Here is a 57,191-nt window from a genome sequence, read left to right on the forward strand (position 1 = left end):
CGCTGATCTCAGGTAAGGGGGTTTCCGCTCCGACACCGTCATCCTCTCTCAATACTTTGTGCAATCATTTGATTACTCTTAATGACCAGTGTTTGCCTCCCAGGGGAGGAACACCGCCCTCATTTCACTGAGCAAACCGCATGGGCGTCCGTTCTCGGGGTCCGCACACCCCGTCGCGGTCGCTGCCCGGTACCGCCTCCGGCGGAACACCAGAACAGGAATGACGTTTCATGAACTTTCCCCAAAAGCTGTCTACTGCCGTTGCAGTCGTGGGAGCCGCCGCGCTGGTCTGCGGACTGGCGGGCTGCGGAAGCGAGTCGGAGACCGCATCGGAGGCCTCCAACAGCCACTCCCTGTCCGCTGAGGAAGCCGCGGCTCGGCTGCACGAAGCCCAGTTGAGCGAGTTCCAAGGCTTCGAACGCGTCGAAGAGGAGAGCCGCACCGGCATCTACAGCGAGCTCGACGTGGTGCGCCAAGCCGCGGAAGAGCGCGAGGCATTGACGCTGGACAAGCCGCAGTGCGCGGACGCCGTGAACGAGTGGGAGCAGCTTCCCGACGTGCAGGAGGCGCCGGCTTCGCTGGCCCTCTTCCGCGGCGCGGAGGGCGCGCTCACCCACGTGCTGCTGGAACTCCCCGAAGACCTGGCCATTCAAGCGGTCGAGACCGTTCCCTCGGACGAGTGCGCGACCTACGAGGCGACCACGGAGGACGGCTCCTCCCACTCGTACCGGGTGCGCCAGTTCCACGTGGAGACGGTCGGCGACCAGTCCCGCGGCGTGGTCGTCGAAATGGAGTCCGCGGAAGGGGCTCCGATAGCGCTCTACAGCCTCCTCTACCGGGAGGACGGGCGTCTGGGGTCGGTGTCCATGATCGGGGGCCCGGAGACAGAGCAGCGGCTCACCGAGTTCGCCATCGCCGCCCTGGAGCACCAGCACCAGGTCCTGGGGTAAGGCACCGCCCCCTTCACGTAGCCCCCACTGTCGCGTTCCACCCTCATCGGTGGTGAGGCGAGCGGAGGTTCCCCAGCGGCGGGGGACGGACACCGGCCGGTCGTGCAGGCCGTGGCGGGTCGGGCAGCCGCCCGGTCCGCTACGGCAGGGCCGTCTCCGCCCCCGCCCCCTCGCCTCCCACAACCGTCCGCGGGCCGCCACTATCAGCACCCCCTATTCCGCCGGAGGTTCCACGACCAGGGACCGCACGTCGGGGCGGCGCCGCCCCACCTCAACCGCGAAAACCACGGAGAACTCCCGATCCCCTTCCTGACCGGCGAAGCGGGCGAACCACCAGCAGCCGTGCCGCCACGTGTCCACGGGCTCCGGGGAGGCCAAGAGGGGACGCTGCTTGTGCCACTCCCGGCTGGCGTGCAGCCGCCGCACCATCTGCTTTCGGGACACTTCGCGCAGCTCGCACGGGACCGGGGAGCGCAACCGGACTACGGCTTCCCGCAGTTCCGGGGAGAGCACCGCCACGACAGCGACTTCTGCAGCGCACAGCACCCCATGCCAGGGCGTGGCATGGACGAGGGCCGCCCATCCGGAGTGCGGCAGGCCGAACGTGGCGACCGCTGCCGCAAGGAACAGCCCGCTGCGGGTCAGTGCCCGCCAGCCGATGGGCTCCGTGCTCAACCCGCCGAAACAGCCGCACCCCATCTCCGGGTCGCGCTGCCGCAACCGGACGAGCGCCACCAGGCCGACCGCGAAAAGAACCGCAGTCGCCCCTCTGACGGCATATGCCGCGCCCCCGGAGCAGAAGAGCAGCCCCGCCGCTAAACCCGCTTCAACGGCCGCGTGAGCCACGGTGAACGGCCGCCGCAGCGGGACCGGGAGCAGCACTGCCGGTCCTTGGGCGGTGCGGTCCACCGCCTTGGTTCCTGCGCCGAGCAGCAGGACAGCGGTCAGGATCCACAACTGGACGTCTTGGAGGGTTTCGCTCACAGTCCACCTACGGTCAGGGTCGCGCTCCAGCAGCCGGATTCCGGCTGTCCCCCCAACGCCACGAAGGCGGCAAGGGTCAGTTCCGCGATCCGACCGCTGGCCGGGGCGTCGCACACCGTGCAGCGGTCACAGAAGTGGCTGGCTGCCGCCCCGCAGGCCACGACAGGCAGGACCGCGAAAACACGCGTGCACTCGTTGACCACGCGGACTGTCGCCCCGAGGGACAGCAGCGGCAGCGGTGCGCACGGGGTTGCCCGGTCGCAGGCAGGGCCGCAGTCGCCCGTCCGGTCCAGGGCCGGGTAGGCCACCCCCATGAGCATGCCGTCCGGGTCGGTGTCCGTGTCCTGTCCGCGCACCGGGTCGTACCAGGAGGCGATTCCTGCCACCTGCGCGCTGGAGCGGTGCTGCGGGGGCCGCCGCGGAGTCTCCACTACGGGGTAGGGCGGCTGGGTGGTGGCGGGGATGAGGGCCCGGACCGTGTCCCCGTCGCGCACGCCCACCGCGTCGAACAGGTATCCCGGTTCCAGGCGGGGGTGCCGGACCCGCATCCGCCCGGATGCCCGGTAGGGGATGACCGCGGTGACCGGGGCACGGTCGTGTCCCGTGGCGACGGTCACCGTGTCGCCGTCGACCGCGGTGATCACCCCGGTGGCCCGGGCGAGGTCCGCCCAGACCCGTTCCACGACGAGTTCGGCCCCTGGAGTGCAGCGGAGGAGGACGTCCTGTCCGGGGCGCAGTTCACGGGGCGCGCATTCGCCCCCGTACCAGAAGGTGGTCTGCGGGGTGAGGATGAAACGCCGCTCGCCTTCGGGGGTGGCGAGGCCGAGCATGTGCGGGCTGATGTCCGTGAGCGTCCCCCGGACGACGTGGGCGGGGGCCGGATGGGGGTCGGGGGCTGCCTCCGGGCCGAGGAGGGCAGCGGTCAGCCGACGACGGTCGTGAATGTACCCTGTCCGGTCCGCTGCCACCGTGTGTCCTTTCCACTGGGGACCAGCGCGTCCCGCTGTCCACACGCTGGGGAAAAGCCCTCCCATTGTCCCCTAGTGCCGTGCCCAGCAACGGCACGGCGGCTGTTCTCGAGGCGTGCGCCGCCACGCGAGCCCGTCCAGCCCTGACATACCGAACCAATGTCCTCATCTCGGCAGCTTCGGACCATGGGGCGCATATCCTCCCTTTTTACCAAAGAATGCCCCTGAGCAGGGAAAACACGGACATCGTCCATGCCACAGTGAGAACACTATGGCTATGTGACGGAAAACACTCTCCCCAGGGATCGGTGGTCATGTGGACAGAGCGACGCAGGCCACGCACGACGAGTTCGCCGAATACGTGCGGCGCCGTGGCCCTGCCCTGCGGCGCATGGCGCAGTCGCTCGTGGGCAACCACGCTGACGCCGAAGACCTCCTCCAGAACGCGCTACTCAAAACGTTTTTCGCCTGGGACCGCATCACGAGCCCGAACGCCAGGGACCAGTATGTGCGCCGCGCGATGGTCAACACGCAGATCTCCGAGTGGCGACGCCGCCGTCTCGACGTCTACCCCACCGACGAGATCCCCGAGCAGCGGGTCGACGATCCGAGCTGGCGCACCGACCTGACCGACACGGTCAGCCGCGCCATCAACCGGCTGCCGCACCGGCAGCGCCTCGCCGTGATCCTGCGCTACTACGAGGACATGTCCGAAGCAGAGATCGCCTCAGTGCTGGGAATCAGCGTGGGCACGGTGAAAAGCACGGTCTCCCGCGCCGTGGCGAAGCTGCGGCACGACGCCGACCTGGTGCGGGAACAGCCCTCCCGCCCACGATCCGGCTGACGCTACGCCTGCCCGCTGGGCCCCGCCCCACCCCAGCAACCTGCGCGTTCCCGGCCACAGGAGCCGTCTCCCGTCCCACTGTCCCCAACCGCAGAACCCCGCTAAAGTATCAGTAGGTGGACGGGTGCTCAGTTTTGTTTTGCACCTTGGCCCCTTCTCTCTGTACCCTTGTCCCAGCCAGGAGGATTCGCCTAGTCCGGTCTATGGCGCCGCACTGCTAATGCGGTTAGGGCGTAAGCCCTTCCGGGGTTCAAATCCCCGATCCTCCGCGACAGAGCCGGGACCTCGACACGAGGTCCCGGCTCACTGCTTTTCCCGCTCTTTGCCTCACCCGGGTCAAGCCGACCCCCTGGCACAGGCCCGCCCCGGCTTACCTGGTGACCATGGTCAACTGGGCAGCGATGCTCTCCGCCCAGTCGTCCACCTCTGCCCAGTCCCGGAAGTCGCCGTAACGTCCCCCCATCGCCTTGTAGAGGAAGCGGCCGAACACCGGCAGATGGCTGGGCTGGATCGCCCCCGCGAACAAGTGGTGGTCGCGCGCCCCGGTGTCGCGGATCACCTCCGGCACTCCTTTAGGCACGTCCCCGGCGGAAGCGAACCGGCCGCCGAGGACCCGCGCCAATCCGACACTGAACAGCCACACGGGCCGCCGCGACAGGATCTCCGCCTCCCGCTCAGCAAAGCCGGTGGCCTGCCGCAGCCACGACCCGCCGTGCACGGCACTGCCCAGGATGAACGCGTCGTAGAGGACGAGCGCATCCATGGGCTTGTCCAACGGCCGGACGTCCACGCTGTGGCCGTAGGCGCGGAGACGGTCGGCTAACCGCCGCGCAATCCCCTCCGTGGAACCGTGCACGCTCGCGTATCCGATCATCACCAGCATGTCGTGCCTCCCGAAACCGTGTCCGGTGTCCCCTACCCGGCGTCGGCCGGTTGTGACCTGGTACGACGGCACGGGACAGGCCGACCGCGCCAGTGGGCTCGCGCACCCGCTCTTTGCCGCGCCCCGCCCAGCGCCTGCTTTCCGGAGTGTTGGCTGCTTGCTTGGACTGCGCGGACCGGGAGTGGTGAATCGTGGTCATCCGGCTGGGTAGCCGCGTGCCTACCGCACAACCTCGAGGAGGTGGCGAGGTGTCCGAGTTCGCGGTTCCTACCCGGCACTATCCGCTCCATGTCAGCGGCACTCTCGACCCCGGGGTCAGCCGGTGGCTGTGGCTTGTCAAATGGCTGCTGGCGATCCCGCACTACATCGTGCTGTTCTTCCTGTGGATCGCGTTCGCTGTCCTGACCGTGGTCGCTTTCTTCGCGATCCTGTTCACCGGCCGCTATCCGCGCGGCATCTTCGACTTCAACGTGGGCGTGCTGCGCTGGAGCTGGCGGGTCACGTTCTACGCCTACGGGGTACTGGGCACCGACCGCTATCCGCCGTTCTCGCTCTCCGCCGACGTGGACTATCCAGCACAACTGGATGTGGCCTATCCCCAGCGGCTGTCCCGAGGGCTGGTCCTCGTCAAGTGGTGGCTGCTGGCGATCCCGCACTACCTGGTGGTCTCAGCGTTCTCTTCCGGCGGGTTCCGGAAGTCCGGAGGCATGGACTGGTTCAGCGACAGCACCACCACCGTGTCGGAGAACGGCCAGTGGATGATGCAGGGCTGGTTCATGCCCAGCCTGATGAGCCTGCTCGTCCTGATCGCCGCGCTCGCGCTGCTGTTCACCGGCGGATACCCGCGCGGCATCTTCAACTTCCTGCTGGGCCTGCACCGCTGGGCGCTGCGGGTCGTCGCCTACGCCGCGCTGATGACCGACCAGTATCCGCCGTTCCGCCTCGACCAGGGCGGCCCGGACCCGACCTCGAACACCGGACCGCAACCTACCCGGCAAGCCACGTGACCGGGGCATAGGGGGCAGCGACCGCGGGTAGCCGGCCCCCAACCGGCAACGGCGTGAGGAGGAACTGTGAAAGCGGTCGTGTACAAGGAGCCGTTCACTGTCGCAGTGGAAGAGGTGGCCGATCCGCGGATCGAGGATCCCAACGACGTGATCATCCGCGTGACCACGTCCGCGATCTGCGGCTCCGACCTGCACATGTACGAGGGGCGCACCGGCGCCACCCCCGGCATGGTGTTCGGTCACGAGAACATGGGGATCGTCGAAGAGGTCGGCTCCGGGGTGGCGAGCATCCGCAAAGGCGACCGGGTGGTTCTCCCGTTCAACGTGGCGTGCGGGTTCTGCAAGAACTGCCTTGCGGGCAAGACCGGGTTCTGCCTCACCGTCAACCCGGGCTTCGCGGGCGGCGCGTACGGCTACGTGGCGATGGGCCCCTACCAAGGCGGCCAGTCCGAATACCTGCGGGTGCCGTTCGCGGACTTCAACTGCCTGAAGCTGCCGCCGGGCACCGAGTTCGAAGACGATTTCGCGCTGCTGGCCGACATCTTCCCCACCGGCTACCACGCCACAGAGTTGGCGCAGGTCAGCCCGGGGGAGACGGTGAGCGTGTTCGGTGCGGGGCCGGTGGGGCTCATGGCGGCCTACTCCGCGATCCTGCGCGGCGCTTCCCGCGTATTCGTGGTGGACCGGGTGCCGAGCAGGCTGTCTTTGGCCGAGCGGATCGGAGCCATCCCCATCGATTACTCCAAGGGGGACCCGGTCGCCCAGATCAAGGAGCACACCAACGGCGAGGGCACGGACAAAGGCATCGACGCGGTTGGCTACCAGGCGACGGCCCCGGAAGGCGAAGAGCAGCCCGCGCTCGTCCTCAACACGCTGGTCGACACGGTCCGTCCCACGGGCGCTCTCGGGGTGGTGGGCCTGTACGTCACCGAGGACCCGGGCGCCCCGTCGGAGAGCGCGAAGCAGGGCGAGCTGCTGTTCGCGATGGGCAAGCTGTTCGAGAAAGGCCAGCGGATGGGCACCGGGCAGGCCAACGTCAAGGCCTACAACCGGCAGTTGCGCGACCTGATCATCGCTGGGCGGGCCAAGCCGAGCTTCGTGGTTTCGCAGCGGATCCCGCTCCAGCGGGCTCCCGAAGCCTACGAGAAGTTCGACAAGCGGGAGGAAGGCTGGACGAAGGTCCTGCTCAAACCGCAGCAGGAGAGCTGAGGGGGAGTACGGTGAGTGTGACGTTGGCGGAGGCCCGCCGGGTCATCGAAGCTGGCGAGGCCAAGGCAGCCGAGATCGGGCAGCCGATGAACATCGCGGTCGTGGACGCGGGCGGCAACCTGGTGGCGCATGTCCGGATGGACGGCGCGTGGATCGGCAGTATCGACATTTCGATCAACAAGGCGTACACGTCGCGAGCGTTCGACATCTCCACCAAGGAGCTGGCCGAGCACTCTCAGAGCGGAGGGCAGTTCTTCGGCATCCACGCCTCCAACGGGGGCCGCGTGATGATCTTCGCGGGCGGGGTCCCGCTGCGGCGCAACGGCACGGTCGTGGGTGCGGTCGGGGTGAGCGGCGGAACCGGGGAGCAGGACCAGGCGGTGGCGGAGGCCGCCGCAGCCGCGTTCTGACCGCTGCCGCACCTGAGGCCGACGAGGGCGCCCCGCCGGGTGGGGCGCCCTCTGCTGTCGGCTGGGAGGCTGCTGCCTGCCCTCACGCGTCCCACCCGCTGCTTCTCGGCAGGCAGCGCCTCCGGCTGCGGGGTGTCCGAGCGCTGCTCAGATGGGGGTGAGGATTTTCAACCCGGTGTTCCAGTTGAAGTCCTGTTTCGCCGGATCGGCTTGGAGCGTCATCATCAGGAACTGGAACCCTTCCAGCTCCTGGGCGCGGCGCAGCGGTCCCACGTCGATGGGTCGCAGCCCCATCTCCTCGACCAGGTTCGCGACCGCGCGTTTGGCTTCTGCGTCATCCCCCGCGATGAAGACGTCGAGCGGCTGGCCCGCCACTTTCCCTTCGGTCAGGGTCTCGGCGAACGTGGTGTTGAACGCTTTGACGACGGAAGCACTGTCGGGGGCGAGGTCGGCAATGATTTCGGCTGCGGAAGTGCCCGGTGGGACGACCAGCGAGTCGAACGTGGCGAAGTCGACGGGGTTGGAGATGTCCACGATGGTCCGTCCGGCCAGGGCGTCCCCGTAGGAGCGCACCACGGCTTTCGCTGATTCGAAGGGCACCGCCAGCACGACGATGTCCCCGTCGGGGGCGTCGCCGACAGCTCCGGTGAGGATGTCTCCTCCTAGCTGGACGGCGAGGCTCCGCGCCTTGTCCGGGTCCCGGTCGAGGAGTTGGATTCTGCGGCCCGCCGCGACAGCACGGGTGCCGATTGCCCGGCCCATACTGCCAGCGCCGATGATCGTGATACCGGTCATGGTTGGCCTTCCTCGCGCAAGGTGACAGGGACAGGGCCTGCGGTTCGACAGCGCCCAGCACGGGCGCTGGGCGTGGGAACCGCGCGGCCGTGACTGCCGACTACCCGGGAAGGCAGTCCGGTAACGGCGGCCGCGGCTGTGCAGCAGGGCTCAGCGGCTGTCTCGGCTCGGCTGGCCGGTGCCGGACGCAGCCTCCCGAGGGGGTTCCTGGTCTCGGCACACCAGGTGGGCGAGCACGGTCTCGCTGATCTCGGTGAGCGCGTCGAGCTGTGCGGGGGTGAGCAGGTCGAGGAAGTCGGCGCGGAGCCGCGCCAGATATTCGGGGGTGGCTTTCTCGATGGCTCGGCGGCCTTTGTCGAGCAGGCAGACGACGGCGCTGCGCGCGTCGGCGGGGTTGGGTTCCCGGCACAGCAGTCCGCGTTCGGCCATACGGCGGACCTGGTGGGAGAGGCGGCTCTTCTCCCAGCCGAGAGCGCAGCGCAGGTCCAGGGCCGGGAGTCGGCCCTCCGGGCTGGAGTGCAGGGCGCGCAGCACTTCGTAGTCGGCCCAGGACAGTCCTGTGTCCCGGTGGAGGGTCTGCTGCAGGTGCGCGTACAGCGCGGCGCTCATGCGCTGGTAGCTGGTCCACGCGCGGAGTTCCCGCGGTCGGAGGGGGGTGCTGTCGCCCATGCCCCCAGAATAGTTGACAGATCATCCAGTGCCTGGGGCTGCGCGGTCACCGCAGGAACCAGCCGACCGCAGCCATACCGAGCACTGCCGCGCCAACCCCTGCGGCGAGGTTCGCCCCGATGTTGCCCAGCGCGTGCGTCCACTTCCTCTCGGCGAGCAGCCGCACCGTTTCGTAGCTGAACGTGGAGTAGGTGGTGAGTCCCCCGCACAGCCCGGGACCCGCCAGAGCCGCTACCGCTGCAGGCAGCGGCAGCGCGGCCAGCGCCCCGGCGAGCAGGCAGCCGAGAGTGTTGACACACCACGTGCCCCAGGGAAAACCGGTGGTGCCGCGGGCTGCTGCGGCACAGTTGAGGCAGTAGCGCAGTAGGGCGCCGAAAGCCGCTCCTACTGCGGTGAGCAGCGCTGTCATCACGTCTTCTTCCGTTGCGCGGCCCGGTCGAGGAGCGTCGCGGTTGCGCCCGCCGCGGCACTGACGGCGAGGAGGGCGCCGATCAGGTTGGCGGCGATGGCGAGCAGCGCCTCTCCTGGCTGGTGGGCAGCGAAAGCGTCCGTGGCGTCGGTTATGGCAGCGGAAAACGTGGTGAAACCGCCGAGGACGCCTACGCCAAGAAAGGGGCGGAGCAGCGGATGGGGGTTCGGGCGGCGGGTAAGGGTCTCCATGAGCACGCCGATCAGCGCGCATCCGAGCACGTTGACCAGGACTGTTCCCCAGTCCGCGGTGGCCGGATGCTGCGGGGTGGCGGCGAGGAGCCCTGCGCGGGCGAGTGCGCCCAGTGCGCCGCCTGCGGCCACAGCCGCCAGCACCGGCCAGGACATCGCGGTCTGCCCGGGTCTGGGCGTGGCGGGGGCGGCAGGCGAGGTTTGACCCCGGTCAGCCATGGGTTTCCTTTCCGCGGGTTGTCGCGGGCGTGCCGGTGCCTGGCACCACACCCACCCTAGGTTGATAGATCACCCACGTCGGATAAGGTTGATTAATCAACGATATGGACGACGGTGTCGGGGCATGCGACGCCCCGGCCGCTTCCTCGGGGGACCGCTCTTGACCGACTACGGCCACGAACTGCGTTTCGGCACCTTCCTCACGCCAAGCAACCAGAATCCCGAACGGGTAGTCGGCCTCACCCAGCTCACCGAGCAGTCCGGGCTGGACCTCGCCACCTTCCAGGACCACCCCTACCAGTCCGCGTTCTTCGACACCTGGACCCTGCTGTCCTACCTCGCCGCCCGCACCGAGCGGATCACCCTGGCAGGCAACGTGCTCAACCTGCCGCTGCGCCAGCCCGCCGTGCTGGCCCGCAGCGTAGCCAGCCTCGACCTGCTCAGCGGCGGCCGTATCGAACTGGGCTTGGGCGCGGGCGCTTTCTGGGACGCGATCGAAGCCATGGGCGGCCGCCGCCTCACCCCCGGCCAGAGTGTCCAGGCGCTCACCGAAGCCATAGAGATCATCCGCGGGATCTGGAACACCGAGGAGCGGCGCGCCCTGCGCATCAACGGCGAGCACTACCGGGTGGCGGGCGCAAAACGCGGCCCCGCCCCCGCCCATCCCATCGAAATCTGGCTGGGCGCCTACAAGCCGCGCATGCTCCGCCTGGTAGGCCGCGCCGCGGACGGCTGGCTGCCTAGCGTGCCCTACCTCTCCAGCCTGGGCGACCTCGCCCGCGGCAACGCGATCATCGACGAGGCCGCCGCGGAAGCAGGCCGCGACCCCGCCGCGATCCGCCGCCTGCTCAACATCAACGGCGTGTTCGCCCGGTCCAACAACGGCTTCCTCAACGGGCCCGTGGACCAGTGGGTGGAGGAGCTCGCCGAACTCGCCCTCACCGAAGGGATCAGCGTGTTCCTGCTCGGCACCGACCACCCGGAGGCAATCCAGCGGTTCGCCCACGAGGTCGCCCCCGCGGTCCGGGAACTCGTCGCCGCGGAACGGTCCCGCCCGCGTCCCGCGGACGCACCGGGTGCCGCCCTCGTCACCGAACCTTCCGCCGCCGAACCGGCTTCCAGCCAGGCACCGGCCGCCTCCGAGCAGGGCCAATACGAACGCCTCGGCGTGGCCCCCACCCCCGACGACGGCACGCGCCTCCACCCGCGCAGCCGGGAACTGCTCGACGAAGACACGCGGCCCAGCCGTCCCGAATCCGGTCCCGACGTCGCCTACGACGACGTCTCCCGTGCCCTCGGCCAGCACCTCATCGACGTGCACGACCACTTGCGCGCCGAACTCCGCCGCCTACGGGAACTCATCGACCAGGTCCGCGTGGGGACGCTGAGCGCCGGGGAAGCCCGCTCCGCGATCAACCAGATGACCCTGCGCCAGCACAACTGGAGCCTGGGCGCCTACTGCGCCTCCTACTGCCGGGTCGTCACCCAGCACCACACCCTGGAAGACGACTCCGTCTTCCCGCACCTGCGCGCCCAAGAGGAGGCACTGGAACCCGTCATCGACCGGCTCACCGAGGAGCACCAGGTCATCCACCGGGTCCTCAACGACGTGGACCGGGCCCTCGTCGAGTTCATCTCCCAGCCGGACGACTTCGCTCCGCTGCAGGAAGCCGTCGACGTCCTCACCGACGTGCTGCTGTCCCACCTCTCCTATGAAGAGCGGGAACTCGTGGAACCGCTGGCCCGCTACGGGTTCTACGAAGGGCAAGTCCGCTCACTGCGCCGCTCCCCCCGGTGATACGAGAGCGGCGCTGCGCGGCGGCTGCTCACTCCTCCCAGTCGTCGTTCCGGTGCCGCACCACCGCGACCGGTGCAGCAGAACGGTGCAGCACCGACTGGCTCACCGAGCCGAGAAACAGCCCGGCCACGCTCCCCCGCCCGTGCGAGCCCACCACCACCAGGTCGGCGTACCGGCTGGCATCGAGCAGTGCCTGCACGGGGTGCTCGTAGACGATCCGCACCCCCACGGGCACGTCCACAGCCTCGTCAGCCCTGGCCTGCTCAACCAGCTCGTCGATGTATTTCCGGGTGCGCTCCTCGAACACGGTGAAGTTCATGGTGTACCCGGCGGCAGACAACGCCATGGGGTCGAGGGGTGCGGGCAACTGCCAGCCGTGCACCACGGTGAGCGAACCGTCCAGCCGAGCTGTCTCCCGAAGCGCGAACCGCAGCGCTTCCGTGGACACATCCGAGCCGTCCACACCCACCACGACCTGGCAGCCGTACCGGTAATCCACCTCGGCACCGGGCGGAACCACCACTACCGGGCAGGACGCCCGGGCACTCACCCCCACACTCGTCGACCCCAGCAGCAGCGAGGCGAGCGCCCCGTGCCCGCGCGTTCCCACCACCAGCAGTTCCGCGGTCTGCGAGGCGGTGCTCAGCGTGCTGACTGCCCCTCCCGGGACCATCGTGGTCTGCACGGCCAGCCTCGGGTACGCGGCACGCGCCTGGCTTTCCGCTCGGGCCAGGAGTGCACTGGCCTGGTTGAGGGTGTCGTCGGCGTCCGCGGCCAGGGGGTCGACGAGGGCGTACACGATCTCCAGCCCGGTGCCGCGCTCCACCGCGGCCCGGGCCGCCCAGTCCAGTGCCCGCCAGCTCTCTTCGGAACCGTCCACTCCCACGACGACTCCGAACCGGGTGCGCCCGCCGTGCTGCTCCACCCCCTGCTCCGCGCTTTTCGTCGCCACGTGGCCCCTCCATCTCCCGGTTTTTCCCTCCGCACACTGTGTTATCCCGAACGGCCCTACCGCTGACAGTGCCCATCGGAGCGGACAATTCAGGACGTTCGTCCTTCCATTTCTCCTGGCTGGGGAACGTTAGGCGCCGAGGGAAGGGACTTCTGTCTCGGCCACTTGGCCCGAACGGCCCGCTACAGGTCTGAGCGCGCCGAGCATGATCAAGGGGAAAGGGGTTAGTCGCGCAGGTGAGGCACCAACAACTGGGAGGATGTCGTGAACATCAAGGACCAACGGGCCCGGGGTGATCTCGGACGTCGGGTTGCCTACCGCCGTGCCGAACTGGGCCTTTCCCAGGAGGAAGTGGCCGAACGCGCGGGCATGGCCGCAGGGTACATCGACTATCTGGAACGCAACCCGCCCAATCTGAGCCCGGGCGCGCTCTCCCGCCTCGCCGACGCGCTTCAGACCACCCCGGAAGCACTCCTCGGCATGGGCTTCGACGAACCCGAAGGAGCCCACGTCACCCGGGTTCCCAAACCCAAGCTCCAGGAGATCGACTCGCAGGAATGCATGGAGCTGATCAAAGCCGGCGGGGTGGGGCGTATCGCCTTCACCATGCCCGGTGAAGCCGCGCCGACTGTGCTTCCCGTCAACTTCCTCGTCCGCAACGAAACCATCATCTTCCGCACCTCAGGGCACGGAATCATCGCCGAACACGCGTCCAACCAGTACATCTCCTTCGAAGTCGACCGCTTGGACGGGATGACCAACGAAGGATGGAGCGTGCTGGTCGTGGGACTTGCCCGCCCAGTCCGCGACCCCGTCGAACTGGAGCGGCTGCGGAAGACCGCGCCGGTCCAGCCGTGGGCGGCCGGGGACCGGGACTTGTTCATCACCATCATCCCCAAGCAGGTCACCGGGCGGCGCATCGAGCACGAGTCGATGCCATGACCGCGCAACCGCAGTCTCTGCCGATCGTGGTGGGGGTGGACGGTTCAGCCAACGGGGACCGTGCCCTCGACTGGGCCGTCCGCCACGCGATCCGGGCGCAGCGGCCGCTGCGTATCGTGCACGTGCCCGAGCCGAGTCTGCTAGCCCGCCTGTTCCCTGCGCGCCGAAGAGCCGGCGAGCAGGCGGCCCGCCAACTCGCCCAAGAGCTCGTGGACTCCCGGGTGGCGCGCGCTCGCGCAGCCGACGCAGCCCTCGACGTCGTCGGGGAGGTGGTGTCGGGGCCGCGCGATGCCTGCTTGGAGCAGGAGAGCCGCCGGGCCGAGCTGATGGTGGTGGGCTCTCGCGGTCTCAGCGGAACCGTGGAGTCGCTGGTGACCGGGTCAGCCACGACTCGGCTCGTGCTCCGCGCCTCTTGCCCGGTGGTCGTGGTTCCGGAAGGAGCGTCCCGCACAAGCCTCTCCCGCGTGGTGGCGGGCACCGATGCCTCACAGCAGTCGCGTGCCGCTGTCGACCTGGCGTTCACCCTGTCCCGCACGTGGCAGGCCCGGTTGCGTGTCGTCTTGGCGTGGGATCCGTCAGCGTTCGCCTGGCTCACCGAAGAGGACCCCTCGTGGCCCGCCGAGCAGACCCCATCCCCCGAGCAGGCCCGCACCCGCATCTCCGGTTTTCTCACCGCTTTGCAGGACGAATACCCGGATGTGGCACTGGAGTGGGATGTCGTCCCGGGCGCAGCGATTCCGGTGCTGGTTGCCGAAAGTGACCAAGCGGACCTTCTCGTGGTGGGTTCGCACGGACGCGGGCACGGCATCATGGAAGTGCTTCAGGAATTGGGATCGGTGAGTTGCGGAGTGTTACGTTACGCGCGCTGCCCGGTGGCGGTCGTCCCCCAGCGGTGGACGAGCACATCCGCGAGTTCACCGGCTGCTGCGCACTCCGCGTGAAGGCAGGAGCAGGCCACACGAGGGAAGGACAAGCCGATGGCGGAAACCGCGGACCCCATCCGGGTCTTCCTCGTCGACGACCACGACGTGGTGCGCCGTGGCATCACCGCCTTTCTGGAGTCCGAAGGCGACATCGAAGTCGTCGGTGAAGCGGCGACCGCGGCCGACGCGATCGCCCGGATCCCCGCGGTGCGCCCAGATGTGGCAGTCCTCGACGTGCGGCTTCCCGACGGCAGTGGGGTGGAGGTCTGCCGCGAGGTCCGCTCCCGGCTCCCGGAGCTGGCCTGCTTGATGCTCACCTCCTACTCCGACGACGAAGCCCTCTACCAGGCGGTGATGGCGGGGGCCTCCGGGTATGTGCTCAAGCAGATCCACGGCTCGGACCTGGTGGGCGCAGTCCGCACAGTGGCGGGCGGCGGCTCCCTGCTGGACCCGCAGAGCACGGCCCGCATCATGGAACGCCTCCGCGAACGGGAACGACGCGAGGACCCGCTCGCCAAACTGACGGAACAGGAGCGCCGCATTTTCGAACTCATCGGTGAAGGGCTCACCAACCGGGAGATCGGCGAGCGCGTGTTCTTGGCGGAGAAGACGGTGAAAAACTACGTGTCCAGCATCCTCGCCAAGCTGGACATGCAGCGCCGCACCCAGGCTGCCGCCTATGCGGCCCAGTTGAAAGCGGAAGCGGCGCGCCGCCACATCGAGTAGCGCCCGCCGGTCCTTCGAAGGAGCACCATGTCCACACCCAGCAGCGGCCTGATCGTGGCGGCAGTCGACGAGTCGGAGGGGAGCCTCCGCGCACTCGACTGGGCGGCGCAGGAGGCGCGCCTGTGGGGCCGGAAGCTGCGGGTGGTGCACGTTGTCGACCATCCGTTCCGGAAGCGGGCGTCCCGCGACGCTGAAGGGGGGACCGCGGAAAGCCACGCCCGGCAGCTCGTACACGAGGCCGTGGAGCGGGTGCGGAAGCGGGAACCCGACGTCGAAGTGGATGCTTTGCACGTGGTGGGCGCCCCCGGTCCCACACTGGTCCAGCAGTCCGAGGGGGCGCACGTGATCGTGGCGGGGTCCCGCGGGCTTGCCGGGCTGCGCGCCGTCCTGCTCGGCTCGGTCGGCATCCAGCTTGCGGCGCTCGCGGAGTGTCCGGCGGTCATCGTGCCGGACCGCGAGGAGCGGACGCTGACGAACCGTGTCGTGGTGGGGGTGGACGGTTCCCCAGCGGCGTGGGCCGCGGCGGAACGGGCGTTCGCGGAGGCGGCGGCCCGACAGGCGACCGTGCGGACGGTTGCGGTAGCATCCCGTGCCTCCCACGGGGTGTTCGCCGCGCTGGAAACCCCTGACGCCGAGGGCACTCCGGAGCAGGGTGCAGCTTTGGCGGAGGCCCGCCGGTTCCTCTCCGAGTCGCTGGCCGGGCACCGGGAACGCTACCCGGACGTGCCCGTGGAAGAAGAAGTGGTCGTCGGGCATCCCGCCGAGGTACTGGTCACCGAGTCGCAGCACGCGGATCTAGTGGTGGTGGGGTCCCGGGGCCGCGGCGGTTTCACCGGCATGCTGCTGGGCTCGGTCAGTCAGACCGTGCTGACCCACGCGTGGTGCCCGGTCATGGTGGTGCACGCCGAGAAGCGTTGACCGGCAAAGGAATCCGGATTCCTGCCGGGGCAGTCTCGGGGCGACGAGGCGCCTTCCCCCGCAGCGCATGGGATGCTTCATTCTCGTCCCCAGGCGCGGGTGGTTGCGGATTCCATGTGACGGTGAACATGGACACCCGCGGGATGCATACCGAGCCCCGCACCCAGGGCACCCTCCCCCACGCGACCAAACCTGAGGACCTGCTGGCCGAGCACGAGCGTGGTTTGTATCTGGTGGAGCAGCTCGCCACCACATGGGGCACCCTCGCCCCGACACCACGGCGTCTACACCCACCTCACCTGGGACAACAGCCAGCCCTGAGGTCAATGAGGAAGCAGCTCTAGCACTTCCTTGCAATAGACGAAGGCTGTTCCCCGGACTTCGGATCCGGGGAACAGCCTCTCCTCCTTACGCCAAGAAATGCGACGCCTGAGCACATCCGCTTGCAGGGAGCCGGTTCCTGAGTCACCCGTCGAACGAGGAATCCCTGGGCAGGCATTGGTAAGGAATTCCTCGCCGACTGGTGTCCCTGTTCCAGAAAACCCCGTGAACCCCACCGGTCAGGAAACCTGGGAGAACACCTCGGTGATCACCACAAAAAGTCCTGGTGTCCACGCTTCACTGCGGGTCTAGAACTGGTCGGAGCCAGCAACCTGGCCGATAGTGAAGACATGGCGGGACGCAGCGCACACTGTCTCCAAAGCGTGGATCGGCACATCGTCGGTAGACACGCTCACCCGCAGGATCTGCACCACCCACTCGCCGGGCACCTCCAACAAGTCCGCCTCGTACAGAGTGAGCGGGCGCGCAACCAGCGTCTCCGTAGCGCGAGAAAACCGGTGTCCCAGCTCTTCGATCGCTGCTTGCAGGCTGGGGAGGACGAACCCGTCTTCGGCAAGCCGGGTGCCTTCTGCCACGTCGGTACGGACAAAACATTTTGCGGCGGGCGATGACATCGTCGCCGGGATCAATCCGCAGCCCGGCAGCAACATGCTCACTGGCGGGTTCCCGGCCGACATAGAGCATCTTCCGTTCCGCCGCCAGTCCTTGCTGTTCTGTCTCGGTCAAGCACAGGTTTTGAGAACCACGCACCCGCGGCGGTGTAGACAGGGCACGCTCCACCAAAACCCGCGGCTTGGGCCCGGTAGCCCCGCGACAGGGGGACGGTGTGCGTCCTTTTCCATTCCTGCTTTCTTCATCTGCGAAATCCGCCCCGGTGTCACCCCAAGCTGGCGAGCAATCTCCTCCTGCCGCATCCCGACCTGCTGGGCTTCGACAATCGCCTGGCAGCGAATCCGAGACAGTTCAATCGACTGTCCCTGCAGCGTTGCCATGGCGTTTGAGGCGGCGCGGGCCTGGTCAAGCGGATCGGGTAGAGCTGCGATGTCGTGCAGCGTCCTGACGTCCACGTTGATCATCCCCTGTCGGTTGTCCGCTCACGAATGTTCATCCCCCGTAAAAAGGCGGTAGGCGGACACGCGCACACCGCAACGCATTCGGCTGCTCAAAGAATGACAGGAATACTCACCAGCGGTCGATCATGGGCAGCGCGGATTTCGTCTCCGAGCTACTGCCAGCCTCCCCACCTGGTCCCTAGAAAAATCGGCCGACATTGTCGGTGACGACAAACCCGCGGCCGCCCGTGGCTACAGATCAGCGGCCAGCCGCACGCGGCTACTGCCGGGCCCCTGATGGCTCCCCGTGCCGCGCCCACGCGCGGCGCACCATCTTCTCCAGCTCAACCACCACCACGACACTGACCGCCACCGCAGCGATCCGCGCCCACGCGGCAGCGTCCAACGGCTCCACCCGCAGCAAAACCTGGGTCGGCGGGAAATACAACGCTGCCACGTGCAGCGCGAACGAGCCGGCCACGGCCACCACCAGGTAAGGGTTGTACCGCAGCGGCATCCCCAGCACCGACCGGGTGTCGGACCGGGCATTCCCCGCCTGGAACGCCATGAACACCACCATGGTCGTCAACGCCATCGTCTGCGCCGCCGTCAACGATGCGGTGCGCTGCCACTCCCACCAGAACATCGCGAGCGTGCCCGCTGCCATCACCACACCCGTCACCCCCACCCGCTGCCACAGCAGCCGCGAGAGAATGCCCTCGTGCACCGAGCGCGGCGGCCGCCGCAGCAGGCCCGGTTCGGCGCGTTCGAACACCAAAGCGATGTCCTGCACCCCGCTCGTCACCAGGTTCAGCCACAGCAACTGGGCGGGCACCATGAGCAGCGGCCACCCCAGCAGCGTGGACACGGTCAACGCCACCACCATGGCCGCGCCGATCGACACCAGGAAGAACACGGCGCGCCGAATGTTGTCGAACGTGACCCGCCCCTCCTCCACCGCGTGCACGATCGTGGTGAAGTTGTCGTCAGCCAACACAATCTCGGCTGCCTCCCGCGCTACATCGGTGCCTTCCTGGCCCATCGCCACACCCACCGATGCCGCTTTCAACGCGGGCGCATCATTGACCCCGTCCCCGGTCACCGCCACCACTTCGCCGTTGGCTTCCAACGCCCGCACCAGCCGCAGCTTGCCTTCCGGGGGAATCCTGGCGTAGACGTTCACCTGGGCGACCGCGGCCCGCAACTCCTCGTCGTCCAACCCCGCAATCTGCTGGTAGGTGAGCACCGGCGCATCCGGCTCGCAGATCCCCAGCTCTGCGGCGATCGCGCGGGCCGTGACCGCATGGTCCCCGGTGATCATCACCACCCGGACCCCTGCCTCGCGGCAGTCCTGAACCGCCTCCCGCACCCCGGGGCGCGGCGGATCCATGATGCCGACCAGGCCGAGCAGTACTAGCCCCGACGGGTCGTGCGGATCCACGGATGCGGCTCCCGGCTCGTACGGTCTGCTCACCGCCAAAGCCAGCAGCCGCAGCCCTTCCGCGGCCATCCGCTCCCCGGCCGCGTGCAGCTCCCCGGGCCGCAGCGCAGCGGGCTGCCACCGTCCCGCTTCCACCCGGCCCACTTGGGCGTCGCACATCTCCACCACCCGTTCCGGGGCTCCCTTGACGAACAAGACCTCCCGGTTCCCCCAGCGGCGGGCCGTCGCGGAAAAACGGCGGGCCGGTTCGAAATGCACCTCCGCGGTCTTCGGAAACCGCACATCCCGTGCCGTGTGCAGCAGTTCCGCGTCGTACGCGGCTTCCAGCAGCGCCACCTCGGTCGGATCCCCGGAAGCTTCCCTCCCCTCCTCGGAAGCCATCGTGGCCTCATTCGTCAACGCCCCGCACAGCACCAGCAGCACATACGGGTCGACCTGTTCGAGAGGCAGCTCCGTGATATTCCCCCAATAGGGGGTGACCGCTGCCGGGCCGGCCTCCCCGCCCGCCGGGCTCCACAACCGCCGCACCGTCATCCGGTTCTCGGTCAGCGTGCCCGTCTTATCCGAGCCGATCACCGTGGCGCTGCCCAGCGCTTCCACCGCGAGCATGCGGCGCACGATCGCGTTGCGGCGGGCCATGCGGGTCACCCCGACCGCCAAAGCCACCGTGAGCACGATCGGCAGCCCTTCGGGCACCGCGGCAACCGCGAGCGCCACCGCCACCAGCAGCAGCTCCATCGGGTCGCCGCCCCGCACCAAACCGATCGCCATGACCAGCAGCGCAGACACCAGGGTGGCGGCCACAATCACCCGGGACAGCCGCGTCATCCGCTCCTTGAGCGGAGTCGCCGTCTCCGGTTCGCTCTTCAACAGCCCAGCGATCGCGCCCAGCTCGGTGCGCCTACCGGTGGCGTACACCACCCCCATGCCGCGCCCGCTGACCACCATCGTCCCCGAAAACGCGACGCCGCTGCGGTCCCCCACCCCGGCGTCGGCGGCCGCCGTCGCCGTGGACTTCACCACCGGCTCCGACTCCCCGGTCAGCAGCGACTCGTCGACCTCCAGGGCGTGCGCCTCCACCAGGCGGATGTCAGCGGGGATACGGCTGCCGGACTCGATGAACACCACGTCCCCGGGCACGAGATCGGTGCTCTCCACCTCGCGGCGGCGGCCGTCCCGCACCACGCGGGCACGAGGCTGACTCAGATTCATCAGCGCCCGCACCGCCTGTTCGGCTTTGCGCTCCTGGACGAAACCGATACCCGCGTTCACCAGCAGCGCTGCCGCGATCACCGCGGCGTCCAGCCATTCACGGAGGACAACCGTGAGGAGCAAAGCGAACAGCAGGATCGCGATGACCGGGCTGGCGAACTGGCGGAGGAACACCGCCACGGCTGACGGAGGCGGGGCCTCCTCCAACCGGTTCGGCCCGTACTCGGCGAGACGACGACGCGCCTCCTCCTCGGTGAGCCCGTCCGGGGACGTCTCCAAGGCCGGGAATACTTCGTGGGCGGCCACAGTGTGCCACTGCCGGTCCACAACCGCTGGTCCAGTCATCCGGTTTTGTCCCTCCACGCCTGGAACAGGACCCGTCCCGCCGGTCTGCCCCGGTCATTGGACCGGCACAACCATGACCGGCCGGGACGCGTTATGCAGCAGACCGTGGGCGGCCCCGCCCAACGCCGGCCGGGTGATCCCCCGGCCGCCGCGCGCGCCCACCACGATGAGCCGGGCCGCGCGCCCGGCCTCGGCAAGCACCACCGACGGCTGGCCTTCCACTACGTCGCGGACCACGGTGACATCCGGGTAGCGTTCCTCCCACGGCCGCAGGGCCTCCGCCAGCTCCCGGGCGTGCGACCCCCGCACCTCGTCCGGGTCGTACAGCAGCGGCCGCATCTCCGGCGACGGCAGGATCGGCTCCGACCACGCGCGCACCGCACGCAGCCGTTTGCTGCTCGCAGCGGCGGCGGCGAACGCTTCCGCCAGCACAGGGGCGGCGCGGTGGTCTCCGCTCACCCCCACCACGACCTCGGTGTCACCCAGCGGCACCACCCCCGGCACTACCACGGTCGGCACCGGCGAATGCGCTGCCAGCCGGTAGGACACGGAACCGATCCGCAGCCCGGGGAACCCGCCGCGGCCCCGCAGGCCCACCACCACCATCGCCGCGTCCCGGGCCTTGCGGAGCAGAGCGGACACGGGCGAATCCACGATCACCGCGTCGTCGACCGCAAGCCCGGGAGCCACCTCCTGGGCGCGTTCCCGAGCAGCGCGAATCACGCTGGCCGCGTCCTCTTTGATCGCCTCCGGCGACCATCCGAACGCGGCCTCCGCCCGCGGCATCACATAGGCGTTCACCACGAGCAGTCGACAATGCCGCCGTGCGGCCTCATCAGCGGCCCAGGCAACCGCGTCCAACGCTTCCGCGGACCCGTCGACCCCGACCAGGATCGCTTTCTCCATGCCGACCTCCGGTTGCCGCCCTACTACCCCTCCCGCGACCGGTCCGCCTGCTTTCATCCTCACACCGTCCGGCCCGGCGGCACAGTCCCGAAAGTCGCGGACTCGACGGTCGTCCTCCCACGACATCCGCGACACCAAGGTCTGATCACCCAGGCCCTAAGGCACTACCGAAAAAGGTGTTGCGAGTCGCACAGTGGTGGGCAGAGGGCGATGGGAGCGGACTACCCGGTCCACGGCACGACATGCGCCTCAACAACGCACGGAAGGGCTGCCTTCCACCGGGGGGTGAGTCCGCGAAGTCCAAGGGAGTGAACAGATGGACAGCACCGTCGTCCGTGATGTCATGACAGCCGAACCACCATCGGTAGTCGCCTCCACCAGTTTCAAAACCATCGTCAGAACCCTCATCAACCACCGGGTCAGCGCACTGCCCGTCGTCGACGAAGCGGGCCGGGTTGTCGGCGTGGTGTCGGAGGGAGACCTCCTCCACAAAGAAGAGTTCATTGGCGGCGACGACTATTCACCGCCGCTGCGCGCCCGGCTCCGCGCCCGGATCAGTGGGGCGAGTGGGGCGGGCGGGGCCAACAGTGCGGAGAAAGCCGCTGCCAACCGCGCCGACCAGTTGATGTCGCACCCCGCGGTCACGGTCTCCCCTGGAACATCGGCGGCCCGGGCTGCCCGGGTGATGGAACGGCACGGGGTGAAACAACTGCCGGTGGTGACCGAAGGCGACTACCTGGTGGGCATGGTCACCCGCCGCGACCTGCTCATGGTGTTCCTGCGCAGCGATGAGGACCTTGCCAGAGAAGTCCACACCGAACTGGTGGCAGCCCTCCAGCCCGTGGGAGGAGAACCGCCTGCCCTGTCCGTGGACGACGGGATCGTCACCCTGTGGGGCACCGTGGAACGGCGCAGCCTCGCCCAAACCCTGGTGCGGCGGGCCAGCCACGTGGAAGGCGTGGTGGACGTCGTCAGCGAACTCGACTGGCGGGTCGACGACGTCGTCCCCGAGTACGTGCACTGGCGCGGCAGTTCCTGGTGAGTGGCGGCCGCACGCCCACCGTCCTCGCCCCGTGCCAGCCGTGTCGGCGTCACCCGGCGCTGCTGGAACACCGGAACGCGGCCTTCGCCGCAGCCGCCCCGAACCTTGTTCGAACGACGTGAAGGAAACACAGTGACGGTGCGCGACACAACCAGGCAGGTTCTTCCGCTCGACCGGATCACCGCGGTGCTCTTCGACATGGACGGGGTGATCACAGACACCGCGTCCGTGCATGCGGCCGCCTGGAAACGGACCTTCGACGAGTTCCTCCTCGACCTGTCCCGCAGTGGCGGGCCCCCGTTCCGGCCGTTCGACCTCATCGAGGACTACCGCCGCCATGTGGACGGCAAGGCACGGACCGCAGGCATCCGCGACTTTCTCGCCTCCCGCGGCCTCACCCTGCCTGACACCGCGCCACCCGACCGGCCCGAAACCATGACCGTGGCGACGCTGGGCGACCGCAAAGACCGCTACTTCAAGGACTACATCGACCAGTACGGCGTCACCGCCTACCCTGCCACGGTCCGGCTCATCCACCGCCTGCGGGAGCGGGGCATCCGCCTCGCCGTGGTCTCCGCGAGCCGCAACTGCGCCGCAGTGCTGCGCGCTGCCGGAATCAGCGACCTGTTCGACGTCCGGGTTGACGGGGTTGACGCGGCCCGGCTGCGTCTGCCCAGCAAACCCGACCCTGCCCTGTTCCTGGAAGCGGCCCGCCGGTTAGACGCCTCCCCCGCTACCACCGCGGTCGTCGAAGACTCCCTATCCGGGGTCGAAGCGGGCCGACGCGGCGGTTTTGCCCTGGTCATCGGGGTCGACCGGGCGCATCAGCGCGCCGCACTCTACGAGAAAGGGGCGCACATCGTCGTGTCCAGCTTGGCGAGCCTGGAACTCACTGGTGCGGAGGTATCGCCATGAACCCGTGGCTGCTGCGCTACGACGGTTTCGACCCTGCCACGGAAGGACTCCGGGAAGCGCTGTGCACCCTCGGCAACGGCGTGTTCGCCACCCGGGGCGCAGCCCCCGAATCCCGAGCCGACGGAGTGCACTATCCCGGCACCTACCTTGCCGGCTGCTACAACCGGCTCACCTCCATCGTCGCCGACCACGAAGTCACCAACGAAGACCTCGTCAACATCCCCAACTGGCTGCCGTTCACCTTCCGCGCCGCCGACGGGTCATGGCTCGGCGACGGCGCCGAGCTCACCGACCAGCAGCTCGAACTCGACATGCGGCGCGGAGTGCTGACCCGCACCGGAACCGTGGTCGACAAGGAAGGCCGCCGCACCCGGCTCGTCCAACGCCGCCTCGTCTCCATGGACGACCGGCACCTCGCCGCATTGGAAACCACCCTCATCCCAGAAAACTGGGCCGGGCCGCTCACTGTCCGAGTCGGCTTGGACGGGCGAGTCACCAACAGCGGGGTTGCCCGCTACCGGGACCTCAACAGCGACCACCTGCGCCCAGGCGGCACCGAGGGCGATGAAGCAGGCCGCATGTGGCTGCGCTGCCGGACCTCCACCTCCGACATCGAAATCGTCCTCGCGGCCCGCACCACGGTCACCACGGGACCAGCACCCCAGAAAACCCAGGTGACTTGCCAAGACGAACTAGTGGAACAGACCCTGGAGATTCCCGCAGCCCAAGGGGAACAGGTCACGGTGGAGAAGATCGTGGCCGTCTACTCTTCCCTCGACCACGCGGTCAGCAACCGCAGGGAAGCGGCCCGTGCCGCCGTCGAACACGCCGCCGACTTCACCGGCCTGCTCCACCGCCACGCCACCGCGTGGCGGCACCTGTGGCGCCGCTGCGACGTGACCATCAGCAACCCCGAGCACACCATGGTGCTCCACCTGCACCTGTTCCACATCCTGCAGACCCTGTCCCCCCACACCGCCGACCTCGACGTGGGCATGCCCGCGCGCGGCCTGCACGGGGAGGCCTACCGGGGGCACGTGTTCTGGGACGAACTCTTCGTCTTCCCCTTCCTCAACACCCGGTTCCCGCAGATCGCGCGCTCCCTGCTGCGCTACCGGTGGCGGCGCCTGCCCGCCGCGCGCGCTGCCGCCCGGGCCGCCGGCTACCGCGGCGCCATGTTCCCCTGGCAGAGCGGCATGGACGGCCGGGAGGAAACCCAGCGCCTGCACCTCAACCCGCGCTCCGGGCATTGGATTCCCGACGCCTCCCACCTGCAACGCCACGTGGGTCTCGCCATCGCCTACAACGTGTGGCAGCACTACCAGGTCACCGAGGACGTGGACTTCCTCCTCGACTTCGGGGCCGAACTGCTCGTGGACATCGCCCGGTTCTTCGCTTCGCTCGCCACATTCGACCGGTCCCAGAACCGGTATGTGATCCGCGGAGTCATGGGGCCGGACGAATACCACGAGGGCTACCCCGACCGGGACGAGCCCGGCCTCGACGACAACGCCTACACCAACATCATGGCCGTGTGGGTACTGCGGCGGGCCCTCGACGTCCTGCGGATCCTGCCCGACGGCAGCCGGGCTGAACTCATGGAACGCCTCGGCATGGGGCTCGACGAGCTAGCGCTGTTCGAAGACGTGCGCACCCGCATGCGCGTGCCCTTCCACGAAGGGGTCATCAGCCAGTTCGCGGGCTATGAGCACCTCGTCGAACTCGACTGGGAGCACTACCGGAACACGTACGGCGACATCCGCAGGCTCGACCGGATCCTGGAAGCAGAAGGGGACACCTGCGACCGGTACAAGGTGTCTAAACAAGCCGACGTGCTCATGCTCTTCTTCCTGCTGTCCCCGGACGAGTTCGCCGACATCCTCACCGACCTGGGCTACGAGTACGATCCCGGCCTCATCCCGCGCACCATCCACTACTACCTGGCCCGCACCTCCCACGGGTCGACGCTGAGCGCCGCCGTCCACGCCTGGGTCATGGCCCGCACCCGGCACACGGCCTCATGGCAGTTCTTCGTGGAAGCGCTGCGCTCCGACATCGCCGACGTGCAAGGCGGCACCACCGCGGAAGGCATCCATCTGGGGGCGATGGCGAGCACCGTCGACCTGGTCACCCGCTGCTACACCGGCTTGGAGATCCGCCACGGCGTGCTGCACCTCGACCCGGAGCTGCCCTCCGAGATCGACTCCCTCTCCTTCGTCCTGCCCTACCAAGGCCATTGGGGAATCCGGCTGTCGTTCCACCGCAACGAGGTGCGCATCAGCGTGCCGCCTTCCACCGCTCCCCCCGTTACCGTGCACGTGGCGGGGCAGACCGCGCGCGTGCCTGCCGGCTGCGACCACGTGTTCGTCCTGGGAGGCGGCGCTTCCCAGGACCAAGGTCCCCCGCTGTGACCCCCTTCTCCCGTAGACGGGTGTCACCCCGCCTGATTGGTTGGGTAGTGGGTGGGAAAACCGCACGCAGGGGGACTTCCGATGATTCCGACACAGCGGAAAAACCGGATCGTTGTGGGGTTCGACGGTTCGGCGATTTCCCTCGCTGCCCTCAAATGGGCGACTGAAGAAGCGCGTTCCCGAGACTCCGAACTGTGGGTCGTGCACGTCCTTGAAGAAGAACAAGTCACCTGGCCCAGCTACGCGGGCGCGCCTCCCTCCGCCGCAGAACGCCATTCCCGGCTCGTCCGGCACCTGCGCCGTGCCGTGCGCGAAGCGGAACGCCTATGGCCGCGTATTGTCCCGTTCGTGGTCGGCGGCAGCCTCGTCGCCCCCGCCCTGCTGCGCGCTGCAGCAGAAGCCGACCTGCTCGTCGTGGGCACCCCGGAACACCGCTCCCTGGACACTCCCACGCTCAGTTCCACGGCCGCGGCCTGCGTGCGTGAAGCCCGCTGCCCCGTCGTGATCGTCTCGCACGTGCCCGAACCGGCAGTGGGGGAGCGGAGCCCGCTCGCCCTCCTGCCCGCCACCCCCGTCGGATCCTGAACCACCGCCCGGCTGTCCTGTTCCGGGCGTCTTGTGAGGTCGCCAACCAATCGCTACCTCACGATCACTTTTCTGGGGGCATGCCTAGACTGGCCCCAAGGACGAAGAATCGTCTACCGCAACGGAGCGGACACCCACAGGTGAGGGCAGGCATGGCCGACGACACCCCCAACGGCGAGCGCGGCAGCGTGTTCGTCCCCCAGATGCGCCTGGACGAGCTGCTCAGTGAACTCCAGGTTCGGATCAACGCCGTCATGCTCGTCCGGGACCGTGTGCGTTCCCTCCTCGACGCGGTCGTCTCCATCGGCAGCGGCCTCGACCTGGAGAGCACGCTACGCCGCATCGTCTCCACCGCCATGGACCTGGTGGACGCCCGCTACGGGGCGATGGGGGTCATCGGCCCCGGGGGAGAACTGGAACAGTTCATCCCCCTCGGCATGAGCGACGAGGAGATCGCCGCCGTCGAACACTGGCCGGAAGGGCGCGGCCTGCTCGGCATCCTCATCAAAGAGCCGAAGACCCTGCGTCTGTCGTGCATCTCCGAGCACCCCGAGTCTGCGGGCTTCCCCCCAGGACACCCCCCGATGCGCACCTTCCTCGGTGTGCCGATCCGGGTGCGCAACGAAGTGTTCGGCAACCTCTACCTGACGGAGAAGCGGAACAACGCGGTCTTCGACGAGGAAGACGAGGCGATCGTCACCGCCCTCGCCACTGCGGCCGGGATCGCGATCGAAAACGCCCGCCTGTACGAGGAGACACGCCGCCGCGAAACCTGGCTGGACGCCTCCGACGAGATCACTACGCGCCTGCTCTCCGGAACCGCGCCCCGCGAAGTCCTGCACCTGGTCGCTAAGAAAGCCCGGCACATGGCCGACGCCGACCTCGTCGCCATCGCCACCCCCGACCGGGACGAGGAAGAGCTCGTGGTACGGATCGCCGACGGCCCGGACGCGTCCGTGGTCCGCGGCCGCTCCACCCCGGTGGAAGGATCGCTGACCGGGCGTGCCTTCCGTGGCGCGGACCCGATCATCACCGAACTGGCCCGCGAGTCCGCTACCTCCCCGACCCTGTTGCACGGGCTCGACATCGGCCCGGTAGTGCTGGTGCCGTTCGGTGCCCCCGACTCCCGCCGGGGAGTGCTGATCCTCGGCAAACGTGCCGGACGCCTCCCCTTCCCGATGCCGACTGTGCAGATGCTGCACGCGTTCGCCGGGCACGCCGCGGTCACCTTGGAGCTGGCTGAGGCGCGCCGCCACGCGGAACGGCTCATCGTCCTGGAAGACCGCGACCGTATCGCCAAGGACCTGCACGATGTGGTGATCCAACGGCTGTTTGCGATCGCGATGTCGCTGATGAGCTCGGTGCGGCGGATCGAAGACGACACGGTGGCGCAGCGGATCCAGCAGGCTGTCGACGACCTCGACGACACGATCCGCCAGATCCGCTCCACGATCTTCGCGTTGCAGCACAACACGGAAGGGGGCCCGGCCTGGCTGCGGAGCCGGATTCTCGACGTGGTCGGTGCCGCCACCGAGTCGCTGGGCTTCTCCCCCGGGGTGCGGCTGGACGGCCCCATTGACAGCGCGGTGCCGGACTCTATCGCCGAGCATGTGCTCGCCGTGCTGCGGGAAGCCCTGTCCAATGTCGCCCGGCACGCCCGCGCCTCCCAGGCCGACATCGTCGTGCAGGTGGACTCGCACGTGACCCTGACCGTCACCGACGACGGGGTGGGGCTTCCCGAGCAGGGGCGCCGTAGCGGGCTACGGAACCTCGCGGAACGCGCCGAATCCCTAGGCGGTTCCTTCGAAGCGGCGCGTCGCCCTGAAGGGGGCACCATGCTGCGCTGGCAGGTGCCGCTGCCGCGGGAGTAACCCCGCTGCTCCGGGGCTGGTGCGCCGCGGTCTTCTCGAGTACAGGCCGGATTTGTCCGCCGGTTCCCGGACTGATTCCGCGTTCCTGCCACGCCGAGCAGCGTGGCAGAATTGACCGTGAAACGCCCCGTTCCACGGGAAACCAGGAAGTCTCCGCGCGTATTCAGCGGGGATGATCAGGGGGTCGTTCCCAGTCGTCGGCTGTGGTCCGCCGGTCGGGACCGCGAGGGAGCTGCCGGCCGGAGCCCGCTTCGTCCATTCTCCGGAACAGAAACGGCCAGGACCGGCCGTGGAACGGCCACCACTGCGCCGTGCGCCCTTCGGGGATCATTTCGTCCAGCTTGATGGTCAGCCGCAGCGCGAAAGCGCCGGCGACCATGCCGGTCGCCAGGTCACTGAACCAGTGGAAGTGCAGGTAGATCGAGACCACGGCTTGCAGGAACGCGATTCCTGCAATGCAGTAGGCCAACCGGGGCACGATATGCGGCCGTACCGCCCGGTAGCGCACGATGAGGAACAGCACGAGGCCGTAGATGAGAATGGCGTTCGCCCCGTGCCCCGACGGGAACGAGACACCGCCCTCCGTGAAGAAAGAGGGGTCGTTGGTGCGCGGGTGTGACCGGCCCAGGATGAGCTTCATGCTCGCAACCAGGCAGATCATCCCGAATACGCCGCCGGTTCCGAGCACAATGGGCCGCCAGGAGCGGTGCCAGTACGCCAAGTGCAGGGCGACTACTGCCAAAACTGGTAGGGCCACGGCTCGCGAAGCGACCGTGTCAGGCCATAAGATGAGAAACGTCCTGATCTCATCTTCGAACGGGCGCGGCAGCGTGTTGATCATGACGTCGATCGGCTGGAGTGCGCCCGCAGACAGGACTGTCAACGTGACCAGGACCACAGCCAACAGAATCGCGGTCTTGTCCGACGCAAGCCCCCAGGCGATCTCGCTCGCACTGGGCCATTCCACGACCTCGGACCGTCTCGGCTCCGTCGGGCGGGTCATCACCCTCCCCTCTTGGGGACCGTGGTCGACGCTATGTCGCTTGGGGACAGATACGGGCCTTCCGTCGGGGTAGTGCGGTCTTGGTCGGATCCGCGATGTATGCATCATGTGCTCAGTGCTCTCTCCCAGGTGTGGGCTAGCCTGCGGCACGGTTGGACAAGGGGATAGCTGGCTACTGAAGGTCCTCAGGGTCGCAGGGATGCGTCCACGCCCTTCACTCGTGGACGCATGGACCGGTTGGGGGAACCGGCCACTTGACGGCTGTCCTGTCCAGTGCCGCCACCGACGGATGCGGGGGGCACAACTGTCGGCAGCGCACCGGCATGGCCGCTTTCGACGCGGGGTTCCGCCCCGAAAGCGGCCGGTGATCAGAACATGTCCGACAGATGAGCATACCTGGCGACTCTGTCAAGAGACTCTGATACCCATTGGCTACGATCGCTCCTACCTCGTGTTTTCATGTCCGGCAGGGTTCTGCTGGGGCACTGTTCACGGGGCCGAGACCCAGGTGTGAGCGTTTCGTGAAGCAACAGCGCCCCAAGGCACGCATTCGGCGGGCCGCGGGGGTATGCGGGAGGCGACCGAAATTCGATATGGCACGCTTGATCAGCCCGCCCGGCCGTCGTCTACACAGCAAAGCAGAGAAAGGCCGTCGATGGTCGAACTTTCCCAGAAACCGGGGGACGCCTCCCGTCTGGATCGCAATCCGCTCCGCGAACAGATCCGCCGCGTCCTAGTCGACGGCTTGCTCTCCGGCCGGTGGAAGCCGGGAGAGCGGATTGTGGAGCGCCGGGTGGCAGCCGAGCTCAACGTGAGCCAGGCCCCGGTCCGTGAAGCCCTGCGCGAACTCGAAGCACTGCGGTTGATCGAATCAGTGCCCAACAAGGGCGCCCGGGTCCGAGACTTCGGCGTCGCGGACATGGCCGAGATCTATCCGGTGCGTGCCGGACTGGAACTGGTCGCGGCCCGCCTCGCCGCTCCCCGCCTCGCGGAAGACATCCGGCCACTGGAACGCGAAGTGGAAGCGCTGCGCGAAGCCACCGCCGCGGGAGACGTGGACGGACAGATCAAACACAGCGTCGAATTCCACCGCGAAATCGTGCGCGCCGCCCACAACAGTGTGCTGCTGCACACCTGGGAATCGCTGGGCGTGGAAGTGTGGACCGCGCTTTCTGTGCGCTGGCTCAACATGGAGCTCCATGCCAAGGTCGCCGACCACTGGGCGATCACCCAGGCGTTCCGCAACCGGGACCCCCACGTCGGCCAGATGCTCAGCGACCACGTGCTCAACTACGTCGAGGCGGCACTGCGCTCCCGCGACTCCGTGAGTTGACTCGCTCCTCCCCGGAGCTCTTCTCCGCTATCTGCGAAAACAGAGGATTGCCCGTAAAGTCGTATTGATCGATCATCGATCGATACCTAAAGTGGACGCGACATAGATCACATCAGCCACAAGAAAGACGGAGAACCCAGCCACACCGCGCACCACCGTTGAGCCCGGTGGGTAGCGCACCGGTCGTACCGCGCTCCGTCCGCGGCACGACCCCGGCCCGTGAAGGGTCAACACCAGACACGGGTCCTTTCACACACAGAAAGGCAGCGACATGGCTGACACGGCCAAGCCGAAGGCGACCGGCAAGACCGGTTCTCGCCGCCGCGCGGCCCGTAATAACGCCGACTCTCACTTCAACGGTGAGAAGCCCGAAGTACTCCTCGACTACTACCGGCAGATGCTGCTGATCCGCCGCTTCGAGGAGCGTGCCGCGCAGGCCTACACCCAGGCGCGTATCGGTGGCTACTGCCACCTCAACCTCGGTGAAGAAGCCACCATCGTCGGTCTCATGGAGGCGCTCCAGGAGCGCGACTACCTCTTCACCAACTACCGGGAACACGGCTACGCCATCGCCAAAGGCACCCATCCGCGGGAAGTGATGGCAGAGCTCTACGGCCGCTCCACCGGCGTCTCCAAGGGCTGGGGCGGCTCCATGCACCTGTTCGACGCCCGAACCCGCCTCCTGGGCGGCTACGGCATCGTCGGCGGCCAACTGCCGCTCGCCGTCGGCGCTGCCCTCGCCATCACCTACCGGGGCAGCGACGAAGTCGTCATGTGCCAGATGGGCGACGGCACCACCAACATCGGCGCGTTCCACGAGTCGCTGAACATCGCCAGCCTGTGGAACCTGCCGGTGATCTTCGTGGTGATCAACAACTTCACCGGTATGGGCACGCCGGTCGAGCGCTCCTCGGCAGAGCCCGAACTGTACAAGCGCGGCTCCGCTTACCGGATTGAAGGGGTGCGCGTCGACGGCCGGGACGTCCTCGCCGTCCGCGACACCGCCACCACACTGGTGGAGCGGGCCCGCAGCGAACACCGCCCCTTCCTGCTGGAAGCCTTCAGCTACCGGATGAAAGGCCACTCCGTGGTGGACCCGGCCAAGTACCGCACCAAGGAGGAGGCGGAGGAGGCCCTCGCCAACGATCCGATCGCCATGTTCGAAGAACGCCTGACCGAGGCGGGCATTCTCACCGACGAGATCAAAAAGGAGATCGCCGAATCGGTGAAAGCCGAGGTCGCCGACGCCGCCGATTTCGCGGAGAACAGCCCGCACCCCGAGGTGTCCACGCTGTTCGACTACACCTACGCCACCCCGGTGGCCAACGAGTCGCGCCGGATGCCCGCCGACCCGGTGTTCGCCGAGTAGACAAGGAGCGACTCCGCACCATGCCCGTCATCACCTACCGTCAGGCCCTGCGCGACACCCTGCGTGCCGAGATGCACCGCGACGAAAACGTCTTCCTCATGGGTGAGGAGATCGGCGTTTTCGAGGGCTCCTACAAGATCACTGAAGGCCTCCTCAAAGAGTTCGGGGAGCGGCGCGTCCGCGACACCCCCATCGCCGAGGAGGGGTTCGTCGGTGCAGCCGTCGGCGCAGCCATGCTCGGCCTGCGCCCGGTCGTCGAAATCATGACGATCAACTTCTCCCTGCTCGCCCTGGACCAGATCGTCAACCATGCCGCGAAGATCTACGGCATGTTCGGCGGCCAGAACAGTGTGCCGATGGTGATCCGCACCCCGGGCGGCGGCGGCCAGCAGCTCGGCGCCACCCACTCGCAGAACGTCGAGCTGTACTACGCGTTCGTGCCCGGGCTGAAAGTCGTGGCGCCCAGCACGCCCGCTGACGCCGCAGCCCTGCTGCGTGCCGCGATCCGCGACGACGACCCGGTGCTCTTCCTGGAGAACCTCGGCCTGTACAACACGAAGGGCGAAGTCCCCGACGAAGAAGTCGTCGGCGAAATCGGCCGGGCCGCCGTCGTCCGTGAAGGCACCGACATCACCCTCGTCGGCTACTCCCGGATGGCCATGATCGCCACTCAGGTGGCGGACCGACTCGCTGAAGAGGGAATCAGTGTCGAGGTCGTTGACCTGCGCTCCCTGCGTCCGCTAGACCGGGAGACGATCGTGAACTCGGTGAAGAAGACCGGGTGTGCGGTCGTTGCCGAAGACGACTGGTTGACCTATGGGATCGGCGCGGAAATCGCCGCATCCATTCAAGAAGGCGCATTCGACTACCTCGACGCTCCGGTGCGCCGGGTGGCGATGGCCGAAGTGCCCTTGCCGTACGCCAAGCCGTTGGAGAACGCCGCACTGCCGTCAGCGGAGTCGGTCACGACCGTGATCTACGAAACCCTGAGAGCCGTCGGCCGGAGAGTCGGTTAAGGAACCACAGATGTCTGAAATCTACATGCCGCGCCTCTCCGACACCATGGAGGAAGGCGTCATCAGCTCCTGGGTGAAGCAGGTCGGTGACAAGGTCTCCGTGGGCGACGTGCTGGTGGAGATCGAGACCGACAAAGCCGTCATGGAGTACGAAGCCTACGAAGACGGCTACCTGGTCCAGCAGACGGTCCGCGAAGGCGAAACCGTGCCGATCGGCGCGGTCATCGGGGTGATCGCCGACAGCCCGGACGCTGTCCCTGCCGCCCCGGAGGGCGGGGAGGGCGCCGAGCAGAAGGCGGAGGAGCCGCAGCAGCCCGCGCCCGCCGCCCAGGAGGCCAAGGAAGAGCAGCCCACGGTCCCGGCCCCGGCCGCCCCGGCAGAGCAGGGAGGCAAACCGCGTCCGCTCTCCTCGCCGCTGGCCCGCCGCCTGGCCCGCGAATACGGTCTCGACATCACCAAAATCCAAGGGTCGGGCCCCAAAGGCCGGGTGGTGCGCGCCGACGTGGAAGCCGCAGCCCAGCAGAAGCGGGAGCAGGAGGCTGCTGCACCGCAGCCCGCTGCCGCCAAGGCACCCGCCCCTGCCGCGGCCCCGCCGCAGCCGGAGTTCGAGGACCTGCGTGCCTCCGAAGAGGTTCCGGTCACCAACATCCGCCGGGTGATCGCCCGCCGGCTGACCCAGGCCAAGCAGGAGATCCCCCACTTCTACCTGCGCCGCCGGATCGACGCCGAAGCGCTCAGAGAGTTCCGGGCGCAGATCAACGAGCAGCTCGCCCCGACCGGGGTGAAGGTCAGCGTCAACGACCTGATCGTCAAAGCCGTAGCCACCGTGCTGCGCGACCACCCGGAGGTGAACTCCTCGTGGGTGGACGACAAGCTGCTGCGGCACAAGCGGATCAACGTGGGCATCGCGGTGGCTGTGGACACCGGCCTGGTGGTCCCGGTGCTGCACGACGCCGACACCCTGGCGCTGTCGGAGGTCGCCCGGCGCTCCCGCGCCCTGGTGGAGAAGGCCCGCGACGGCAAGCTGAGCCCGCAGGACATGAGCGGCGGCACGTTCAGCGTCAGCAACCTGGGCATGTTCGGTGTGGAGAGCTTCTCCGCGGTGATCAACCCGCCGGAGGCGGCGATCCTCGCCGTGGGTGCGATGCAGCAGGAGCCGGTGGTGCGCGACGGGGAGATCGTGGCCCGGCACACCATCGCGCTGGAACTCTCGGTGGACCACCGCGCGGTCGACGGCGCGGTCGGCGCCGCCTTCCTCAAGGACCTGGCCGAAGTGCTGGAGTCCCCGATGCGGATCGTGCTGTAGCCCGTATCCCGTGCAGAGCCCGCCCTGCCTTCCGCGGGGCGGGCTCTGCCGCGTGTTCCGGAGCCCACCCGGCCCTGCCTGTGCTTCGCGGTACGGCGGAGGGCCCCGCCTGCCAGCACCCTCCCCCATGTCAGGACCGGCAGACGGGGCCTCGCCGTTCACCACCCCAACGAGGTCGCGCTGTCTACGGGGTGGTGAACACTTGGTGGGGCTGGAAGATGCAGATGTTGGTCTCGCTCTGCACGTTGGAGTCGGTGATCTCCACAAAGTAGGCGTAGGTGGTGTCGGGCTTCAGTTCCGCGGCCACGGTGACGCTGTCCCGGTTGAGGCCCGCGGTCGCGTCTCCGCGGAGCTTCTGGAAGAAGATGTTGTCCCACCAGGTCAGGTTCTGCGTGTCGAACTCTCGCGCGGAACCGCCCTCCGCGAGCCGGTAGATGTAGTAGGCGTCGCGGCCAGCCAGCTCTTTGAGGGTGCGCCACGAGCACACCAGGTCGGTCAGCGCGGTCCCTTCCGGCAGCCGCTGGCGGCCCGAAGGCGCAAAAGAGTTCAGGATCTGCTGCCGGTGTTCCCGGTAAGCGGGGACGAGCGCGTCGGTGGACTCCTGCCGCTGCATGCGGGACCGGCGGTCCACGGTGCCGTCCTTGCCCGTGACCTCGATGGTGTACTCGCCTTCCGGCAGGAAACCGGTGGCGAGGTTGACCATGTACCAGTAGTAGTCGAGGGTCCGGTCGTAGATGTAGCCGTTCTTGTTGTCCGGGGTGAACCGCTGATTGGCGAACTCTACACGGTAGCCGTCGGGACCGTAGGCGACGATGCTGTCGATCAGCTCGGGCGTGGGCGCACCCTTGGTGGGATAGAACGAGACCAGGAACTTGTGCTGTTCGCGGGGCAGGGGCGAACCGTCAAAGTCCCAGTAGACATTGCAGGCCATGATGTCGAAGATCCGGACGGTGCTCTCGGCCATGGTTCGCGCTCCCTCATCGTGATCGGCTGCGTGGTAACGCCGATCCGGTGCTGCTTCCTCTTCCAGCCTGAACCGAACACCGCCTCACGCCTATCGGTAAGATGACCAGTTCTCGCGCGCCCGTCGCCTGGCCAGCAAGAACTCAGGGCAGGCATCCGTGCCCGCCGGGCGCGGCGCTCCCCGGGCACCCGACAGGCCCCGCTGCAAGGAACCAGCAGGCACATCCGGGTGAGTCCCGCCGCCGGCCGCCGACAGTCCGCGGACCGGCACGCACCGTCACCGCAGGAAAAATGCGGCAAGCACAGCGCAGCCCCGGGGCGTTGATGATGAGACCGCAGTGGCGCGCCCGCCGACGGTGTTCCCCGCCGAACCGGTTCTCCCCACCCGGGCAGGCCCGGCCGCACCCGGCCTGGGTGTCAGTCGACCTGTCCCGCGCGGATGCGGGCCAGCCACCGCTCTGCCTCGTGGAAGTCGTCGTCCGTAGTGCTGACCCGGGCCCGCGGCCGCCTCTGCTGCATGCCTGCGTCCGAACGCGGATAGCTGCCCAGGAACCGCACGTCCCGGCAGATGCGCCGCAGCCCCATGAGCGCCTCGCCGATCCGGGCCTCCGCCACGTGGCCTTCCGCGTCCATGAAGAAGCAGTACGTGCCCAGCCCGTCCCCGGTAGGCCGCGATTCCAGGCGGGTCAGGTTGACGTCGCGGACCGCGAACTGGGTGAGCAGCTCCACGAGCGCCCCCGGATGGTCGTGGGGCAGGAACGCCACCAGCGAGGTGCGGTCAGCCCCGGTGGGCTCGGGCAGCGGCCCCGGCCTGCTGAGGTAGATGAACCGGGTAGCGGCGTCGGCGCGGTCCCCGATCCCTTCCGCCAGAGGCACCAGCCCGTACCGCTCTCCCGCGATCCGCGCGCAGATCGCCGCGTCATAGGGGGACGCGGGATCGGACACGGACTGGGCTGCCGCGGCGGTGGAGGAGACCACGTACGACTCGGTGTTGGGCAGGTTCTCCGCCAGCCATCCCCGGCACTGGGCCAGTGCGTGCGAGTGGGTGGCGACCCGTTTCACGTCGTGGAGCGTGGTCCCAGGGCGGGCGAACAGCGTGAACTCCACCGGCACGGTGATCTCCGCGGTGATGAGCAGCGGTTCACCGTTGACGAGTTCCGCTGTGGTGGCGCTCACCCCGCCCTCCACAGAGTTCTCCAGCGGGACCACCCCGCCCTCGACCTCACCGCTGCGTACCGCCGCGAACACCATGTCCACGCCGTTGCACGGCACAAACTCCGCGGATGGCGTCTCCGGTTTGAGTGCGCGCAACGCAGCCTCGGTGAACGTGCCTTCAGGGCCGAGGTAGGCATAGCGGTTCGACATGTACAGCAGGCTACTCCGCTCGTTGGACCTGTTCGTTCGCTATCCGCCCTAGAAGATCGGCCCGCGCTCTCCGCGCCCGTACGCCGCGCAGCTCCCGCACTGCGAGAGCGCGGGCCACGTCGACGAACTGGCGGGCCCGGTGCAATTGGGAGCGGAGATCGGTGCCGGTGGCACGGTGCTCCATCGGCACTTCCACTTCCACCACCCGGAACCCGCGGCTTAGCAAGTCGATCGTCAACCCGGTCTCCACCCCGAACCCCGGGGCGAGCGGGCTGGCCGCGTCGAAAGCACGCCGGGTCATACAGCGCTGCCCGTTGAGCGGCTGCTCCATCTCCCGCCCCGTGGCGCGCCGGATACCTTCGCGGGCCAGTCGGACGACCATGCCGTGCCCGCCGAGCCGCAGCCGGGTGGCCGGGAACCGCGCGATCGTCATGTCCGCTTCCCCCGCGCAGACCGGTTCGATCAGAGCCGCGGCCGCGCCAGCGGTCTCCCCAAGGTCGGCGTCCACGAACAGCAGGTGCCGGGGGGCCACGTCAGCGCCGGACCGCCGCTCGTCCGCTTCATAGCCGCGGACCCCTTCCGCACCGGTCTCCATGGCCGCGCCTTTGCCCCTGTTTCGGGCATGCCGGAACACGCGGGCCCCCGCGGCACGGGCCACGGCCGCTGTCTCGTCGCGGGACCCGTCGTCCACGACCACGACCAGGTCCACGTGGGGCAAGGCGCGCACCGCCCGCACTGTGGCGCCGATCCGCTCCTGCTCGTTCCTGGCAGGGATGACGGCGGCGACCCGGCCCGGTCCCCTGGTAGATGCCATGGCTGCTCTCCGGCTAGGTGGCGACTCCCGTAGCAGTCGCCACGAAAGTGTCGACGGACTCGTGGATGGTGAAGACCTCGTCCAGACCGGTAATCTGCAGAATCCTGCGGACTGCGGGTCGGGGAGCTGCGAGTTCAAGGTCGCCGTTGTTTCCGCGTGCCTGTTTGAGCGCCGCTAGGAGCACCCCCAGGCCGGTGGAGTCGCAGAATTCCACCTCGCCCAGGTCGACCACGGTCTTCCCACCGGACACCACCGCGTCGGCGAGTTCCCCCCGGAGCACCGGCGCGGTGTACAGGTCAATCTCCCCACAAACGGATACTATTACGTGATCTAGACGATACTTCTTTGAGATCTTCAGCTCCACAGGGCTGACTGTAGCGACCGGAGGCCGACCTCGGCCAGCGCCCGAACGGTGTTTCGCCCTACCGTTTCCTTCCCGTGCGTTTTCCGCGCTGACCGGCGCAAACACGGTGAAGCGTCATGCCGAGGAGGCACGCGGCAGTTCTGCAACGGCTTCCGTCACCGCGATCACTGGAATGTCGATCATCGCCCACACCGTGGTGGTGTTCGCATCCAGCTCCGTGCCCCACTTCGCGGAGATCTGCTGCACAATGCCCAAACCGCGGCCGCCCCGGGCCGAAACCGACGGCCCCGCTACCCGCGGCAGGGTCTCCCCGCCCCCGTCGCTCACCGCGATCTCCACCCAGTGGCCGCCGTCCTCCTGGCTCTCCTGGTCCTCGGCACACACCAAGCGCCACGCCACCCGGACCCGGTTCGGCGGGTACGGCGGGGGGAGCGGGCTCGCATGCCGCAGCGCGTTGACCAGCAGTTCAGTGAGGACAAGTGCAGCATCGCCCACGAGCGACCGAGCAATCCCCGCAGCACGGAGGTCAGCGCACAGGTATCGGCGCGCAACGGCGACGCTCGACAACGCATATGGCAACAGTACGGCCCGCGACACGTCCCCACTCCTCAGTTCTCCGAAGGCCCGCCCGCCGCCCTGCTCTCCCGGGGCAGCGACCCTACCCGTCTCCTGGTTGTGCTGGTTCTCGGCTGATCAGCGCGCGACGCCGTCCCTGAATACCACCAGGTGCGGGATGCCCGGTTCGGCTTTCCAGGAAACCCGCGTGCCCGTGGCGGTATCCCCCCCGCGGTCCTCGACGGCCGAATTGATGTCCGCACCCCCAGCCAGGTTTTTCTACTCTCCCATCCGAGACGCCCGTAGGGTCGGAAACGCACTGTAATGTGAATCTCATCTGCGTTTCTCCTGGTCGACGGGCATACGAGGCTTTTGTCCGCGACTGCGGCGGCTCTGCCGCCGCCCGGAGACACCGCGGGCCGCCTACAGGCCCGCCCCACCGTGGGAAGACCAGAACAGAAAATCGCCGCGACACCAAGACGACAGCCGCGGACACGCCCTCCAGCCGGGCACAGGCCGGCGTGCCGTGCCCGCAGCACTCCTCGCCTGCGGGCGATCCCGTCTCCCTTCCGACAGCAGGAAAGGGCCGCCGCAGCGGCCCCCACGCTGAGCGCTCGTGCAGCCCGCCTAGAGCACGACCGGAGGCTCTCCCGTCTCACTCACCATGGGACGCCGCGCCAGCGCCCAGGCGCTCATCCCCCCAGCGACGTTCGCGGCCCGCCACCCTGCCTCGTTGAGGGCCTGGACGGCACGTGCGGAGCGTCCACCGACCCGGCACAGGACATACACCTGGGTGTCCTTGGGAATCTCCGCGGCGCGCTCCGCCAGTTGCCCCAGCGGAATGTGGACGGCGTTAGGCGCGTGCCCTGCCCGCCACTCGTCCTCCTCGCGCACGTCGAGCAGGTAGCCGTTCTCCGGAACCGCGCTCACCTCGACCACCGGAATGCTGACACCGGACACCTAGACCCCTCTCCGCACTGAGAAGATCACGATCAGTAGCAAACGGAAACCCTATCCCGTTCGTACGCGTTTGACAGAGTATGCGCCGTCTCGTTACCGCCGCCGTGGGAATCCCGGTCACCGCTGTCTGCATCCTGCTCTGCGGCTGCAGCCCCGCCACCGACACCTCGCCGCCCGCCACCACACCCGGCGTCTCCCCGCAGCCACAGACCGAACTGACCATCGAACGCTTCTCCGCCGTCGAGGACAGCCCCACGCCCCGCGCCGAGCCCTCGCCAGACGCGTGGACGCTCACCTGTGGACCAGCCGGCGGCACCCACCCCGACCCTGCAGCAGCCTGCGCCGCCCTCGACCGCGCCGGCACCGACGTGTTCGAACCGGTTCCCGCCGACCAGCCCTGCATCCTCGTCTACGGGGGCCCGGAAACCGCCACCGTGCGAGGACGCATCGACCACACGGACGTCAACGCCGAGTTCTCCCGCACCAACGGCTGCGAAATCGCCCGATGGGAGCAACTCGCCCCGCTCCTCGACCCGTAGCCGTCGGAAAAGAACAAGGCCCCGGCACTGCCGGGGCCGCTTGTGGGCGGGGAGGGATTTGAACCCTCACATCCTCTCGGACACACGGACCTGAACCGTGCGCGTCTACCGTTCCGCCACCCGCCCGAGTGGCATTTCATTGCCATTGTATCCGCCGTTGACAGTGCCCTGACCCTGCGGGTTCGGGATCCCTGTCCGCGGTGTGCCTCAAGGCTAGCACGGTCTCAGAGGAGTCCGTGCATCTTTTCTCCTTCACCGGTCACTTGGTAACGACTCCGTCCAGTGAAGCAAAAGAGGCCTTAGCCCGGTTACGATCATCTCATCGGGACGTGGAGTCAAGGGAGGTACCTCGTGGGAGTGCTTCAACGCTTCGAGCGCCGGCTCGAAGGGATGATCGAAGGCACCTTCGCGCGAGCCTTCAAGTCGGAGCTCCAGCCCGTCGAGGTCGCCAGCAACGTGCAACGCGAGATGGACGAACGCGCCGCGATCGTCGCTCAAGGCCGCACCCTGGTCCCTAACGACTTCGTCGTGGAACTCTCCGCCTCCGACAGGGAGCGCCTCGCCGTCTACGCCGACAACCTCGGCCAGGAACTCTCCAAACTCGCCCGCGAGTATGCAACCGAACAAGGCTACTCGTTCGTTGGTCCCGTGCGGGTGAGATTCGAGACGGCCGACGACCTCCAAACCGGTCGCTTCCGGGTTCGCTCCGCGGTGATCCGCGGAGACACTGTCAAGGACGGCGAAATCATCAAACCGGTCACCGACCATCCCCGCCGCGGTAGCGTGATTCCAGGACGTCCCCGACTGCTGCTGTCGCCCGGCGGCGCAGCAGCCGACGGCTCCCTCACCGCTCAGGGAGCCCAGCAGGCCTACGAGCTCACCTCCGAGGTGACGCTCCTGGGTCGGGGTACCGACTGCGACCTGCGCCTGGTGGACAACGGGGTCTCACGCCACCACGCCGAGATCCGGCTGGAAGGAAACGAGGCCATCCTGGTGGACCTGAACTCCACCAACGGGACGTTCGTCAACGGCCAGCAGGTCCAACGGGCCCGCCTCGTGGACGGCAGCCGGATCAGCCTCGGCAGAACCACCATGACCTTCCGGCGGGACTAAACAACTGAACGGAACCGAGACCCGCAACGTTACGCGACGGAGCGGGTCTTCCTCCATAGCTACACCCGTGAGAATGACCTATCCCCCGACCGAGACTTTATTCCGAATACCGCTTCAATCGGGCACAATAACCGGGTCCAATGGGTTCACCTGGCTTCCGAGGCGGTAGACACGGTTCAACGCGACAGCATGCGCTGGCGGAGCCATCACCGCTGACCCAGCCGGAGCACGACAGGGGCTGAAGAGCACTGCAATGTCCGAGTTGACTCTCTTGTTGATCAAGCTCGCGTTCCTCGCGGTGCTGTGGCTGTTCATCATCATGGCGGTGGGAGTGATCCGCACCGACCTGTTCGGCCCGGCCACCAGCAAGAAACGCAGCTCCGCCCGCGGCCGAGAGGCCGGACGCCCCAGGCCTGCCCGCCCTGCACGCAGGCGACGCAACGAACCTCGCTCCCTCGTGATCGTCAAAGGCCCCCTCGCCGGGACGAGTATCGACCTCACCTCCCAGCCGATTATCATCGGCCGCGCCAAAGACTCCACGCTCGTCATCAACGATGACTACGCCTCAGGTCGCCACGCCCGGCTCTTCCCCGACAACGGCCGCTGGATCGTCGAGGACCTCGGTTCAACGAACGGCACCTACCTCGGCCAGTCCCGCCTGACCCGTCCCCAGCCCGTCTCCATCGGACAGCCCATTCGCATCGGCAAGACCGTTCTGGAACTACGCAAATGACTATCGCACTTCGCTACGCGGCGTACTCCGACGTCGGCTGCCTGCGAGAGGGCAACGAAGACTCCGGTTACGCGGGCCCCAACCTGCTGGTCGTGGCTGACGGGATGGGAGGTCACGCGGGCGGCGAAATCGCCAGCTCCCTGGCCGTGCACTCGCTGATGCCTCTCGACGAGGACATCCCCAGCGGCGAGATGGTCAAAGCCCTCCAGGAAGCTGTCGCGGCAGCAAACGAGGCACTGGCCCGCAAGGTCATCGAAGAGCCCCACCTCGAAAACATGGGCACCACCCTGACCGCCATGCTGTGGTCAGGCTCCCGCATGGTCCTCGTTCACGTGGGCGACTCCCGCGCCTACCAGCTCCGCAACAACGAGCTCAAACAGATCACCAGCGACCACACCCTCGTGCAGACCCTGGTCGACGAAGGCAAGATCACCGAGGACGAGGTCGCCACCCACCCCCAACGCTCCCTCCTCCTCCGCGCCATCCAAGGCCAAGGCCGCGTCGACCCGGACGTCTCCGTGTGGAAAGCCGAAGTCGGCGACCGCTACCTCCTCTGCTCCGACGGCCTGTCGGGTGTGGTGAGCAAAGAAACAATCCACGAAACCCTCGCCAGCGCTCCCACCCCCGCAGATGCGGCGTCCCGCCTCATCGAACTCGCCCGCCGCGGCGGCGGACCCGACAACATCACCGCGGTCGTCGCCGACGTCATCGACACCGCCATCGACCCGGTGGGGCCCACCGCTACCCCCACCGTGGTTGGCGCGGCAAGCCAACGCCGCGAACCCTTCTTCACCCCCTCTGACACCCCTGCGGGACGCGCCCAGGAACTCGCCCGCGCCACCACCGCCAACGCTGGCGACACCGCCGAAATGGAGCGCATCCCCCCCTACGAACCGGAGGAAGACGACTTCGAACCGCCCCGCACCCGCCGCTGGTGGCCGATGGTGGTCACTTTCCTCATCATCGTGGCCGTCGTGGCCGGCGTGGGCTTCTACTTCGGCCGCCAATTCCTCCTCAGCCAGTACTTCGTGGGGGCGAGCCCCGACGGCGAAGTCGCCATCTACCAAGGCATCAACACCGACATCGCGGGCTATAGCCTGGCTACTGAACTGCAGCGCACCGGCATCCCCCTCGACGGGCTCCCCGTCACCGAACGCGAGTCGGTTGAGCGCAGTATCACCGTCGACAGCCTCAGCGAGGCCGAAGAGCGGGTCGCTGCCCTACGGGAGACCTTCGAAAACTGCCAGCGTGACCCTGCCTCCTGCGGCCTCGACGACGCCGACGACGACCCCCAGCCGCCGGTCACCCCCAGCCGGGGCACGACGACGGACACACCAGCAGGAGGACCCTCCGCCCCCACCCCCGCCACCGACGCGGAGCAGCGGGCGAACGACGCGCAGGGCAATGGAGGCCAGCAATGAGCGAGGCACTGTCGGCCGCGCTGCCGCCGGTCAAACGGCGCAACGCCGAACTGGTCATGCTGCTGTTCGCGATCGGCATCACGCTGTTCGCGCTCATTGAAGCCAGCCTGACCCGCAACGGTGAAATGCCGCCGAACCTCTTCCTGTACGGCGGGCTGTTCGGCGGGCTGGCGCTGCTCGCGCACGTCTTCATCCGGTTCTTCGCCCCCTACGCCGACCCGCTGCTGCTCCCGCTGGCCACCCTGCTCAACGGACTGGGCATCGCCATGCTGTGGCGCCTGTTCGAAGCCACGGGCGACACTTCGCGAGGCAGCGCGATGGACCAGTTGATCCTCACCGCTGCCAGCCTGGTCGTCTTCGCGGCGATCGTGTACTTCCTCAAAGAACCCCGCGTCCTGCAGCGCTACCCCTACATCACGGCGCTCACCGCGGTGTTCCTGCTCCTGCTCCCCCTCATCCCCGGCCTGGGCATGACCATCAACGGTGCCCGCCAGTGGATCAACCTGGGGATCACCAGCCTCCAGCCGTCCGAGTTCGCCAAGATCGCGCTGGTCATCTTCCTCTCCGGCTACATGGTCACCAAGCGCGACGTGCTCTCACTGGTCAGCAAGCCGCTGAAAATCGGCCGGGTCAAAGTGCTCGACCTGCCCCGGATGCGCGACACGGCGCCGATGGCAGTCATGTGGGGCTTCTGCATCATCGTCCTGGTCATCCTCATGAACGACCTGGGCACCTCGCTGCTGCTGTTCGGCACCTTCCTCGCCATGATCTACGTGGCCACGCAGCGCTCCTCGTGGATCATCCTGGGCCTGACCGCGTTCTTCGGGGCCTGCGTCATGCTGTACCCGCTGGTCCCCCACTTCCGCACCCGCGTGGTCACCTGGCTGGACGCCTTCAACCCCGAAGTGTTCTGCACCGACGAGGTCATCGCCAACAACGCCGACGCTTTCTGCGTGCAAGCCGGGCAGAACAGCCAGCAGCTCGTCCAAGGCCTGTTCGCCATGGGAGAGGGCGGCATCCTGGGCGCCGGACTCGGCGGCGGCAAGCCCGGCCACGTCCCCGAAGTGCAGAACGACTTCATCTTCAGCGCCTTCGGCGAGGAGCTCGGGCTCACCGGTCTCATGGTGATGCTGCTGGCGCTGGCCCTGCTCGCCCAGCGCGGCATGCGCATCGCCCTCGCCTCCCGAGAGCTGTTCGTCAAAATGTTCGCCTCGGGCATCTCCTTCCTCATCGCTTTCCAGAGCTTCGTGGTCATCGGCGGCGTCACCCGCGTCATCCCGATGACCGGTGCCACCATCCCCTTCGTGGCCAAGGGTGGTTCAGCCCTGCTGTCTAGCTGGATCATGCTCGCCCTACTGGTCCGGATGAGCAACAACGCCCGCAAACCGGCCCCCGTGGCCATCCAGGACGAGGGTGCGACCCAGGTGATCTCCCGATGAACAAGCCCATTCGCAGACTCGCGGTGTTCTCCCTGGCCTTGTTCGGGGTGCTGCTGCTGAACACCACCTGGATCCAGGCGTTCCAAGCCGATTGGCTCCGCGAGCACGAGTTCAACCGGCGCGACGTCGCCGAACGGACCTCCCTGCCGCGCGGCCCAATCGTGGTGGGCAACGAACAGATCGCCACCTCCACCTACAACGAGGACGGGGAGTACTACCAGCGCGAGTACCCTGAAGGGGAGCTGTACGCGCACCCGGTGGGCGTGTTCAACCCGATGGGGAACTTCGGTATCGAACAGACCCACAACTCCTACCTCGACGGTTCCGACGAAAGCCTCATGGTCCGCAACTTCCTGGACATGCTGACCGGAACCGAGCCCCAGGGTGCTTCCGTCGTCCTCACCCTCAACCCGGACGCCCAGCGGGCAGCCCTGGAAGGGCTGAAGGCGTACGCCACCAACGGCCGGGGAGCAGCCGTCGCCCTCGACCCGAAGACCGGCGCGGTGCTGGCCGCGGCCTCCATCCCCACCTACGACCCGAACTCGGTCGCTGACCTGAGCGACGTCAACACCTCGGTGGAGAACTGGAACAAGCTGGCCGACGACAAGAACCAGCCCCTGCTCAACCGGGCCTTCAACGAGCTCTACCCGCCCGGCTCCACGTTCAAGATCGTCACCGCCGCCACGGCCCTGGAAAACGGCCACACCATCGAATCCACTATTGACGCGCCCGCGTCGATCCAGATCGGCGGCAGCCAGCTCCCGAACGCGTTCAGCGGCCCGTGCAACGGCGGGGCACCCGACTCGATCGCGCACTCGATCGAGATCTCCTGCAACACCTCGATGGCGAACTGGGCCATCGAACTGGGCGCTGAAGCCCTGCACGAGCAGGCCACCGCTTTCGGGTTCAACTCCGGCCCGATGGACATCCCCGTCCGGGTGACGGAAAGCTCCGCACCGCTGGAGCCCGACGACAACCTGCGCGCCCAGATGGGCATCGGGCAAGGCCAGTTGCAGGCCACCCCGCTGCAGATGGCGATGGTCGCAGCCGCGGTGGCCAACGACGGCACCCTCATGCAGCCCTACCTCGTCCAAGAGATTCTCGGACCGGACATGTCCGAGATCGAGTCCACCACCCCCAAGGTGCTCAGCGAAGCAATCAGCGCCAACACTGCCGAACAGCTCACCCAGGCCATGATCCTGGTCACTGAAGGAGACGAAGGCAGTGGCAAAACCGCGGCGATCCCCGGTATCCAAGTAGCGGGGAAAACCGGTACCGCTGAGGTCGGCGACGGCGACACCCACAACTGGTTCATCTCCTTCGCTCCCGCTGACGACCCCCAGGTCGCGGTGGCGGTCGTCATCGAGCGCGGTAACGCCAGCGGTGGCACTCTGGCGGCTCCGGTAGCCAAAGCGATCATGGAAGCAGTGATCAACGGTGAGTGAGACCCCTGAGCGCGGACTTGGTTCACGGGCCGGGGTGGTACTGGTCGACCGGTACCGCCTCGACGAGCGCATCGGCGTGGGCGGCATGGGCGAAGTGTGGCGGGCCACCGACATACTGCTCAGCCGCCCCGTGGCAGTGAAGCTCCTGCACCTTGCCCAGGTCAGTGACCCGGTCTCACAACAGCGCTTCCGCACCGAAGCGCAGATCACTGCGGCGCTGTCGCACCCGAACATCGCCCAGGTCTACGACTACGGCGAACAGGACGGCTTCTCCTTCCTGGTCATGGAGCTGATCACGGGGGAGTCGCTGTCCGCCATCATCAAACGCAACCCAGGCCTCGACCCCGACATCACCCTGGACGTGGTGGACCAAGCCGCCCAGGCGCTGTCCGCCGCCCACGCCAACGGGGTCATCCACCGCGACATCAAACCGGGCAACCTGCTGGTGACCGAAGACGGCACGGTGAAGCTCACCGACTTCGGTATTGCCCGCGGCAACGAGTCAGTGACCCTCACCCAGACCGGCATGGTGATGGGCACTGCCCAGTACATCTCCCCGGAGCAGGTATCGGGAAAACCCGCCAGTCCGCTGTCGGACATCTACGCGCTGGGCATCGTCGCCTACGAGTGCCTGGCGGGCCACCCGCCCTTCACCGCGGACACTCCGCTGGCGCTGGCACTCGCCCACTCCCGGGAGCCTCCCCCGCCCCTGCCGGACAGCGTGCCGCCCGCGGTGCGGGAACTAGTGGAGTGCATGCTGGCCAAAGACCCGCAGGAGCGCCCCTCGTCTGCTGCCGAAGTATCCCAGTGGGCCCAGCGGCTCCGCGCCGCACTCAACGGAGGAGACGCCACCGAGGCGCTAGGACTGGTGTCGGCCACGGCGGCCACCGCAGTGGTCCCCGCCCAGCCCGGCCCTCCTACCGGGGACAGCACCCCCGTTGACGGCCCGCATTCGGGCGCTCAAGCTCAGACGTGGCCTCCCCCGCAAGGCAAGGACTCGGATAGAGTTGCCGAGAGATCTGCAGCACCGAACAGCCGCCTGAACCTACCCGTCGTGTTCGCTCTGATCGCAACCGTCGGAGCTGTCGCGGTGGGGATCTTCCTGGTCGGGCTGCTGGGGAAGGAACCTGGTACCAATGGGACTCCAACCAGTCATCGGTCGGTCGTCCCGACACTCTCTCGATCCCCCGACACAACAGAGAACATAACGACCGACTCGCAGACCCCTGTCCCAGACAATCCCGGCGGTCAGCTTCCCCCGCTCAACGACGAGCCGGAGGAGAGCTACTCGCCGGCCCCGCACCCAGAACCAACGACGCCTCCACAGTCCGAGTACCCCTCCCCACCCGGGGACGGCGCCGACTCCACACCCGATCCCGGGGAGGAACCCGGTGGCCCTTCGGACGAGGACGACGCGGATGGCGGCGGTGCGGCACCGGGCGGTCCCACCGGAGGCACCGGTGAGGAGTCGCGAGGCTCCACGCCGCCCTGACGGCCGCTCAGGTCCTTTCACGACTGTGAGGAACAGTTCACGACATGTCTCAGCCACGGCTCCTTGGTGGCCGCTACCAACTTGAGGCCCCCGTTGGGCGGGGTGGCATGGCCGAGGTCTTCCGTGCCCGTGACCTCCGTCTCGACCGGCTGGTGGCCGTCAAGACCCTGCGCTCAGACCTCGCCCGGGACCCCACCTTCCAGGCCCGCTTCCGCAGGGAGGCGCAATCCGCTGCCTCTCTGAACCACCCGTCGATCATCGCTGTGTACGACACCGGCGAGGACGTGATCGACGGCGTACCCATCCCGTACATCGTCATGGAGTACGTGGACGGGCGCACCCTCAAGGAGCTGCTCGAGGACAACCGGCGTCTGCTGCCCGAGCGGACGCTGGAGATCACCGACGGCATCCTCCGAGCCCTGGCGGCGGCCCATGCCCGAGGCATCGTGCACCGCGACATCAAACCGGCCAACGTCATGCTGACCCGGCAGGCCGAGGTCAAGGTCATGGACTTCGGCATCGCCCGGGCCATGAACGACGCCCAGGCCACGATGACGCAGACCTCACAGGTCATCGGCACCGCCCAGTACCTCTCCCCGGAGCAGGCACGCGGTGAGCGCGTCGACGTCCGCAGCGACATCTACTCCACCGGCTGCGTGCTGTACGAGCTGCTGACCGGCCGTCCGCCGTTCGTGGGCGACTCTCCGGTGTCTATCGCCTACCAGCACGTGCGGGAGGAGCCGATCCCGCCGACGGAGCTGGACCCGGAGATCCCGGAGTGGATCGAAGCGATCGTGCTGCGCGCAATGGCCAAGGACCGCGAGCAGCGCTACCAGACTGCGGAGGAGATGCGCGCCGACATCCAGCGCGGCCTCCAAGGCATGCCGACCGCGGCCAGCACGATGGCGCTCTCCGCGGCGAACGACGGGGCGACGACCGCGCTTCCCCCCACCCGGGACGACGGCTACGACGATTACGACGACTACCCGTACGACGACGAGGACCGTCGCCGCGGCAGCGGAAACAAGGTGCTGTGGGTGCTTTTGGGGACCGCAGTGCTGGCGGCCGCCGCGTTCCTCGGCTGGCTGCTGTTCAACCCGGGTACCGACAACATCACGATCCCCAACGTGGCGGGCATGTCGGTGGAGGAGGCCACCGAGACGCTGCAGGAGAAAGGCTTCGAGAACATCGAAGTCGCCGACGAGCCGACCCCGAGCAACGAGATTGAAGAGGGAAAGGTGGTCGGCACCGACCCGGAGATCGGGGAGACAGTCCCGCCGGACACGGAGATCACCATTCTCATCTCCGGTGGACCGGAGATGATTGAAATGCCTGACCTGGTGGGGATGAGCCAGGCGGACGCGCTCGGGGAGATCAACCGGGCCGGCCTGGCACGCGGCGAGATCACCCACCAAGAGTCTGACGAGCCGCAAGGCACCGTGCTGTCCACCGACCCCAAGGCGGGGACCGAGGTGGAGCCGGGGACCAAGGTCAACCTGGTGGTCGCCAAGGCCAGCACCAAGGTCGAGGTGCCGAGCCTCGCCGGCATGAACGAGGACCAGGCCCGGGAACGGCTCGCCGAGCTGGGTCTGACCCTCGAGGCGCAGACCCAGGAGACCAGCGACGCGACCCCGGGGACCGCGATCGCCCAGTCTCCGCAGGCGGGCACCAAGGTGGAGCGCGGCACCACGGTCACGGTGACCTTCGCCAAGGAACCGCAGCGACCGGAGCCGCCGACCCCGCCGGATCCGGGCTCGCCGGGCGACGAGACTCCCTTCCCACCGTTCCCGCCGGATATGGAGGAATGGAACCCGTTCAGCAGGCGCGGTGAGGGAGACTGACCACTGACGCCGGGGGGCCGTACGATCCGCGGATCGTACGGCCCCCACCAGCGTCGATAACGGTCCGTCGTGAGAAGTATTCGCCCGCACGTCCGGTTGTGCCGTAGACTGCGTACCGTCTCGGAGTATCTTTCGATCACCTGTATTTGGAGCAGCGACCGTGCCCAAGTCTCGCGTTCGCAAGAAGAAGGCTGTTTACACGCCACCCCCGACGGCTCCCCAGCCGAAGATCGGCGGGCGCTGGGTGCTCCCGGTCATGCTGACGTTCTTCGTCCTGGGCATCCTGTGGATCGGGACCTACTACATCATCGGCAACTTCATCCCGGTCTCGTTCCTGGAGAAGCAGCCCAACTGGAACCTGGCTATCGGGTTCAGCGGCATCATCATGGCGCTGATCGTCTCCACACGCTGGCGTTGATTGTCCACAGGACATAAGTGGCGCTGTTTTCCCAGCTCAGCAGGGATATTGTGAGCTTTATCCACAACTTATTCACAAGGTTATCCACAGAGTTATCCACAGGCTGGTTCCAGCGCCACCACACGGATTTCCCGGCAGCACAGCCGGCATAGCAGGCCACACCGTCGCAAAGACGAACCCCAGCCGGCGGCCCGCGCCTCACCCCAGCGACGCGATCGGTGCCACCGCTATCGCGACGCCCAGCAGCACCAGGTAGGCCACGGTGACCCCTCCGTGCCAGAGCGCGCGCTGCCACGGCTTGCTCTCCCTGCCCGCCTTCGGCGGAAGGTAGGCATACCCCAAGCCCAGCAGCAGACCGCTCACGAGACCGCCGATGTGCGCGGTCCAGGAAATCCCCGGCACCAGGAAGGTGATCAACAGGTTGGCGACAAGCAGGCCCAGGATGAACCGGGTGTCCAACCTGAGCCGCTTACCGAACACGAAGACCGCGCCGAACAGTCCGAAGATCGCCCCAGACGCCCCCACCGACATCACTGTCGGCTGCACCAGCAGTCCAAGCACCGACCCGCCGAGGGCGCTCACTCCCCACAGTGCCGCGTAACGCAGGTGGCCGAGCCACCGCTCCAACTGCGGCCCCAGCACGTACAGCGCGAACCCGTTGAACGCCAAGTGCATGAGGCCGCCGTGCAGGAACACCCCGGTGAGCAGGCGGTACCACTGGTGCCACGCCAGGACCGCCCCGCCCCACATCCCGAACTCGTAGACGAGCGGATCAGCGGTGGTGCCGAGCCGGACGAGACCGCCCGAGGACACGACCTGGGCCGCGAACACTGCACCGATCAGCCCCAGCAGCGCCCAGGTCACATAGGGCTTGGCGATGATCCTGCCCCCGAAGACGGTGCGCGCCTCTCGCACACTCCGGTTCCCCTCAGCGACGCATTCCACGCACTGGAACCCGACCGAGTCCTCCCGCATGCAGTCCGGGCAGATGTACCGGTTGCACCGGCGGCACCGGACATAGGTCTCGCGCCCTGGGTGTCGGTAGCAGACCGGGACCGCCTGGGACGTCGGTTCAGAACTGGGAGAGGCGCTCATACCGCTTCGCCTACCTACGTTCGATCGTGACGGACTCGAGGACGACCGGCTCCAAAGGCTTGTCCATCTGGTCGGTGGCGACCTCGGAGATCGCCACAGCCACCTCACTGCCTTCGACAACCTCACCGAAGATCGTGTGACGGCCGTTGAGCCAGTCGGTGGGCGTCACAGTGATGAAGAACTGGGAGCCGTTGCTGTTCGGGCCGGCGTTCGCCATCGCCAGCAGGTAAGGGCGGTCGAACTTCAACGACGGGTGGATCTCATCGTTGAACTTGTATCCGGGGCCACCGCGTCCATTACCCAGCGGGTCGCCGCCCTGGATCATGAAGTCCTTGATGACCCGGTGAAACACCGTGCCGTCGTAGAGCTTGCTCGTCGTCGGCCGTCCCGTGCGGGGGTCCACCCACTGTTTGGTTCCCTCGGCGAGCCCGACGAAGTTCGCCACCGTCTCCGGCGCCTTGTCGGGGAAGAGCCTGACGACAATCGTGCCCTTGGTGGTGTTCAGCCGAGCGAAGAGCTCCTTGGTGTCGGACACCCGAATACCTTTCCGTTGCGGATGCTTACCCCTGACACGTTACCGCCCGTTCAGCTCCCCCATTACTGCCCCGTCCGGTCCGCCAGCGGAAAAAGAGACTTCAGACACGACCTTCAACACGTGATTGGCCACGATCAACCACGTATGTTGAGATAACACCCCGATAACGGGCGAGTCGAAAGCTTCGGGACTGACGTCTCAGGTATAGAACGTCCTGCTCGGGGGGAGGGCACCGAGCAGCCTGCGAACCAAAGGAGGACCACGTGTCGATCGTGTTGCAGCGTGGACAGACCAAGAAGGGAGCCGAGGAGGCCCTGAGCCGTCTACAGGAGGTAGCCCGGGAGCAGGCAGAACGGTTTGCCCCCTACGCCGCGCAAGCCAAAGAGGCCGCAGTCCAGCGCATTGAACAGGCCCGAGGGTGGACCGCTCCCCGGCTCCATAGCGCGGCCCAGCGCGTGGAGGACACCGTGGCTCCCCGCGTCGCCGAACTGCTGAGCACCGCCGCGCAGAAAGTGGACCCTGCCCCCGCCCCTCCGCGCCGTAAGCTGCCGCGCGCGCTCGTCTACGTCGGTGCCGGAGTCCTCGGCCTCGCCGCCGTGTACGCCGTGCTGCGGCTGCGCCAGGCCGCCCAGGACGCCGAGTGGCACGCCTACCTGGAGAACGCCCGGGAGCAGGTGCGTCAGACCCGCCAGCAGCTCGCTGCGCGAGCCCGCCAGACCCGTGGAAAGCTCTGGGACAGCCCCGAAGCCGCTGAGACCGCAGCACCCCCCGAGGCTGCGGCCACCGGGTCCACCTCGAGCGAGTTGAACAGCCAGATCAAACAGTAACCACCGTCCCTGTGTCGTCCACGAACGCTGGGCCCCGCACGATGCGGGGCCCAGCGTTCGTACTGCCTTCACTGAAGCGGCGGCGTTTCTGGGGGGCGGGGATGCTCTTTGACGATGTCGATGGTGAGCGGATACTTCCAGTTGCTTCCGATCAGCGAGGCCACCCCACCGACCAGCGGGAGGAAGACCCACCCCAGGAACAAGAAAAGGTAGATGGGGATCGTGACGAGCAGGAAGATAGCGAACGGCGCCAGCACGGTGGCGATGAGCAAGTTCAGGTGGTAGTTGAGCGCTCGGATCGCCTGGGTACGCGCGTACGGGGAGCCGTTTTTGACCAGCATCACGATCAGCGGGCCCAGGACGGGGAGGAAGTACCCCGACAGGTGACCGCCTGCCGCCCAGAGACGCTCCTCCTTCGTCGGTTCCCCTTGCTGCACGGGGTGCGGGACTGCCGCTGAAGCGGGGGTAAGAGACAGGTCGGCGACCAGCGGCTGCAAGTCTCCCCGGGTTTTCGCTTTCATCGCCCGGCTCAACCGCTCGTCGAGCTCCTCCTCGTCGAGCTGTCCTTCCGCGTACGCATCCCGGAGCATTTCCGCGATGCGGTCACGTTCCGCATGGGTAACGCGCATCTGGGACGGCGGGACGGGGCGTCCCCCATAAGAGGGGATTGGAGGTGTCGGATTGCTCACGGCCACGTTCACTCCCTGCCGCGCTCTATGGGTGTCCTCTGGCTGTTCTTCCGCTGCGTGAAGTCTGTGTGTCTCTTTCTATCGTTCAGGGGATGCGGCACTCTGCGCCAGCGGGATTTCCCTGAAAATCCCCTGATACGCACTTCTGTCACCGGCGGCTCATCAGAAGTATCGCCTGTGGCCAACAGACGCACGCCCTCAAGGAAACGTTCCACGCGACGCCGCGGGTTCCGCACCGGGTCTTCGTCACAGGCGAGGACGAGCAGCCGCCTATCCCCGCTGTGCCGTTGGCGGCCGCGACTCGTCCCAGCGGGCAGGGGAGGACTGCTGCCCCGCGAAGACCCCGCGGATGGGCGGTGTCCACTCCCTTAGACGCTTGGAGCCGGCTCGGTGAGAGAGGAAGACCGCATACCCCCTGTAGGAGCACGTGGCTTGGCCAAGGCCGTGAAACGGGCAGAGGAGCGGCGCTGCTGGGCCTCACGCGCCCCTTGAGGGCACTGTGCCGAGGCCTAGACATGCGAAACGGAGACCTCCGGGGAGGTCTCCGTCCCAGTTCTGATCTGCTGCTGTGGAGCCAAGGGGAGTCGAACCCCTGACCTCCGGTATGCAAAACCGGCGCTCTGCCAGCTGAGCTATGGCCCCTCGGCACATACTCATTGTCGCATGTTTCTACAACAACGATTGAAGAGCATACCGCTCTTTCGCCTCGGGTGGGCAACCGGTGGTCCAACAACCGGAGGACAGCGCCAGGGTTCTGTCGGTGGAGTCCGGTGATGTCTCCGCTCAGCTCTCGTTAGCCGCCGTGGCCTCGGTCCAGAGGTCCAGCTCGGCGCGGTCAGCCTGGATCTTGCGGTAGATGGCGAACGCTCCGAGGGCCACCAGCACCAGGACGAGGATCTTCTTCACGTTCACGGTGAGGACCCCTTTACTTTCTTGTGGGATGTTGAGAACGAGACTTCACGCACAGCCCTAGGCCAGGCTGATGAGTCACAGCCGACAGGTCGGTCCCCGTCCACGGGTCCGCCAAACCGGGCCTAAGGCGTCTTTACAGCGCTTTATGGGTTGCTCTTCAGCAGCCTAGCAACCTCACAGCACTGTCACCTTGAATAGCGTACGGTGACGCGCCTGCCGCCACTCCTTGATTTTTTCATTATCGTCTTCGAAAGCCGGTAAACGAGACCGGGATTGCGACCGTCCCCTGGCCACACTAGGACACCAAATACCGGTTGACTCACATCTGGCTGCCGTGTCCTCCGGCTTTCCTCCCCGTCCATCACGGGATGCCCTGGTGTGCGGGCAGCCTGCCCCACGACGCAGCACAGCGGCGCTGCTCCGGCAGGAGTCGGAGTGCGGCCCGACGTCGTACTCGGCGAGCACCGGGCTCGCCTCCCCTGCTGTCCAGGCGTGGCTTCACGAGGGTTTCGGAGCCTCAGGCCTGTTCAAGCACCCGGCACGCTTCGGGAAGGCGCTCGTGGCCGACTCTGCCGGCCTGAGGCATGCCGCGTCCAGCCCCGCGGGCAAATCCTGAGACTTCCAGCGGTACACCGGCGGTTCCAAGCAGTGAAGCTGCAGGAAGGCTGCGCGGTTTTCCCCGGGAAATCACGCAAACTCTGACGCGATAAACCGGAATCGCTACGGTGAGCTACAGGCAATGCGTTCCCAGAAATATTCATCTTTGTGTCAGGGAACGTATTGGTTATGCTCGCCACTCTCTCCTTAGGGAGAAAGCGATGATTTCGATCTGAAGACCGCGTACGATGCGGTTGAGTCAGGAGGACATCGAAGCTTCCGTCCACTCATAGGAAACCGATGAATTACCCCATTGATGACGTCGAGCAGGTGATTGAGGCGACGGAGAGGGAGTTCCCCCCGTCTACGCGCTCCAGGCTGATTGCGAAGCTCCGCAAGGGGATTCACCTCGACGACGCCGCACGCGAATTGGGCACGACTCCACAACGCGTGTTCGCCGCGGCACGTGTCCTCCGCGAGTTCGGGGACCAACTCGACGCCACTCTCATGGCGGAACGTGACCCTGCTCTGCCGCACGGTACCGTCACCGGCTACAACAAGCGGTGCCGTTGCCCCGAGTGCCGTGCCGCCATCCAACGGCGGATGTGACCCTGCTTGAGCCCGTATTCGCAGGTCAGACCAGTAAATCCCGAGAATGAGGTGAGATGTCCTAGAACGTCGCTCAGTTCTTTTTATTTTCTCAGCCAGACACATGCTTATTGATCTTGCATTCGGGGAACCGCGTCATCATGAACGAGCATGTGGACTGGGCTGCGATGAGCGATGAAGAGTTCATAGCGCTGGTGCGCCAGTTGCTCGAGGTGCCTGCGGGGGTGGATTCCGAAGAGGATTGACACCCCTTTCTTGGTTTGTGGTCGGTTCTTTTCCCGGGTCGCATCCATCGAAACGTTCCCCATAGAGACATGAGCGCCAGTTAGGGTGGCCCGTCTCTCGTTGAGGCCTGCGATTCCGGTTGGGGGGCAGACCGGTGGTTCGGGGATTCTCCACCGAGCTGGCTCGGAGACACTCGACAACCACCAGGCGTCCTGAACGCCGGCCTGGTCGAGCGTGGCGGCGGAACGGGAACAGATCCGTCCGCATGCGCAGGTTGACCTGTTGAGCCCTCGTCGCCCCAGTTTTCTTCCCAGGGGCCTGTGGCCGTGCAGCGACGGCGGAACTCCTGCCTCGTCCTGCAAGCCGAATTCTGTAGGTCCAGTATTTGTTTTAACGCAGAGAAAAGTGGGGGTGGAACGGTTGTTCCACCCCCACTCACACATGTGTACGGCGGTGTCCTACTCTCCCACCCCACCACAGGGCAGTACCATCGGCGCTGGGCGGCTTAACGACCGGGTTCGGAATGGGACCGGGTGGACCCCGCCCGCTATGACCGCCGTAACCCTCACACCCCCACCAACCACAACCCACAGGCTCTAGGTCATGGGGGAAACCTTCACGCGTGTGTGTTCGTGTGTGCGAGCTGTCCTGTATCTGTGGTGGACAAGCCCTCGGCCGATTAGTACCGGTCAGCTCCACCCCTCACAGGGCTTCCACATCCGGCCTATCAACCCCATCATCTCTAGGGGGCCTTACCCACTCAACGGTGGCAGGAGACCTCATCTTGAAGCAGGCTTCCCGCTTAGATGCTTTCAGCGGTTATCCCTTCCGAACGTAGCCAACCAGCCATGCTCCTGGCGGAACAACTGGCACACCAGAGGTTCGTCCGTCCCGGTCCTCTCGTACTAGGGACAGCCCTTCTCAAGTCTCCAACGCGCGCAGCGGATAGGGACCGAACTGTCTCACGACGTTCTAAACCCAGCTCGCGTGCCGCTTTAATGGGCGAACAGCCCAACCCTTGGGACCGACTCCAGCCCCAGGATGCGACGAGCCGACATCGAGGTGCCAAACCATCCCGTCGATACGGACTCTTGGGGAAGATCAGCCTGTTATCCCCGGGGTACCTTTTAGCCGTTGAGCGACGCCGCTTCCACACGCCGACGCCGGATCACTAGTCCCTGCTTTCGCACCTGCTCGACACGTCCGTCTCACAGTCAAGCTCCCTTATGCACTTACACTCACCACCTGATTGCCAACCAGGCTGAGGGAACCTTTGGGCGCCTCCGTTACCCTTTAGGAGGCAACCGCCCCAGTTAAACTACCCACCAGACACTGTCCCTGAACCGGATCACGGTCCCAGGTTAGATGCCCGAAACAGCCAGAGTGGTATTTCACCAACGCCTCCACCCGAACTAGCGTCCAGGCTTCACAGGCTCCCACCTATCCTACACAAGCCATCCCAAACACCAATGTCAAGCTGTAGTAAAGGTCCCGGGGTCTTTCCGTCCTGCTGCGCGAAACGAGCATCTTTACTCGTAGTGCAATTTCGCCGGGCCCGTGGTTGAGACAGCGGGGAAGTCGTTACGCCATTCGTGCAGGTCGGAACTTACCCGACAAGGAATTTCGCTACCTTAGGATGGTTATAGTTACCACCGCCGTTTACCGGCGCTTAGATTCCCAGCGTCGACACCCAAAAGGCATCTAACCGGTCCTCTTAACGTTCCGGCACCGGGCAGGCGTCAGTCCGTATACCGCGTCTTACGACTTCGCACGGACCTGTGTTTTTAGTAAACAGTCGCTTCCCCCTGGCCTCTGCGACCCCACACAGCTCCAGACGCACGGTCCTTCACCGCACAGGGCTCCCCTTCTCCCAAAGTTACGGGGACAATTTGCCGAGTTCCTTAACCACGGTTCACCCGAACGCCTCGGTATTCTCTACCTGACCACCTGCGTCGGTTTAGGGTACGGGCCGTCCACACACTCGCTAGAGGCTTTTCTCGGCAGTACGGGATCACTCACTTCGGCTCAACGCCTCGACATCACGCCTCACCCACAACAGAGCACGGATTTGCCTATGCTCCGGGCTACACGCTTGACCCGGGACAACCACCGCCCGGTAGAGCTACCCCCCTGCGTCACCCCATCACTTACCTACTACTCCCTTGGACCCCACACCAACACCACCCCCACCCACAAAGGACAGGAGCAGCGCCAGTCTGGTTAGCATCAGAAGC

Annotated in this window: 53 protein-coding genes, 3 tRNA genes and 2 rRNA genes (2 of these 58 running past the window's edge); 31 read left to right on the top strand and 27 right to left on the bottom strand. The window is 67.1% G+C overall.

The features are described 5' to 3' along the window. Nucleotides 1-42 carry the beginning of a histidinol-phosphate transaminase gene (gene hisC, locus TFU_RS15025; RefSeq protein ID WP_016189417.1) on the bottom strand. Its footprint begins 1,044 nt before the window's first position, so 42 of the gene's 1,086 nt are visible here — the first part of the coding sequence; the start codon lies at nt 40-42; the stop codon falls past the left edge of the window. 188 nt (nt 43-230) lie between these two features. Here hisC and TFU_RS15030 point away from each other — a divergent pair, with 188 nt between their 5' ends. Beyond that, the gene (locus tag TFU_RS15030) at nt 231-950 is read left to right on the top strand and encodes a hypothetical protein (RefSeq protein WP_011293436.1); all 720 of its coding nucleotides are present in this window, start codon (nt 231-233) and stop codon (nt 948-950) included. Nucleotides 951-1,163: 213 nt separating this feature from the next. On the opposite strand, the gene TFU_RS15035 is transcribed toward TFU_RS15030, so the two are convergent. After that, on the bottom strand, nt 1,164-1,934 hold the full coding sequence (locus TFU_RS15035) for a MauE/DoxX family redox-associated membrane protein (protein ID WP_011293437.1): 771 nt from the start codon (nt 1,932-1,934) through the stop codon (nt 1,164-1,166). Next, on the bottom strand, nt 1,931-2,902 hold the full coding sequence (locus tag TFU_RS15040; RefSeq protein WP_081430439.1) for a hypothetical protein: 972 nt from the start codon (nt 2,900-2,902) through the stop codon (nt 1,931-1,933). Before TFU_RS15040 ends, TFU_RS15035 begins: the two co-directional genes overlap by 4 nt. Nucleotides 2,903-3,218: 316 nt before the next feature. Here TFU_RS15040 and TFU_RS15045 point away from each other — a divergent pair, with 316 nt between their 5' ends. Together TFU_RS15045 and TFU_RS15050 are read left to right on the top strand one after the other, a co-directional pair. Further along, on the top strand, nt 3,219-3,746 hold the full coding sequence (locus TFU_RS15045) for a SigE family RNA polymerase sigma factor (RefSeq protein ID WP_011293439.1): 528 nt from the start codon (nt 3,219-3,221) through the stop codon (nt 3,744-3,746). A gap of 180 nt (nt 3,747-3,926) precedes the next feature. Continuing rightward, a tRNA-Ser gene (locus TFU_RS15050) sits at nt 3,927-4,015 on the top strand. Between the two features lie 101 nt (nt 4,016-4,116). Here TFU_RS15050 and TFU_RS15055 read toward each other — a convergent pair. After that, entirely contained in the window at nt 4,117-4,629 is a 513-nt protein-coding gene (locus TFU_RS15055) for a flavodoxin domain-containing protein (RefSeq protein ID WP_011293440.1), read from the bottom strand. A 248-nt stretch (nt 4,630-4,877) separates the two neighbouring features. Between TFU_RS15055 and TFU_RS15060 the strand changes: the two genes are divergently transcribed. The 3 genes from TFU_RS15060 to TFU_RS15070 all read left to right on the top strand — a co-directional run bounded on the left by TFU_RS15060 (nt 4,878) and on the right by TFU_RS15070 (nt 7,255). Next, entirely contained in the window at nt 4,878-5,636 is a 759-nt protein-coding gene (locus tag TFU_RS15060; protein WP_016189419.1) for a DUF4389 domain-containing protein, read from the top strand. Between the two features lie 66 nt (nt 5,637-5,702). Further along, nucleotides 5,703-6,845, top strand: a complete 1,143-nt coding sequence (locus TFU_RS15065) for a glutathione-independent formaldehyde dehydrogenase (RefSeq protein ID WP_011293442.1) — start codon at nt 5,703-5,705, stop codon at nt 6,843-6,845. Between the two features lie 11 nt (nt 6,846-6,856). Continuing rightward, the gene (locus tag TFU_RS15070) at nt 6,857-7,255 is read left to right on the top strand and encodes a GlcG/HbpS family heme-binding protein (RefSeq protein WP_011293443.1); all 399 of its coding nucleotides are present in this window, start codon (nt 6,857-6,859) and stop codon (nt 7,253-7,255) included. A gap of 147 nt (nt 7,256-7,402) precedes the next feature. On the opposite strand, the gene TFU_RS15075 is transcribed toward TFU_RS15070, so the two are convergent. The 4 genes from TFU_RS15075 to TFU_RS15090 form a co-directional block, all read right to left on the bottom strand. Beyond that, complete coding sequence (locus TFU_RS15075) at nt 7,403-8,050, bottom strand: NADPH-dependent F420 reductase (protein WP_011293444.1); 648 nt, start codon at nt 8,048-8,050, stop codon at nt 7,403-7,405. Between the two features lie 150 nt (nt 8,051-8,200). After that, complete coding sequence (locus TFU_RS15080) at nt 8,201-8,719, bottom strand: MarR family winged helix-turn-helix transcriptional regulator (protein WP_011293445.1); 519 nt, start codon at nt 8,717-8,719, stop codon at nt 8,201-8,203. A 46-nt stretch (nt 8,720-8,765) separates the two neighbouring features. Beyond that, the gene (locus tag TFU_RS15085) at nt 8,766-9,128 is read right to left on the bottom strand and encodes a fluoride efflux transporter FluC (RefSeq protein WP_016189422.1); all 363 of its coding nucleotides are present in this window, start codon (nt 9,126-9,128) and stop codon (nt 8,766-8,768) included. Then, nucleotides 9,128-9,535, bottom strand: coding sequence for a fluoride efflux transporter FluC (locus tag TFU_RS15090; RefSeq protein ID WP_016189423.1), 408 nt, complete (start codon nt 9,533-9,535; stop codon nt 9,128-9,130). Before TFU_RS15090 ends, TFU_RS15085 begins: the two co-directional genes overlap by 1 nt. Before the next feature lie 187 nt (nt 9,536-9,722). Between TFU_RS15090 and TFU_RS15095 the strand changes: the two genes are divergently transcribed. Further along, nucleotides 9,723-11,396: an LLM class flavin-dependent oxidoreductase gene (locus tag TFU_RS15095; RefSeq protein WP_011293448.1), complete on the top strand. Its 1,674-nt coding sequence runs from the start codon at nt 9,723-9,725 to the stop codon at nt 11,394-11,396. Between the two features lie 28 nt (nt 11,397-11,424). On the opposite strand, the gene TFU_RS15100 is transcribed toward TFU_RS15095, so the two are convergent. After that, nucleotides 11,425-12,348, bottom strand: coding sequence for a universal stress protein (locus TFU_RS15100; RefSeq protein ID WP_011293449.1), 924 nt, complete (start codon nt 12,346-12,348; stop codon nt 11,425-11,427). Nucleotides 12,349-12,612: 264 nt separating this feature from the next. On the opposite strand from TFU_RS15100, the gene TFU_RS15105 reads away from it, so the two are divergent. The 4 genes from TFU_RS15105 to TFU_RS15120 are packed head-to-tail and all read left to right on the top strand — an operon-like array spanning nt 12,613 to nt 15,857. After that, on the top strand, nt 12,613-13,290 hold the full coding sequence (locus TFU_RS15105; RefSeq protein ID WP_011293450.1) for a helix-turn-helix domain-containing protein: 678 nt from the start codon (nt 12,613-12,615) through the stop codon (nt 13,288-13,290). Next, nucleotides 13,287-14,231 (top strand): universal stress protein, encoded by a 945-nt coding sequence (locus TFU_RS15110; protein ID WP_011293451.1) that lies wholly within the window; start codon nt 13,287-13,289, stop codon nt 14,229-14,231. The genes TFU_RS15105 and TFU_RS15110 overlap by 4 nt, the downstream gene beginning before the upstream one ends. 36 nt (nt 14,232-14,267) lie before the next feature. Further along, the gene (locus tag TFU_RS15115) at nt 14,268-14,939 is read left to right on the top strand and encodes a response regulator transcription factor (RefSeq protein WP_011293452.1); all 672 of its coding nucleotides are present in this window, start codon (nt 14,268-14,270) and stop codon (nt 14,937-14,939) included. A 27-nt stretch (nt 14,940-14,966) separates the two neighbouring features. Next, nucleotides 14,967-15,857, top strand: a complete 891-nt coding sequence (locus TFU_RS15120) for a universal stress protein (RefSeq protein ID WP_011293453.1) — start codon at nt 14,967-14,969, stop codon at nt 15,855-15,857. Nucleotides 15,858-16,486: 629 nt separating this feature from the next. On the opposite strand, the gene TFU_RS16385 is transcribed toward TFU_RS15120, so the two are convergent. The 3 genes from TFU_RS16385 to TFU_RS15140 form a co-directional block, all read right to left on the bottom strand. Beyond that, on the bottom strand, nt 16,487-16,774 hold the full coding sequence (locus TFU_RS16385; RefSeq protein ID WP_370492231.1) for a UTRA domain-containing protein: 288 nt from the start codon (nt 16,772-16,774) through the stop codon (nt 16,487-16,489). A gap of 757 nt (nt 16,775-17,531) precedes the next feature. After that, nucleotides 17,532-20,249: a cation-translocating P-type ATPase gene (locus TFU_RS15135; RefSeq protein WP_011293457.1), complete on the bottom strand. Its 2,718-nt coding sequence runs from the start codon at nt 20,247-20,249 to the stop codon at nt 17,532-17,534. Between the two features lie 54 nt (nt 20,250-20,303). Further along, nucleotides 20,304-21,212, bottom strand: a complete 909-nt coding sequence (locus TFU_RS15140; RefSeq protein ID WP_370492233.1) for a universal stress protein — start codon at nt 21,210-21,212, stop codon at nt 20,304-20,306. 259 nt (nt 21,213-21,471) lie between these two features. Here TFU_RS15140 and TFU_RS15145 point away from each other — a divergent pair, with 259 nt between their 5' ends. The 5 genes from TFU_RS15145 (at nt 21,472) to TFU_RS15165 (ending at nt 27,979) form a co-directional block, all read left to right on the top strand. Further along, complete coding sequence (locus tag TFU_RS15145) at nt 21,472-22,197, top strand: CBS domain-containing protein (protein WP_011293459.1); 726 nt, start codon at nt 21,472-21,474, stop codon at nt 22,195-22,197. A gap of 132 nt (nt 22,198-22,329) precedes the next feature. Continuing rightward, nucleotides 22,330-23,112: an HAD family hydrolase gene (locus TFU_RS15150; protein WP_011293460.1), complete on the top strand. Its 783-nt coding sequence runs from the start codon at nt 22,330-22,332 to the stop codon at nt 23,110-23,112. Beyond that, entirely contained in the window at nt 23,109-25,523 is a 2,415-nt protein-coding gene (locus TFU_RS15155; protein ID WP_011293461.1) for a glycoside hydrolase family 65 protein, read from the top strand. The genes TFU_RS15150 and TFU_RS15155 overlap by 4 nt, the downstream gene beginning before the upstream one ends. A gap of 81 nt (nt 25,524-25,604) precedes the next feature. Further along, nucleotides 25,605-26,108: a universal stress protein gene (locus TFU_RS15160; protein ID WP_011293462.1), complete on the top strand. Its 504-nt coding sequence runs from the start codon at nt 25,605-25,607 to the stop codon at nt 26,106-26,108. 152 nt (nt 26,109-26,260) lie between these two features. Next, a complete protein-coding gene (locus TFU_RS15165; RefSeq protein ID WP_011293463.1) occupies nt 26,261-27,979 on the top strand; it encodes a sensor histidine kinase in 1,719 nt (572 codons plus the stop codon). Nucleotides 27,980-28,142: 163 nt separating this feature from the next. Here the strand turns inward: TFU_RS15165 and TFU_RS15170 are convergent, their stop codons facing one another. Beyond that, nucleotides 28,143-28,982 carry a phosphatase PAP2 family protein gene (locus TFU_RS15170; protein WP_016189432.1) on the bottom strand — a complete coding sequence of 280 codons (840 nt, stop codon included), beginning with the start codon at nt 28,980-28,982 and terminating at the stop codon, nt 28,143-28,145. 655 nt (nt 28,983-29,637) lie between these two features. Between TFU_RS15170 and TFU_RS15175 the strand changes: the two genes are divergently transcribed. The 4 genes from TFU_RS15175 (at nt 29,638) to TFU_RS15190 (ending at nt 34,006) form a co-directional block, all read left to right on the top strand. After that, nucleotides 29,638-30,315: a GntR family transcriptional regulator gene (locus TFU_RS15175; protein ID WP_011293465.1), complete on the top strand. Its 678-nt coding sequence runs from the start codon at nt 29,638-29,640 to the stop codon at nt 30,313-30,315. A 271-nt stretch (nt 30,316-30,586) separates the two neighbouring features. Continuing rightward, nucleotides 30,587-31,684, top strand: a complete 1,098-nt coding sequence (gene pdhA, locus TFU_RS15180; protein WP_011293466.1) for a pyruvate dehydrogenase (acetyl-transferring) E1 component subunit alpha — start codon at nt 30,587-30,589, stop codon at nt 31,682-31,684. A gap of 20 nt (nt 31,685-31,704) precedes the next feature. Continuing rightward, entirely contained in the window at nt 31,705-32,700 is a 996-nt protein-coding gene (locus TFU_RS15185) for an alpha-ketoacid dehydrogenase subunit beta (RefSeq protein ID WP_011293467.1), read from the top strand. Between the two features lie 10 nt (nt 32,701-32,710). Next, nucleotides 32,711-34,006 (top strand): dihydrolipoamide acetyltransferase family protein, encoded by a 1,296-nt coding sequence (locus TFU_RS15190; RefSeq protein ID WP_011293468.1) that lies wholly within the window; start codon nt 32,711-32,713, stop codon nt 34,004-34,006. Nucleotides 34,007-34,190: 184 nt separating this feature from the next. Here the strand turns inward: TFU_RS15190 and TFU_RS15195 are convergent, their stop codons facing one another. The 6 genes from TFU_RS15195 to TFU_RS15220 form a co-directional block, all read right to left on the bottom strand. Further along, the gene (locus TFU_RS15195; RefSeq protein ID WP_011293469.1) at nt 34,191-34,970 is read right to left on the bottom strand and encodes a hypothetical protein; all 780 of its coding nucleotides are present in this window, start codon (nt 34,968-34,970) and stop codon (nt 34,191-34,193) included. Between the two features lie 416 nt (nt 34,971-35,386). Then, nucleotides 35,387-36,334 carry a prephenate dehydratase gene (pheA, locus tag TFU_RS15200; RefSeq protein WP_011293470.1) on the bottom strand — a complete coding sequence of 316 codons (948 nt, stop codon included), beginning with the start codon at nt 36,332-36,334 and terminating at the stop codon, nt 35,387-35,389. Nucleotides 36,335-36,344: 10 nt separating this feature from the next. Further along, complete coding sequence (locus tag TFU_RS15205; RefSeq protein ID WP_011293471.1) at nt 36,345-37,148, bottom strand: glycosyltransferase family 2 protein; 804 nt, start codon at nt 37,146-37,148, stop codon at nt 36,345-36,347. A gap of 13 nt (nt 37,149-37,161) precedes the next feature. Beyond that, nucleotides 37,162-37,500, bottom strand: a complete 339-nt coding sequence (locus tag TFU_RS15210; protein ID WP_370492689.1) for an STAS domain-containing protein — start codon at nt 37,498-37,500, stop codon at nt 37,162-37,164. A 126-nt stretch (nt 37,501-37,626) separates the two neighbouring features. Next, on the bottom strand, nt 37,627-38,109 hold the full coding sequence (locus tag TFU_RS15215) for an ATP-binding protein (protein WP_011293473.1): 483 nt from the start codon (nt 38,107-38,109) through the stop codon (nt 37,627-37,629). A gap of 585 nt (nt 38,110-38,694) precedes the next feature. Further along, on the bottom strand, nt 38,695-39,027 hold the full coding sequence (locus TFU_RS15220) for a rhodanese-like domain-containing protein (RefSeq protein WP_011293475.1): 333 nt from the start codon (nt 39,025-39,027) through the stop codon (nt 38,695-38,697). A gap of 80 nt (nt 39,028-39,107) precedes the next feature. Here TFU_RS15220 and TFU_RS15225 point away from each other — a divergent pair, with 80 nt between their 5' ends. After that, nucleotides 39,108-39,566: an SSI family serine proteinase inhibitor gene (locus tag TFU_RS15225; RefSeq protein ID WP_011293476.1), complete on the top strand. Its 459-nt coding sequence runs from the start codon at nt 39,108-39,110 to the stop codon at nt 39,564-39,566. A gap of 43 nt (nt 39,567-39,609) precedes the next feature. Here TFU_RS15225 and TFU_RS15230 read toward each other — a convergent pair. Beyond that, nucleotides 39,610-39,692: transfer RNA gene (locus TFU_RS15230), tRNA-Leu, on the bottom strand. A gap of 225 nt (nt 39,693-39,917) precedes the next feature. On the opposite strand from TFU_RS15230, the gene TFU_RS15235 reads away from it, so the two are divergent. From TFU_RS15235 to TFU_RS15270, 8 genes are all read left to right on the top strand, one after another. Further along, nucleotides 39,918-40,679, top strand: a complete 762-nt coding sequence (locus tag TFU_RS15235; RefSeq protein ID WP_011293477.1) for an FhaA domain-containing protein — start codon at nt 39,918-39,920, stop codon at nt 40,677-40,679. Nucleotides 40,680-40,932: 253 nt separating this feature from the next. Then, nucleotides 40,933-41,412: an FHA domain-containing protein FhaB/FipA gene (locus TFU_RS15240; RefSeq protein WP_011293478.1), complete on the top strand. Its 480-nt coding sequence runs from the start codon at nt 40,933-40,935 to the stop codon at nt 41,410-41,412. Further along, nucleotides 41,409-42,833, top strand: coding sequence for a Stp1/IreP family PP2C-type Ser/Thr phosphatase (locus tag TFU_RS15245; protein WP_011293479.1), 1,425 nt, complete (start codon nt 41,409-41,411; stop codon nt 42,831-42,833). Before TFU_RS15240 ends, TFU_RS15245 begins: the two co-directional genes overlap by 4 nt. Further along, entirely contained in the window at nt 42,830-44,272 is a 1,443-nt protein-coding gene (locus TFU_RS15250; protein WP_011293480.1) for an FtsW/RodA/SpoVE family cell cycle protein, read from the top strand. The genes TFU_RS15245 and TFU_RS15250 overlap by 4 nt, the downstream gene beginning before the upstream one ends. Next, entirely contained in the window at nt 44,269-45,717 is a 1,449-nt protein-coding gene (locus TFU_RS15255; protein WP_011293481.1) for a peptidoglycan D,D-transpeptidase FtsI family protein, read from the top strand. The genes TFU_RS15250 and TFU_RS15255 overlap by 4 nt, the downstream gene beginning before the upstream one ends. After that, nucleotides 45,710-47,209, top strand: a complete 1,500-nt coding sequence (locus TFU_RS15260; protein WP_011293482.1) for a serine/threonine-protein kinase — start codon at nt 45,710-45,712, stop codon at nt 47,207-47,209. The genes TFU_RS15255 and TFU_RS15260 overlap by 8 nt, the downstream gene beginning before the upstream one ends. A gap of 44 nt (nt 47,210-47,253) precedes the next feature. Then, nucleotides 47,254-49,050: a Stk1 family PASTA domain-containing Ser/Thr kinase gene (gene pknB, locus TFU_RS15265; protein WP_011293483.1), complete on the top strand. Its 1,797-nt coding sequence runs from the start codon at nt 47,254-47,256 to the stop codon at nt 49,048-49,050. A 160-nt stretch (nt 49,051-49,210) separates the two neighbouring features. Continuing rightward, a complete protein-coding gene (locus TFU_RS15270) occupies nt 49,211-49,468 on the top strand; it encodes a cell division protein CrgA (RefSeq protein ID WP_038042970.1) in 258 nt (85 codons plus the stop codon). 198 nt (nt 49,469-49,666) lie between these two features. Here the strand turns inward: TFU_RS15270 and TFU_RS15275 are convergent, their stop codons facing one another. Both TFU_RS15275 and TFU_RS15280 read right to left on the bottom strand, forming a co-directional pair. Further along, complete coding sequence (locus TFU_RS15275; RefSeq protein ID WP_338010685.1) at nt 49,667-50,383, bottom strand: rhomboid family intramembrane serine protease; 717 nt, start codon at nt 50,381-50,383, stop codon at nt 49,667-49,669. Between the two features lie 190 nt (nt 50,384-50,573). Further along, nucleotides 50,574-51,098 carry a peptidylprolyl isomerase gene (locus tag TFU_RS15280; protein WP_011293486.1) on the bottom strand — a complete coding sequence of 175 codons (525 nt, stop codon included), beginning with the start codon at nt 51,096-51,098 and terminating at the stop codon, nt 50,574-50,576. Between the two features lie 263 nt (nt 51,099-51,361). Between TFU_RS15280 and TFU_RS15285 the strand changes: the two genes are divergently transcribed. After that, on the top strand, nt 51,362-51,925 hold the full coding sequence (locus TFU_RS15285) for a hypothetical protein (protein WP_011293487.1): 564 nt from the start codon (nt 51,362-51,364) through the stop codon (nt 51,923-51,925). Between the two features lie 68 nt (nt 51,926-51,993). On the opposite strand, the gene TFU_RS15290 is transcribed toward TFU_RS15285, so the two are convergent. From TFU_RS15290 to TFU_RS16390, 3 genes are all read right to left on the bottom strand, one after another. Beyond that, nucleotides 51,994-52,614: a DUF1707 and DUF4870 domain-containing protein gene (locus TFU_RS15290; protein WP_227480952.1), complete on the bottom strand. Its 621-nt coding sequence runs from the start codon at nt 52,612-52,614 to the stop codon at nt 51,994-51,996. A gap of 569 nt (nt 52,615-53,183) precedes the next feature. Beyond that, nucleotides 53,184-53,256, bottom strand: a tRNA-Ala gene (locus tag TFU_RS15295). 141 nt (nt 53,257-53,397) lie between these two features. Continuing rightward, nucleotides 53,398-53,520: a DLW-39 family protein gene (locus TFU_RS16390; protein ID WP_218016133.1), complete on the bottom strand. Its 123-nt coding sequence runs from the start codon at nt 53,518-53,520 to the stop codon at nt 53,398-53,400. 903 nt (nt 53,521-54,423) lie between these two features. Here TFU_RS16390 and TFU_RS15300 point away from each other — a divergent pair. Continuing rightward, nucleotides 54,424-54,732, top strand: coding sequence for a hypothetical protein (locus tag TFU_RS15300; RefSeq protein WP_011293491.1), 309 nt, complete (start codon nt 54,424-54,426; stop codon nt 54,730-54,732). Between the two features lie 670 nt (nt 54,733-55,402). Here TFU_RS15300 and rrf read toward each other — a convergent pair. Beyond that, nucleotides 55,403-55,518: ribosomal RNA gene (gene rrf, locus TFU_RS15310) — 5S ribosomal RNA — on the bottom strand. 98 nt (nt 55,519-55,616) lie between these two features. Next, nucleotides 55,617-57,191: ribosomal RNA gene (locus tag TFU_RS15315) — 23S ribosomal RNA — on the bottom strand (it continues 1,530 nt past the right edge of the window).

Source organism: Thermobifida fusca YX (genome assembly GCF_000012405.1).
In the GTDB taxonomy this organism is placed as follows: domain Bacteria; phylum Actinomycetota; class Actinomycetes; order Streptosporangiales; family Streptosporangiaceae; genus Thermobifida; species Thermobifida fusca.

Excerpts from the sequence above, each read along its gene's own strand:
- TFU_RS15030 (WP_011293436.1), top strand. The coding sequence starts at position 231 with ATGAACTTTCCCCAAAAGCTGTCTACTGCCGTTGCAGTCGTGGGAGCC.
- TFU_RS15055 (WP_011293440.1), bottom strand. The coding sequence starts at position 4,629 with ATGCTGGTGATGATCGGATACGCGAGCGTGCACGGTTCCACGGAGGGG.
- TFU_RS15075 (WP_011293444.1), bottom strand. The coding sequence starts at position 8,050 with ATGACCGGTATCACGATCATCGGCGCTGGCAGTATGGGCCGGGCAATC.
- TFU_RS15080 (WP_011293445.1), bottom strand. The coding sequence starts at position 8,719 with ATGGGCGACAGCACCCCCCTCCGACCGCGGGAACTCCGCGCGTGGACC.
- TFU_RS15085 (WP_016189422.1), bottom strand. The coding sequence starts at position 9,128 with ATGACAGCGCTGCTCACCGCAGTAGGAGCGGCTTTCGGCGCCCTACTG.
- TFU_RS15090 (WP_016189423.1), bottom strand. The coding sequence starts at position 9,535 with ATGTCCTGGCCGGTGCTGGCGGCTGTGGCCGCAGGCGGCGCACTGGGC.
- TFU_RS15095 (WP_011293448.1), top strand. The coding sequence starts at position 9,723 with ATGCGACGCCCCGGCCGCTTCCTCGGGGGACCGCTCTTGACCGACTAC.
- TFU_RS15110 (WP_011293451.1), top strand. The coding sequence starts at position 13,287 with ATGACCGCGCAACCGCAGTCTCTGCCGATCGTGGTGGGGGTGGACGGT.
- TFU_RS15115 (WP_011293452.1), top strand. The coding sequence starts at position 14,268 with ATGGCGGAAACCGCGGACCCCATCCGGGTCTTCCTCGTCGACGACCAC.
- TFU_RS15120 (WP_011293453.1), top strand. The coding sequence starts at position 14,967 with ATGTCCACACCCAGCAGCGGCCTGATCGTGGCGGCAGTCGACGAGTCG.
- TFU_RS15135 (WP_011293457.1), bottom strand. The coding sequence starts at position 20,249 with ATGACTGGACCAGCGGTTGTGGACCGGCAGTGGCACACTGTGGCCGCC.
- TFU_RS15140 (WP_370492233.1), bottom strand. The coding sequence starts at position 21,212 with ATGAAAGCAGGCGGACCGGTCGCGGGAGGGGTAGTAGGGCGGCAACCG.
- TFU_RS15145 (WP_011293459.1), top strand. The coding sequence starts at position 21,472 with ATGGACAGCACCGTCGTCCGTGATGTCATGACAGCCGAACCACCATCG.
- TFU_RS15155 (WP_011293461.1), top strand. The coding sequence starts at position 23,109 with ATGAACCCGTGGCTGCTGCGCTACGACGGTTTCGACCCTGCCACGGAA.
- TFU_RS15160 (WP_011293462.1), top strand. The coding sequence starts at position 25,605 with ATGATTCCGACACAGCGGAAAAACCGGATCGTTGTGGGGTTCGACGGT.
- TFU_RS15165 (WP_011293463.1), top strand. The coding sequence starts at position 26,261 with ATGGCCGACGACACCCCCAACGGCGAGCGCGGCAGCGTGTTCGTCCCC.
- TFU_RS15170 (WP_016189432.1), bottom strand. The coding sequence starts at position 28,982 with ATGACCCGCCCGACGGAGCCGAGACGGTCCGAGGTCGTGGAATGGCCC.
- TFU_RS15175 (WP_011293465.1), top strand. The coding sequence starts at position 29,638 with ATGGTCGAACTTTCCCAGAAACCGGGGGACGCCTCCCGTCTGGATCGC.
- pdhA (WP_011293466.1), top strand. The coding sequence starts at position 30,587 with ATGGCTGACACGGCCAAGCCGAAGGCGACCGGCAAGACCGGTTCTCGC.
- TFU_RS15185 (WP_011293467.1), top strand. The coding sequence starts at position 31,705 with ATGCCCGTCATCACCTACCGTCAGGCCCTGCGCGACACCCTGCGTGCC.
- TFU_RS15190 (WP_011293468.1), top strand. The coding sequence starts at position 32,711 with ATGTCTGAAATCTACATGCCGCGCCTCTCCGACACCATGGAGGAAGGC.
- TFU_RS15195 (WP_011293469.1), bottom strand. The coding sequence starts at position 34,970 with ATGGCCGAGAGCACCGTCCGGATCTTCGACATCATGGCCTGCAATGTC.
- pheA (WP_011293470.1), bottom strand. The coding sequence starts at position 36,334 with ATGTCGAACCGCTATGCCTACCTCGGCCCTGAAGGCACGTTCACCGAG.
- TFU_RS15205 (WP_011293471.1), bottom strand. The coding sequence starts at position 37,148 with ATGGCATCTACCAGGGGACCGGGCCGGGTCGCCGCCGTCATCCCTGCC.
- TFU_RS15225 (WP_011293476.1), top strand. The coding sequence starts at position 39,108 with ATGCGCCGTCTCGTTACCGCCGCCGTGGGAATCCCGGTCACCGCTGTC.
- TFU_RS15240 (WP_011293478.1), top strand. The coding sequence starts at position 40,933 with ATGTCCGAGTTGACTCTCTTGTTGATCAAGCTCGCGTTCCTCGCGGTG.
- TFU_RS15245 (WP_011293479.1), top strand. The coding sequence starts at position 41,409 with ATGACTATCGCACTTCGCTACGCGGCGTACTCCGACGTCGGCTGCCTG.
- TFU_RS15250 (WP_011293480.1), top strand. The coding sequence starts at position 42,830 with ATGAGCGAGGCACTGTCGGCCGCGCTGCCGCCGGTCAAACGGCGCAAC.
- TFU_RS15255 (WP_011293481.1), top strand. The coding sequence starts at position 44,269 with ATGAACAAGCCCATTCGCAGACTCGCGGTGTTCTCCCTGGCCTTGTTC.
- pknB (WP_011293483.1), top strand. The coding sequence starts at position 47,254 with ATGTCTCAGCCACGGCTCCTTGGTGGCCGCTACCAACTTGAGGCCCCC.
- TFU_RS15300 (WP_011293491.1), top strand. The coding sequence starts at position 54,424 with ATGAATTACCCCATTGATGACGTCGAGCAGGTGATTGAGGCGACGGAG.